This is a genomic window from Deferrisoma camini S3R1, assembly GCF_000526155.1.
In the GTDB taxonomy this organism is placed as follows: Bacteria; Desulfobacterota; Deferrisomatia; order Deferrisomatales; family Deferrisomataceae; genus Deferrisoma; species Deferrisoma camini.
On sequence record NZ_JAFN01000001.1, the window covers coordinates 3,766,412 to 3,822,310 of the forward strand.

Annotated in this window: 54 protein-coding genes, 2 tRNA genes, 1 pseudogene and 2 CRISPR repeat arrays (2 of these 59 only partly in view); of the genes and pseudogenes, 31 read left to right on the forward strand and 26 right to left on the reverse strand. The window is 69.1% G+C overall.

Translation table 11 applies throughout. The features are described 5' to 3' along the window. The 3 genes from DEFCA_RS22475 to DEFCA_RS0116605 form a co-directional block, all read left to right on the forward strand. A protein-coding gene (locus tag DEFCA_RS22475; RefSeq protein WP_025324127.1) for an aldehyde ferredoxin oxidoreductase C-terminal domain-containing protein crosses the window boundary here: on the forward strand, positions 1-725 show its final stretch. Its footprint begins 985 nt before the window's first position; only the last 725 of its 1,710 coding nucleotides appear in the window; the start codon falls outside the window, past its left edge; it ends in the stop codon at positions 723-725. Next, positions 722-1,420 (forward strand): S8 family peptidase, encoded by a 699-nt coding sequence (locus tag DEFCA_RS24415; RefSeq protein ID WP_169709631.1) that lies wholly within the window; start codon positions 722-724, stop codon positions 1,418-1,420. The genes DEFCA_RS22475 and DEFCA_RS24415 overlap by 4 nt, the downstream gene beginning before the upstream one ends. Continuing rightward, positions 1,411-1,485, forward strand: a tRNA-Val gene (locus DEFCA_RS0116605). Before DEFCA_RS24415 ends, DEFCA_RS0116605 begins: the two co-directional genes overlap by 10 nt. A gap of 413 nt (positions 1,486-1,898) precedes the next feature. On the opposite strand, the gene DEFCA_RS0116610 is transcribed toward DEFCA_RS0116605, so the two are convergent. Then, a complete protein-coding gene (locus tag DEFCA_RS0116610) occupies positions 1,899-2,543 on the reverse strand; it encodes a TrmH family RNA methyltransferase (RefSeq protein WP_025324129.1) in 645 nt (214 codons plus the stop codon). 205 nt (positions 2,544-2,748) lie between these two features. Here DEFCA_RS0116610 and DEFCA_RS0116615 point away from each other — a divergent pair, with 205 nt between their 5' ends. Both DEFCA_RS0116615 and DEFCA_RS0116620 read left to right on the forward strand, forming a co-directional pair. Further along, positions 2,749-4,332: a hybrid sensor histidine kinase/response regulator gene (locus DEFCA_RS0116615; RefSeq protein ID WP_025324130.1), complete on the forward strand. Its 1,584-nt coding sequence runs from the start codon at positions 2,749-2,751 to the stop codon at positions 4,330-4,332. A gap of 2 nt (positions 4,333-4,334) precedes the next feature. Next, the gene (locus DEFCA_RS0116620) at positions 4,335-4,850 is read left to right on the forward strand and encodes a hypothetical protein (protein WP_025324131.1); all 516 of its coding nucleotides are present in this window, start codon (positions 4,335-4,337) and stop codon (positions 4,848-4,850) included. A gap of 252 nt (positions 4,851-5,102) precedes the next feature. Here the strand turns inward: DEFCA_RS0116620 and DEFCA_RS19815 are convergent, their stop codons facing one another. Beyond that, the gene (locus DEFCA_RS19815; protein ID WP_025324132.1) at positions 5,103-6,326 is read right to left on the reverse strand and encodes an HD-GYP domain-containing protein; all 1,224 of its coding nucleotides are present in this window, start codon (positions 6,324-6,326) and stop codon (positions 5,103-5,105) included. Between the two features lie 95 nt (positions 6,327-6,421). On the opposite strand from DEFCA_RS19815, the gene DEFCA_RS0116630 reads away from it, so the two are divergent. The 3 genes from DEFCA_RS0116630 (at position 6,422) to DEFCA_RS0116640 (ending at position 7,747) form a co-directional block, all read left to right on the forward strand. Then, positions 6,422-6,970 carry an epoxyqueuosine reductase QueH gene (locus DEFCA_RS0116630; protein WP_025324133.1) on the forward strand — a complete coding sequence of 183 codons (549 nt, stop codon included), beginning with the start codon at positions 6,422-6,424 and terminating at the stop codon, positions 6,968-6,970. Further along, entirely contained in the window at positions 6,967-7,182 is a 216-nt protein-coding gene (locus DEFCA_RS0116635; protein WP_025324134.1) for a DUF2905 domain-containing protein, read from the forward strand. Before DEFCA_RS0116630 ends, DEFCA_RS0116635 begins: the two co-directional genes overlap by 4 nt. A gap of 88 nt (positions 7,183-7,270) precedes the next feature. Then, the gene (locus DEFCA_RS0116640) at positions 7,271-7,747 is read left to right on the forward strand and encodes an Hsp20/alpha crystallin family protein (RefSeq protein ID WP_025324135.1); all 477 of its coding nucleotides are present in this window, start codon (positions 7,271-7,273) and stop codon (positions 7,745-7,747) included. 139 nt (positions 7,748-7,886) lie between these two features. Here the strand turns inward: DEFCA_RS0116640 and DEFCA_RS0116645 are convergent, their stop codons facing one another. The 7 genes from DEFCA_RS0116645 to DEFCA_RS0116675 form a co-directional block, all read right to left on the reverse strand. Continuing rightward, positions 7,887-8,090: a cold-shock protein gene (locus DEFCA_RS0116645; RefSeq protein ID WP_025324136.1), complete on the reverse strand. Its 204-nt coding sequence runs from the start codon at positions 8,088-8,090 to the stop codon at positions 7,887-7,889. 435 nt (positions 8,091-8,525) lie between these two features. Continuing rightward, a complete protein-coding gene (locus DEFCA_RS0116650) occupies positions 8,526-9,434 on the reverse strand; it encodes an AEC family transporter (protein WP_025324137.1) in 909 nt (302 codons plus the stop codon). Positions 9,435-9,447: 13 nt separating this feature from the next. Beyond that, a complete protein-coding gene (locus DEFCA_RS0116655; protein ID WP_025324138.1) occupies positions 9,448-10,122 on the reverse strand; it encodes an LOG family protein in 675 nt (224 codons plus the stop codon). Between the two features lie 201 nt (positions 10,123-10,323). Next, positions 10,324-11,973, reverse strand: coding sequence for a hypothetical protein (locus DEFCA_RS0116660; RefSeq protein WP_025324139.1), 1,650 nt, complete (start codon positions 11,971-11,973; stop codon positions 10,324-10,326). 8 nt (positions 11,974-11,981) lie between these two features. After that, positions 11,982-12,725, reverse strand: coding sequence for an outer membrane lipoprotein-sorting protein (locus DEFCA_RS0116665; RefSeq protein ID WP_025324140.1), 744 nt, complete (start codon positions 12,723-12,725; stop codon positions 11,982-11,984). 13 nt (positions 12,726-12,738) lie between these two features. Continuing rightward, a complete protein-coding gene (locus DEFCA_RS0116670) occupies positions 12,739-13,428 on the reverse strand; it encodes an ABC transporter ATP-binding protein (RefSeq protein ID WP_025324141.1) in 690 nt (229 codons plus the stop codon). Between the two features lie 105 nt (positions 13,429-13,533). Continuing rightward, complete coding sequence (locus DEFCA_RS0116675; RefSeq protein WP_025324142.1) at positions 13,534-14,598, reverse strand: enoyl-CoA hydratase/isomerase family protein; 1,065 nt, start codon at positions 14,596-14,598, stop codon at positions 13,534-13,536. Between the two features lie 273 nt (positions 14,599-14,871). Between DEFCA_RS0116675 and DEFCA_RS0116680 the strand changes: the two genes are divergently transcribed. From DEFCA_RS0116680 to DEFCA_RS0116775, 20 genes are all read left to right on the forward strand, one after another. After that, entirely contained in the window at positions 14,872-15,546 is a 675-nt protein-coding gene (locus DEFCA_RS0116680) for an HAD family hydrolase (protein ID WP_025324143.1), read from the forward strand. 255 nt (positions 15,547-15,801) lie between these two features. Continuing rightward, entirely contained in the window at positions 15,802-17,271 is a 1,470-nt protein-coding gene (locus DEFCA_RS24420; RefSeq protein WP_025324144.1) for a hybrid sensor histidine kinase/response regulator, read from the forward strand. After that, complete coding sequence (locus tag DEFCA_RS0116690) at positions 17,268-18,578, forward strand: GGDEF domain-containing response regulator (RefSeq protein WP_025324145.1); 1,311 nt, start codon at positions 17,268-17,270, stop codon at positions 18,576-18,578. The genes DEFCA_RS24420 and DEFCA_RS0116690 overlap by 4 nt, the downstream gene beginning before the upstream one ends. Next, positions 18,562-19,191, forward strand: a complete 630-nt coding sequence (locus tag DEFCA_RS21025) for a lytic transglycosylase domain-containing protein (protein WP_025324146.1) — start codon at positions 18,562-18,564, stop codon at positions 19,189-19,191. Before DEFCA_RS0116690 ends, DEFCA_RS21025 begins: the two co-directional genes overlap by 17 nt. Continuing rightward, positions 19,182-19,256: transfer RNA gene (locus tag DEFCA_RS0116700), tRNA-Gly, on the forward strand. Before DEFCA_RS21025 ends, DEFCA_RS0116700 begins: the two co-directional genes overlap by 10 nt. Positions 19,257-19,746: 490 nt before the next feature. Beyond that, positions 19,747-20,982, forward strand: a complete 1,236-nt coding sequence (locus DEFCA_RS0116705; protein WP_025324147.1) for a TIGR02710 family CRISPR-associated CARF protein — start codon at positions 19,747-19,749, stop codon at positions 20,980-20,982. Positions 20,983-21,161: 179 nt separating this feature from the next. Continuing rightward, on the forward strand, positions 21,162-22,118 hold the full coding sequence (gene cas6, locus DEFCA_RS24425) for a CRISPR system precrRNA processing endoribonuclease RAMP protein Cas6 (RefSeq protein WP_025324148.1): 957 nt from the start codon (positions 21,162-21,164) through the stop codon (positions 22,116-22,118). Then, positions 22,111-23,229 carry a putative CRISPR-associated protein gene (locus DEFCA_RS21030; protein WP_025324149.1) on the forward strand — a complete coding sequence of 373 codons (1,119 nt, stop codon included), beginning with the start codon at positions 22,111-22,113 and terminating at the stop codon, positions 23,227-23,229. Before cas6 ends, DEFCA_RS21030 begins: the two co-directional genes overlap by 8 nt. Before the next feature lie 38 nt (positions 23,230-23,267). Then, on the forward strand, positions 23,268-23,552 hold the full coding sequence (locus tag DEFCA_RS0116720; protein WP_025324150.1) for a CRISPR-associated endonuclease Cas2: 285 nt from the start codon (positions 23,268-23,270) through the stop codon (positions 23,550-23,552). 2 nt (positions 23,553-23,554) lie between these two features. Beyond that, entirely contained in the window at positions 23,555-24,541 is a 987-nt protein-coding gene (gene cas1, locus DEFCA_RS0116725; protein ID WP_025324151.1) for a CRISPR-associated endonuclease Cas1, read from the forward strand. A 47-nt stretch (positions 24,542-24,588) separates the two neighbouring features. Continuing rightward, positions 24,589-26,757 (forward strand): CRISPR-associated ring nuclease, encoded by a 2,169-nt coding sequence (locus DEFCA_RS0116730; protein WP_169709632.1) that lies wholly within the window; start codon positions 24,589-24,591, stop codon positions 26,755-26,757. After that, positions 26,754-27,884 (forward strand): CRISPR-associated ring nuclease Csm6, encoded by a 1,131-nt coding sequence (csm6, locus tag DEFCA_RS0116735; RefSeq protein ID WP_025324153.1) that lies wholly within the window; start codon positions 26,754-26,756, stop codon positions 27,882-27,884. Before DEFCA_RS0116730 ends, csm6 begins: the two co-directional genes overlap by 4 nt. A gap of 73 nt (positions 27,885-27,957) precedes the next feature. Continuing rightward, positions 27,958-28,812: a CRISPR-associated endonuclease Cas1 gene (locus DEFCA_RS0116740; protein ID WP_025324154.1), complete on the forward strand. Its 855-nt coding sequence runs from the start codon at positions 27,958-27,960 to the stop codon at positions 28,810-28,812. After that, complete coding sequence (cas2, locus tag DEFCA_RS0116745) at positions 28,809-29,135, forward strand: CRISPR-associated endonuclease Cas2 (protein ID WP_025324155.1); 327 nt, start codon at positions 28,809-28,811, stop codon at positions 29,133-29,135. Before DEFCA_RS0116740 ends, cas2 begins: the two co-directional genes overlap by 4 nt. 259 nt (positions 29,136-29,394) lie before the next feature. Next, the gene (gene cas10, locus DEFCA_RS0116750) at positions 29,395-31,866 is read left to right on the forward strand and encodes a type III-A CRISPR-associated protein Cas10/Csm1 (RefSeq protein WP_025324156.1); all 2,472 of its coding nucleotides are present in this window, start codon (positions 29,395-29,397) and stop codon (positions 31,864-31,866) included. A gap of 27 nt (positions 31,867-31,893) precedes the next feature. After that, complete coding sequence (gene csm2, locus DEFCA_RS0116755; protein WP_025324157.1) at positions 31,894-32,361, forward strand: type III-A CRISPR-associated protein Csm2; 468 nt, start codon at positions 31,894-31,896, stop codon at positions 32,359-32,361. A 25-nt stretch (positions 32,362-32,386) separates the two neighbouring features. Beyond that, positions 32,387-33,112, forward strand: a complete 726-nt coding sequence (gene csm3, locus DEFCA_RS0116760; protein ID WP_025324158.1) for a type III-A CRISPR-associated RAMP protein Csm3 — start codon at positions 32,387-32,389, stop codon at positions 33,110-33,112. A gap of 18 nt (positions 33,113-33,130) precedes the next feature. Continuing rightward, entirely contained in the window at positions 33,131-34,090 is a 960-nt protein-coding gene (gene csm4, locus DEFCA_RS0116765) for a type III-A CRISPR-associated RAMP protein Csm4 (RefSeq protein WP_025324159.1), read from the forward strand. After that, positions 34,087-35,232 (forward strand): type III-A CRISPR-associated RAMP protein Csm5, encoded by a 1,146-nt coding sequence (gene csm5 / locus DEFCA_RS0116770; RefSeq protein ID WP_025324160.1) that lies wholly within the window; start codon positions 34,087-34,089, stop codon positions 35,230-35,232. The genes csm4 and csm5 overlap by 4 nt, the downstream gene beginning before the upstream one ends. Before the next feature lie 528 nt (positions 35,233-35,760). Then, positions 35,761-37,595: direct repeats of the CRISPR family, unit length 36 nt; unit sequence TAGGAACCACTGACCTGATTCAGAAGGGATTGCGAC. Between the two features lie 113 nt (positions 37,596-37,708). Then, a complete protein-coding gene (locus tag DEFCA_RS0116775; protein ID WP_025321572.1) occupies positions 37,709-38,908 on the forward strand; it encodes an IS4 family transposase in 1,200 nt (399 codons plus the stop codon). Positions 38,909-39,340: 432 nt separating this feature from the next. On the opposite strand, the gene DEFCA_RS0116780 is transcribed toward DEFCA_RS0116775, so the two are convergent. Beyond that, complete coding sequence (locus DEFCA_RS0116780; protein WP_051463281.1) at positions 39,341-40,720, reverse strand: IS1380 family transposase; 1,380 nt, start codon at positions 40,718-40,720, stop codon at positions 39,341-39,343. Between the two features lie 74 nt (positions 40,721-40,794). Further along, positions 40,795-41,249: direct repeats of the CRISPR family, unit length 36 nt; unit sequence TAGGAACCACTGACCTGATTCAGAAGGGATTGCGAC. 178 nt (positions 41,250-41,427) lie between these two features. Between DEFCA_RS0116780 and DEFCA_RS24590 the strand changes: the two are divergent. The 3 genes and pseudogenes from DEFCA_RS24590 to DEFCA_RS0116790 all read left to right on the forward strand — a co-directional run. Continuing rightward, positions 41,428-41,472, forward strand: a pseudogene (locus tag DEFCA_RS24590) (hypothetical protein); the annotation flags it as partial. 52 nt (positions 41,473-41,524) lie between these two features. Beyond that, complete coding sequence (locus tag DEFCA_RS23775; protein WP_025324162.1) at positions 41,525-41,770, forward strand: hypothetical protein; 246 nt, start codon at positions 41,525-41,527, stop codon at positions 41,768-41,770. Next, entirely contained in the window at positions 41,767-42,828 is a 1,062-nt protein-coding gene (locus DEFCA_RS0116790) for a Fic family protein (protein ID WP_025324163.1), read from the forward strand. Before DEFCA_RS23775 ends, DEFCA_RS0116790 begins: the two co-directional genes overlap by 4 nt. A 329-nt stretch (positions 42,829-43,157) precedes the next feature. On the opposite strand, the gene DEFCA_RS0116795 is transcribed toward DEFCA_RS0116790, so the two are convergent. The 16 genes from DEFCA_RS0116795 to urtB all read right to left on the reverse strand — a co-directional run. Then, positions 43,158-43,589, reverse strand: a complete 432-nt coding sequence (locus tag DEFCA_RS0116795; protein WP_025324164.1) for a PIN domain-containing protein — start codon at positions 43,587-43,589, stop codon at positions 43,158-43,160. Beyond that, positions 43,564-43,821, reverse strand: a complete 258-nt coding sequence (locus DEFCA_RS0116800) for a CopG family transcriptional regulator (RefSeq protein WP_025324165.1) — start codon at positions 43,819-43,821, stop codon at positions 43,564-43,566. Before DEFCA_RS0116800 ends, DEFCA_RS0116795 begins: the two co-directional genes overlap by 26 nt. Positions 43,822-44,167: 346 nt before the next feature. Beyond that, the gene (locus DEFCA_RS0116805) at positions 44,168-45,352 is read right to left on the reverse strand and encodes an ATP-binding protein (protein ID WP_025324166.1); all 1,185 of its coding nucleotides are present in this window, start codon (positions 45,350-45,352) and stop codon (positions 44,168-44,170) included. A 150-nt stretch (positions 45,353-45,502) separates the two neighbouring features. After that, positions 45,503-46,186, reverse strand: coding sequence for an acetate--CoA ligase family protein (locus DEFCA_RS0116810; RefSeq protein WP_025324167.1), 684 nt, complete (start codon positions 46,184-46,186; stop codon positions 45,503-45,505). Next, on the reverse strand, positions 46,183-47,553 hold the full coding sequence (locus DEFCA_RS0116815; protein WP_025324168.1) for a CoA-binding protein: 1,371 nt from the start codon (positions 47,551-47,553) through the stop codon (positions 46,183-46,185). The genes DEFCA_RS0116810 and DEFCA_RS0116815 overlap by 4 nt, the downstream gene beginning before the upstream one ends. A 179-nt stretch (positions 47,554-47,732) precedes the next feature. After that, on the reverse strand, positions 47,733-48,374 hold the full coding sequence (gene ureG / locus DEFCA_RS0116820) for an urease accessory protein UreG (RefSeq protein WP_025324169.1): 642 nt from the start codon (positions 48,372-48,374) through the stop codon (positions 47,733-47,735). A gap of 25 nt (positions 48,375-48,399) precedes the next feature. Continuing rightward, positions 48,400-49,122, reverse strand: a complete 723-nt coding sequence (locus tag DEFCA_RS0116825) for an urease accessory protein UreF (RefSeq protein WP_025324170.1) — start codon at positions 49,120-49,122, stop codon at positions 48,400-48,402. Then, the gene (gene ureE / locus DEFCA_RS0116830) at positions 49,082-49,585 is read right to left on the reverse strand and encodes an urease accessory protein UreE (protein ID WP_025324171.1); all 504 of its coding nucleotides are present in this window, start codon (positions 49,583-49,585) and stop codon (positions 49,082-49,084) included. Before ureE ends, DEFCA_RS0116825 begins: the two co-directional genes overlap by 41 nt. A 7-nt stretch (positions 49,586-49,592) precedes the next feature. Continuing rightward, on the reverse strand, positions 49,593-51,296 hold the full coding sequence (ureC, locus tag DEFCA_RS0116835) for an urease subunit alpha (RefSeq protein WP_025324172.1): 1,704 nt from the start codon (positions 51,294-51,296) through the stop codon (positions 49,593-49,595). Then, positions 51,293-51,610 (reverse strand): urease subunit beta, encoded by a 318-nt coding sequence (locus tag DEFCA_RS0116840; RefSeq protein WP_025324173.1) that lies wholly within the window; start codon positions 51,608-51,610, stop codon positions 51,293-51,295. The genes ureC and DEFCA_RS0116840 overlap by 4 nt, the downstream gene beginning before the upstream one ends. Before the next feature lie 9 nt (positions 51,611-51,619). Continuing rightward, positions 51,620-51,922, reverse strand: coding sequence for an urease subunit gamma (gene ureA, locus DEFCA_RS0116845; RefSeq protein WP_025324174.1), 303 nt, complete (start codon positions 51,920-51,922; stop codon positions 51,620-51,622). Positions 51,923-51,968: 46 nt separating this feature from the next. Further along, positions 51,969-52,706: an urease accessory protein UreD gene (locus DEFCA_RS0116850; protein WP_245693501.1), complete on the reverse strand. Its 738-nt coding sequence runs from the start codon at positions 52,704-52,706 to the stop codon at positions 51,969-51,971. Positions 52,707-52,878: 172 nt separating this feature from the next. Continuing rightward, positions 52,879-53,574: an urea ABC transporter ATP-binding subunit UrtE gene (urtE, locus tag DEFCA_RS0116855; RefSeq protein ID WP_025324176.1), complete on the reverse strand. Its 696-nt coding sequence runs from the start codon at positions 53,572-53,574 to the stop codon at positions 52,879-52,881. 2 nt (positions 53,575-53,576) lie between these two features. Then, entirely contained in the window at positions 53,577-54,386 is an 810-nt protein-coding gene (urtD, locus tag DEFCA_RS0116860) for an urea ABC transporter ATP-binding protein UrtD (protein ID WP_025324177.1), read from the reverse strand. Then, positions 54,368-55,456 carry an urea ABC transporter permease subunit UrtC gene (urtC, locus tag DEFCA_RS0116865; protein ID WP_245693502.1) on the reverse strand — a complete coding sequence of 363 codons (1,089 nt, stop codon included), beginning with the start codon at positions 55,454-55,456 and terminating at the stop codon, positions 54,368-54,370. The genes urtD and urtC overlap by 19 nt, the downstream gene beginning before the upstream one ends. A gap of 34 nt (positions 55,457-55,490) precedes the next feature. Next, a protein-coding gene (urtB, locus tag DEFCA_RS0116870; RefSeq protein ID WP_029734288.1) for an urea ABC transporter permease subunit UrtB crosses the window boundary here: on the reverse strand, positions 55,491-55,899 show its final stretch. 1,229 nt of this gene lie beyond the right edge of the window; 409 of the gene's 1,638 nt are visible here — the last part of the coding sequence; the start codon falls outside the window, past its right edge; its stop codon occupies positions 55,491-55,493.

A 55,899-nucleotide genomic window follows, 5' to 3' on the forward strand; every position in this document is an offset into this window, starting at 1 on the left:
ACGACCCGGACGCCATCGCCCGGATCGACCGGCTGTGCGACGCCCTGGGGCTCGACACCATGGAGGTCGGGGCCGCGGCCGCGGTGGCCATGGAGGCTGGCGCCCTTCCCTGGGGGGACGGGGCGGCCCTGTTGGAGGCCCTCGCCTCGGTGCCCACCGGCGGAAGGCTGGGGCTCCTGCTCGCCGACGGCTCCGTGGCCACGGGCCGGGAGCTCGGCGTGGCCCGGGTGCCCGCGGTCAAGGGCCAGGCCATGGCCGCCTACGACCCCCGGTGTCTCAAGGGAACCGGTGTGACCTACGCCACGAGCCCCATGGGAGCGGACCACACCGCGGGCAACGTGCTGCCGAGCCCGGCCAACCCAGACTACGACCCGGCCAAGCCGGAGGGGCAGTACCAGGTCTCCGAGTTCGTGCAGTGCTACTTCGCGGCCGTGGACACCCTGGGCCTGTGCCTGTTCGCCTCGCTCCCCGTGGTGGAGAGCGAGGAGCTCCAGGCCGCCCTGGCCGAGGCCGTGGCCGCCAAGCTGGGCCACGAGATCCCCGGTGGCTCCCTGATCGGGCTCGGCCGGCGGGTGTGCCTGACCGAGAAGGGGTTCAACCGGCGAGCCGGGTTCGGGCCGAGGCACGACCGGCTGCCCGGCTTCTTCGCCCGGGAGCCGCTGCCGCCCCACGGCCACGTGTGGGACGTGCCGGACGCGGACCTGGACCGGGTGTTTGCGGAGTGAGCCCGGCGGTGCCGGTTCGGCTGCGGGTGGGGGTGGTGGACACCGGCGTGAACCCCTGGCACTCCCACGTGCGGGGGGCCGTGGCCGGGTGCCGGGTGTTCCTGGACCCGCGGGGACGGATCCGGGAGGACGGGGAGTTCTTCGACCCGGTGGGCCACGGCACCGCGGTGGCCGGCGTGCTGCGCCAGGAGCTCCCCGGGGCCGAGATCTACGCCGTGCGCGTGTTCGGGGCCGGGCTCACCACCTACCCCTCCCTGGTGGCCCGGGGGATGCTCCGGGCGGCGGCCGAGGGCTGCGCGGTGATCAACCTGAGCCTGGCCGTGCCCCCGGGCCCTGGGTCCGCCCTGATCGCGGAGGCGTGCGGCCTGGTGCGCCGGGCCGGATGCCGGGTGGTGGCCGCGGGGGACGCCGGCGGTCGGGTCGTTCTGCCCGCCGCCCTGCCCGGGGTGCTGGGGGTGGTGGCGGACGATGCGCTGGCCGACGGCGAGGTGGGGGTTGGGGGCGGGCCCTACCCGTTTCGGGCCCCCGGCCGGCCCCGGGACCTGGCCGGGCTCCCCCGGGGGGCCAACCTGCTGGGGGGATCGTTCGCCTGCGCCCGGGTCGCGGCCCGGGCGGCCCGGGACCCGGCATGGGCCGAAAAGGCCCTTGACCGGACCGGCCGATCTGAGTATAAAGACCGCCTCACGGGCGATTAGCTCAGCGGGAGAGCACTGGCCTCACATGCCAGGGGTCGCAGGTTCAATCCCTGCATCGCCCACCATGCCTTGGCAAGGGACTCGGAAGCGTTTCCGGGTCCCTTTTCTTTTGAAGGCGGTCATCGGTCATCAGTCGTCGGTCGTCGGTGTGGGGCGTCACCAGGCCAGCTACTACCAAGTTGCGTTCAAAGCCATCAGACCCCTGAACCGGCGGGGCCTGGTGGAGCGCCGGGCGTGGCTCCTACGGTCGCTGCACCCGGCACTCAGCCGATGTTTGCCTCGCAACAATCCCGAAAATGCCTTGCCAAAGTTCGTTCTTCCAGCGCCAAGGAGCATAGGGCTGAGTGCCGGGTGCGGCGTAAGTCGGATGCTGCACTCACGCACGGCCGGAACCAGGCCCCTTTGCCCCGGCCCCCCGGATGGATCTTGGTTTGAACGCAACTTGGTATAACGCCGCGCGGGGCGGCGTTGTTCCTCCTCACCCCCTGCCGCGCACCAGCCGCCGGCCGAACCGCAGGCTCTTGGGCAGCCACTGCTCAAGGACCTCGCGCCGTTCCTCTGCGGTGAGAAGCCCCCCGCCGGGCCGCTGCCGGACCCTCTGGGTCACGCTGTACAGGCTCACGGCCACGGCCACCGACACGTTGAAGCTCTGCACGAACCCGTACATGGGGATCGTGTAGGCCCCGTCGCACCAGGCCCGGGCCGCCGGGCTGACCCCATCCCTCTCGTTTCCGAACACCAGGGCCACCGGCGCGTCCACCGGGATCTCCTCGAGGGCCACGGCTCCCGGGTCGAGCATGGCCGCGAAGAGCCGGAACCCCCGGGCCTTCAGGTCCCGGCCGCACTCCTCGAACCGATCGTGGCGGTGGATCGAGAGCCACTTGTGCGCTCCCAGGGTGATGCGCCGGCTGGGTACGGTGTTCTCCCGGGTGTCCACCACGTGGAGGTGCTGCACGCCCAGGCCCTCACAGGTGCGCATCACGGCGCTCAGGTTGTGGGGGTGGTGGAGGTTCTCGATCACCACCCGCACGGCGCCAAGTCGGTGGTTGAGGGCTCGCTCCATCTTGGCCCACCGCTCGGGCCGCAGGGCCTGCCGGATGATGTCCAAGGGGTCGTCTGCCACGTCTTCGTCTCCGTGGTTCGGTTCGGACGGGCGGCCGAGAATAGCAGACCGACGTGGGCCGTGCACCCAGGACATCCGTCCCTGGCCGAGCCCCCGAGCTTGTGTTAGTTATGAAATATCCCATGCTCCCTGCCTCGGCGTTTGCCCAGGGTCCACAGGTTGTTCGACCGGCGACCAACGACCGAAGTTGTTCGGAAGGTGTGCCATGGGGCCCGAAAAAGATCTGATCTGTCCCCCGGCCTGCGAGATCGTGCGGGAGGACCGCGCGGAGATCCAGGAGGAGTACGCCCGGAGGCTCAAGAAGGTGGGCCCCGACTACGGGGCCCGTCCGCTGGAGGAGCTCCGGCAGACCACGGGCCAGGCGGTGGCCTCCTATCTGGCGGTCCTGTGCGCCGGGGACTGGGGCCCGATGGAGAGCTTCGTGCGGGAGATCGCGGAGCGCCGGTTCGCGCTTCGGTTCCCCATGTCGGAGGTGCAGCGGGCCTTTGCCCTGTTCCGGGAGTTGTGTCACTCGCGGCTCACCGATCGCCTGGAGGGGGCAGAGCTCAATCGGGCTCTGGACCGGCTGGACCGGGTGGTGGACGAGGCGATTCACCGGTTCAGCGACACCTACCAGGAACTCCATCTCGACGAGATTCGGCGGAAAACGGAGGAGCTCGCAGAGGCCCACCGCCAGCTCCAGGCCCAGTACCGGGAGGTGGCCGAGGCGGCCCGGATCAAGAGCCAGTTCTTCGCCAACATGAGCCACGAGCTCCGCAGCCCCCTCAACTCGGTGATCGGGTACACTGAGCTCCTCCTGGACGGCATCGACGGCCCCCTGACCCGGGAGCAGCGGCAGGATCTGCAGAAGATCCTCGCCGGCGCCCGGTATCTCCTCAAGCTCATCAACAACATCCTCGATATGACCCGGATCGAGGCCGGCCGCATGGAGACCGACATCCAGCCGTTCGACCTGGGCCGAGTCCTCCAGGAGGCCTCCGACACGGTGGCGCCCCTGGCCTATCGGAAGAACCTGAAGATCCTCGTGGACGTGCCCCCCGATCTGGGCATGGTGCGGTCCGACCCGGGCAAGGTGAAACAGGTGGCGATCAACCTGCTGGCCAACGCCGTCAAGTTCACCGAGAAGGGCCGGGTGGTGTGCCGGGCCCGGCGGGAGGACGGCGGGGTGCGGGTCGAGGTGGAGGACACCGGCTCGGGCATCGCCCCGGAGGAGCAGGAGCGGATCTTCACCAAGTTCTACCAGGTGAACGCGGCCCACGGCCGCGAGCACCGGGGCACCGGCCTGGGGCTGCCCCTGAGCCGGATGTTGGTGGAGCTCCTGGGCGGCCGGATGGGGTTGGAGAGCGAGGTGGGGCGGGGCAGCCGGTTCTGGTTCTGGATCCCCGACGCCGGGGCGGACGGCGAGACGGCCGCCCGGCGTCGCCGCCCGCTGGTGCTGGTGGTGGAGGACGATCCCGCGGCCCAGGAGCTGCTGAAGAGGTTCCTGGAGACCGGGGAGTACGACGTGATCACCGCCTCGGACGGGGCCGAGGGAATGGACCTGGCGAGGCTCCGCCGGCCCGACGTGATCACCCTGGACCTGCTCATGCCCCGGGTGGACGGGTGGCAGCTGCTGCGCCGCCTCAAGGCCGACCCCGACACCCGGCCGATCCCCGTGGTGGTGGTGACCTGCGTGGATCGCCAGGATCAGGCGGTGCGGGACGGCGCGGCCGCCCACCTGGCCAAGCCCGTGGACCGGGCCGAGCTGCTCCGGGCCGTGGGCCGGGCGCTGGAGCCCCAAAGGGGGTAGCCATGGGAACTCGGCGGTTCGGTCCGGGGGAGATCGCGGCCGTGCGCGGGGCGGTTCCGCTGGCCCAGGAGCTGACCGGTCAGCACTACGGGCTGCCCGACGACTGGTTCCGGCGCACCAGCCACGAGATCTGCACGGGCAGGGACCTGCGGCCGTTCGAGGTGCTGGGCCCGGGGGTGCTGGCCCACATTCGCAGGGTCCATCGCGTGGAGGGCGCTCCCTGGAGGCCCTGCCGGAGGCTGTGCCCCCACTACCGGATCTGCCTCCAGGACCACAACCTCCTGGCCCGGCTTCACGAGGAGCGTTGGATCCGCCTGGCGGACCTCCTCGTGACCGTGCTCATCCACGAGTACGTTCACCTCGTGCGGTTCTGCCGGTACGAGTGCCCCTACCGGCCCCTTCGTGAGGACGCGTCGCGGCACGAGGAGGACGAGGTGAACCGGGTCACGCGCAGGATCCTCCGAGCCGGCCCGGCCTCCCTCCGGGAGGCCGGCGAGCGGCTGCTGCCGGGGGGGTAGTGTTCCGTTTCGCAAAAACGTATACGGATTACCTCGGTGGGGCTGGGGGCTCCGACGAAGCGCGACGGCCGAGCAGCCGGGCCGCCCGGCGCCAGGGGAGCGGCCGCGGCGCGTGCCCTCACGCGCCGCAGCGGACCGCGCCGAGGCGGCCCCTGCGAGGCCGTTCAGCGAAGGAGGGGCCCCCAGCCCCACCCCCTGGGAAAACCACGAGAATTCGGAAACCCTACAGTAGGGGCAAGAGGGTGAAGGGGCCTACCAGGGCTGGATCTCGGCGTGGATCCGCCGGAACTCCTCGTGGATGTCCCGGAAGATGCGCAGAAGCTCGGGGTCGAAGTGCTGCCGGGGGCGGGTGCGGTGGTCCCCCACCGTGAACACCTCCAGGGCCTGCTCGTGGGAGAGGGCGGGCTTGTAGGGCCGGGGCGAGCGAAGGGCGTCGTACACGTCCACGATCTTCACCAGCCGGGCCTCCCGGGGGATCGCCTCGCCCCGGAGCCCGCGGGGGTAGCCCGAGCCGTCCCAGTTCTCGTGGTGGGCCCCGGCGATCCGGCGGGCCATGGCGAGCCGGGGCGAGCTTCCGATGATCTTCTCGCCCTGGAGGGTGTGCTCCTGCATCAGGGCGAGCTCCGCCGGCGTGAGCGGGCCGGGTTTGCGCAGCAGCTCCCGGGGCGTGTGGATCTTGCCCACGTCGTGGAGCTGGGACGAGTAGGCCAGCACCCGGGCCTCGCCCTCGGGGTAGCCGGCGGCCCGGGCCAGGACCTCGCAGTACCGGCTCACCCGGACGATGTGGTCGCCGGTGACCTCGTCGTTGACCTCGCTGGCCCTCGCCAGGGCCCCGATCAGGTACACGAACGCTTCCTCCACCTGGGCCACCCGGGAGCCCAGGGTCCACACGGTGCCCAGGGTCACGGCCAGGGCGGCCAGCACCTGGGCCTCGTACCGGGTGGCCCGGTCGGGATAGTTGAAGGCGATGATGGCCCCCGGCCGGTCGCCGGCCACCCGGTAGCTCACGTAGTTGCGGATCGGCTCGCCCACCGCCCGACGCACCTCGGGGTGGAACCGGGCCTGATACGCCTCCAGATCCGCCCCCTCGTCCCGGTAGTTCGACACGGTCACGTCCCCCGCGTCCACCGAGAACGCGTGGGTCTCGTCGGCCGTGAGGCGGATCGGGGGCCCCACCGGACGAAAGCCCTGGGGGCTCGCCCGGTAGAGGATCCCCTCGAACCCGGCCTGCCGGGCGTGCACCAGGAACACGTGGGAGGGCGATCGGGTCCGCCCCTGGGGCTCGCCGAGGGTCATCTCGTCGAGGGCCCTCAGCACCAGCGAGTCCAGGTCCGGCAGTCGGGGGCACTCGCAGCACAGGTCCTCCAGGGCCTGGTCCGTGATCCGGAGCACGTCCAGGGTCTGCCGGAACGCCTGGTGGCACAAGTCCCTTCCCCGCCGGGGGGGCAGGTGCACGAGACGGGCGCGGTGGGGCATGGGCGAGGTCCTCCCAGGGGCTAGGGTTGCTCCGCGGGCCTTGACCCGAGGGCGGCGCCAACCCATCCTAGCCTTCTTCCCCGGGAGTGCAACCGATGCGGATCCTGCTCCACACCTGCTGCGGCCCCTGCGCCATCGTGCCCCTCCGGCGGTTGCGCGCCGAGGGGACCGAGGTCATGGGGGTGTACACGAACCCCAACATCCAGCCCTACACCGAGTGGGCCCGGCGCCGGGAGGCGTTGGAGACCCTGGCGGCGGCCGAGGAGCTTCGGCTCCTACCCCCCGGGGACTACGATGTCGTGGCGTGGCTCAGGCAGGTGGTGTTCCGGGAGGCCGAGCGCTGCCGCATCTGCTACCACCTGCGGCTCCGGCACACGGCACATCTCGCGAAGCGCGGGCGGTTCGACGGGTTTTCGACCACGCTCCTCTACAGCAAGTTCCAGAAGCACGACCTGATCGCCGAGGTGGCCGGGGCCGTCGCGAGCGAAACCGGGGTGCGGTTCGTGTACCGGGACTGGCGCGAGGGTTGGTCCGAGGGGGTGGAGGCGTCGAAGGCCATGGGGCTGTACCGCCAGTCCTACTGCGGGTGCGTGTACAGCGAGCAGGACCGCTACCGGCCCCGCCGTCGAGGAGGAGAGCCATGACCGACCTGGCGAAGCTGCTCATCGGGCTGGGGGCGCTGTTGATCCTGGCGGGCGCGCTGCTCCTGGTCGTCGGCAAGGTGCCCTGGCTGGGGCGCCTTCCCGGCGACATCGTGGTGGAGCGGCCCGGGTTCCGGTTCTACTTTCCGCTGGGTACCTCGATCCTCCTGTCGGTGGTCCTGAGCCTGGTGCTGTGGCTTCTGGGCCGCCGGTGAGGGCCTTGACACCTTCGGCGGGATGGTTATTCAAGAAATCGCCGAGGGGGGGCGAGGAAGACCATCCCAGGAACGAGGAGGTGCAGCCATGCGTGGGACGAGCCTGATTCCGAGGGAAGAGGTGTTCGAACCCATCCGCGCGCTCACCCGGGAGGTGGACCGCATGTTCCACGACGTCCTGGGAGACTGGACGGAGCGGATGCCTGCCCGGTTCCGGTTCGACTGGGGTGAGTGGCAGTTCTCGCCCCGGATCGACGTGATGGACCGGGGCAACGCCTACGAGCTTCGGGCCGAGGTGCCCGGGTTCCGGCGCGAGGACCTCCAGGTGGACGTCACCGAGAACGCGGTCACCCTGAAGGGCGAGCGCAAGGAGGAGCAGCTGCAGGAGGGCGAGAGCTTCCTGTACCGCGAGACCCGGGCCGGCACGTTCGAGCGGGTCATCCGTCTGCCGGAGGAGATCCGGGTGGACGGGGTGACCGCCAAGCTCAAGGACGGCGTGCTGACCATGACCCTGCCGAAGGTGCACGAGGAGCAGCGGCGCAAGGTGGAGGTGATCACCGAGTAAGCCGGCCGCGGTGCTCGCGGGAAAAGGGGACCTTCGCAGGTCCCCCGTCGCCCCGGATGGGTGGGGCGACCCGAGGGTGAATACGAAAAAACGGGGTTCCCGAAGCGGGAACCCCGTTTTTGGTCGATGGGGTCGGCCGTTACACGGCGCGGACGTTCGCGGCCTGGGGGCCCTTGGGGCCCTGGGCCACGTCGAACTCGACCTCCTGGCCCTCGGTCAGGGTCTTGAACCCCTGGCCCTGGATGGCGCTGAAATGCACGAACACATCCGGGCCGCCGCCGGCCTGGGAGATGAATCCGTACCCCTTCTGGTCGTTGAACCACTTCACGGTTCCCTTTGCCATGGTGCTACTCCTTCGTTTGGTATGGGCGTTCGGCCCAGGGTAATGCACATGCGACGGGTCGAAGCGCCCGGGCAGGAACCGTTCCGGTCCGGGATCGAGCTGGATCCATCGATGTGACACGGTGCGTGTGCGCGGTCGGGACGAAAAAGCGGGAGCGGCCACCTCGTTGGCCGCTCCCGCTTCCGAAAGTCCGCCACTCGGTAAAGCTCGCCGCCGTCGCGACGTGGTGCCACCCTACCCCCCGCCGAACGGGGTGTCAAGGGAAAAACTCAGTTTCGGTCTCCGGTCGTCGGTCTCCGGTCTGCGGTCTTCGGTCGTCGGTCTGCGGTCTCCGGTCGGGCCCTCGGTCCGCGCGGGCGCTCCACCAGACCCCCACCCCGTATTCCTCAAGGGAAAGGGAGGACGGGCCCGGCAACACTTTCGTTGGAATTAGTATCACACCACCGAGAGGAGGAACGTCAGGGTCGGCAGGCTCAGCAGGGTGGACAGGAACACCGTGGTGGTGGCCAGGGTCGGCTCCACCTCGTACTCCATGGCGATGATCGACACCAGCACCGCCGCGGGCATGCCCGCCTGCAGGATGCCGGCCGCCTGCTCCACCGCGCCCAGGCCGAAGGGGGCGGCCAGCGCCGCGGCCAGGGCCGGGGCGGCCAGCAGCCGGAAGGCCGACGAGATCCAGGCGTCGGCCGAGGGCTTCAGGTTCCGGGCGCCGGCCAGCTGCATGCCCAGGGCGAACAGCATCGTGGGGATCATGGCGTCGGCCAGCAGGGCGGTGGTGCGGGCGAGCCACAGGGGCGGGATCAGCCCCCCGGCCGACACGGCCAGGGCGGGGGGCACGGCCCACAGGGCCGGGGTCTTGAGCACCGAGGCGAGGGCCGTCATGCCCCCGCCCTTGGCCCAGCCGGCCGCGGCCACGCACACCACGAACGCCGCGGTCATGATGGCGATGAAGTAGATCGTGGCCGGGGCCAGGGCCTCCTCGCCCAGGCGGAACCGGATCAGGGCCAGGCCGAAGTTCCCCACGTTCCCGAACACGGCCACCATCACGTACACGGCGGTGACTTCCCGGCTGCGCCGGAGGACCCGGGCCAGGGCGAACCCGCAGGCGGCGAACGCCAGGTGGGCCACCACGATGTACCCGGTCATCCGCACCACCGCGGCCAGCTCCACCCGGGAGGTGCTGATCACGTGGAACGCGAACGCCGGCACGAACACGTAGTAGGCCGTTCTCGCCAACGTCCGGCCGTCCAGGCCGAGCCTCGGCCCCACGGCGTAGCCCAGCCCCACGATGGCGAACACCGGCAGGACCACATCGAGGAATACGCCGAGGACGTGGGCGAGCACGACCCGGTACCCGTCACCCGCGGGAGCGGCGGCGTTCTTCGGGGAGCTCCTTCGAGATGGCCACGTAGTGGGTGGTGATGAGCCGCACCACCTCGTCCGGGTCGTCCGTGAGGTCGAACAGGTTCAGGTCCTCGGGCTCGATGCAGCCGAGGGCCGCCACGCGGCCCCGCATCCAGTCCACCAGGCCCTGCCAGTAGTCCTTGCCGAACAGGATCACCGGGAAACGACGGATCTTCCGGGTCTGGATCAGGGTGAGCGCCTCGAACAGCTCGTCGAAGGTGCCGTACCCGCCCGGGCAGATCACGAACGCCACCGAGTACTTCACGAACATGAGCTTGCGCACGAAGAAGTAGCGGAACGTGAGCCCCAGGTCCTGGTAGCCGTTGGGCTTCTGCTCGTGGGGCAGGTGGATGTTGAGCCCCACGGACAGGCCGTCGCCTTCATAGGCCCCCCGGTTCGCGGCCTCCATGATCCCGGGCCCCCCGCCCGTGATCACCGCGAACCCGGCGTCGGACAGCCTGCGGCAGAACGTCTGGGTCGCCTCGTAGTAGGGGGAGTCGGGCGGGATGCGCGACCCGCCGAACACGCTCACGGCCGGCCCCAGGTCGTTGAGGGTCTCGATCCCGTCGATCAGCTCCGCCTGGATCCGGAAGATGCGCCAGGTCTCCGAGGTGCGAAGGTCTTCCATGGCAGGGTCCTCTTTGTAACTTCGGTCGTTGGTCGTCGGTCGTCGGTCGGGGGCCTTCGGTCCGCTGGGCGGCTAGTGGCATGGAACTCAGGAAAACATATCCCTGCGAAGGAGGGGCCCCAGCCCCACCCCCTGGGAAAACAACGAGATCTAATCTCTAGCCCGCAGGGGCCTGGAGGGGCTTCTCTCTACCGATGGGGGTCAGAACGCGGAGAGCTCCACCCCCACCAGCCCCAGGGCGCGCACCACGCTGCCGAACTCGTCCCGGTTTCCGCCCGAGCCGCAGGCGGCGAACGAGAACAGGCGCCACCGGTCCGACAGGTTCCACTCGAAGTATCCCGTGGCCAGGCCGCTTCGGTCGTCCAGGTTCTGGGTCCATCGCACCAGCACCGTGAACCGGTCGGCGATCTCCGACTGGAGGTACTGGCCGAACAGGTAGTGGCGCCGCAGGAGCCGCAGGCGGGTGGGCACCCCGCCGGGGTCCGGCGTCAACAGGCCCTGGGCCACCAGCTCGGCCGCGCCGTGGGCCAGGTCGAAGAACCGGCGGGCGTCCCCGGCGCGGTAGCCCTCGCCGTTGAACACGTACTCCAGGCTCAGGGTAGGGCCGGCTTCCAGGGTGTACGATGCCCCCACGAGCGTGAACGGAAGGAGCGCGGGGTCGTCGCTGCGCACGTCGTCCAGGGCCAGGCCCAGGGGAGGGGGTCCGTCCGTGGGGTAGAGGGCCTTGGTCCCCTTCTGGACGCTGGCCTCGGCGTAGAGGAGCAGGGCGTCCGAGGCCGTCCACCGGCCGAAGGCCCGGAACGAGGTCTTGTCGTCCGGTCCCCCGTGCACCACCAGCCCGCCGTTGGCCTCGTAGCCGACGTACTCCACCTTGAGGGCGTGGGACGGGTGCCAGTCCCGCCCCTGCAGGTCGCCCTCGCCCCGGCCGGTATTGGTGATCCACGACACGGTCCACTCGTAGCTCGGCAGCCACACCACCCGCAGAAAGTCCATGCCCGAGATCTCCCTCACCGGGTTCTCGCGGCCGTTCTCGGCGAAGAACGGGTTCGAGGGGTTCACGAGCTGGCCGGGGCCCCACTGCAGGTTCTCGCGGCCGAACGACACGAACAGGGTGTCGTGGAACCTCCACCGCGCGGCTCCCTCCAGCAGCACGGTCTCCTCGTCCCGCTCGGTGTCGCCGGCCCGGGGCCCGTCCTGCCAGTGGTCCCGGGTGAGCCGGAGCCGGGGCTTGGCCGTGAGGAGCAGTCGGCCCACCTGGAGGGAGGCGTCGAACCGGACCTCCCCCTCCGAGGTCTGGCGGGGCAGGGAGAGGACCCGGTTGTCCGGGTCCAGGCTTCCGAGGGTGGGCACCTGGTAGCGGTGGGAGCCCAGCAGCCGCAGGGAAAGCGTGGTGCCGTCCCAAAGGGACCGCAGCCATCCGGGCTCCTCCCCGGCCTCCGGCTCCTCGGCGGCGGGCTCGCGGGCGATCATCAGCACCCACCCCTCCCGATCCCGGGCCTTGGCCGAGACCCACGCGTCGTCGGGCAGCTCGACCCCGCGGTCCAGGGGCTGGGCGTCGCCGAGGAGCAGGCCGTAGGCGTCCCGCCGGGTTCCCCGAAACCGCACCTCGAGCCCGTCGGCCGCGGTCAGCGTGACCCGAAACCCCGTCCGGTCGACCCCGGCCTCCACCCGCACCGCCCAGGGGTTGGCCCGGGCCAGGTCCAGCCGCAGGGGCCCCTCGGCCGGGGCGGTGGGTGCGGCCAGGGCCTCGATCACCCGCGTGGGCAGCCGCAGCTCCAGCTCCCCGGCCCGCGCCGCAGGGGCCGCGGACAGGGCCAGGACCGCCGCCGCAACCAGGGCGCGACCCAGCACCGGCCGCCTCACCGCACCAGCAGGTTCAGGTTGAAGGTGGCGTCCGGCAGCCGTTTCACGGTGATCTTCGAGTACTCCAGGGTGGTGACCTCCTGGGGCCGGATGGCGTCGCGGATCACCATGCGGCTGACGAACGGGATCTCCTCGCCCCGGTACCGGACGCGGTTCCTGTACTCGAACTCCGCGGTCTTGAACAGCTTCCCGCTCACCGTGTAGAACTCGGCCCGGACGCCAACCAGGCGGGACTTGCTCACCCAGTACTTGATCCGGTCGTAGGTCACCTTCTTGTTGCGGGCCCTGAGATCGAGCACGTAGCAGTCCTCCCCGTTCACGGCCTCCTCGCCCACGATCACCCCATCGTAGTCCCCCGAGTAGTTGGTGCTGGCGATGTCGCCGTTGGCCGCCTGGCCCATGAGCTTCTGGCGGGGGCTGATGGGCACGGGTTTGGACACCCCCGGCTTGATGAACCACATGTTCCGGCCCACCATCAGGAGCTTCTGGCCCTTGACCCGGGGCGGGGCCGTGAACGTGGCCAACACGTCCTCGTTGCGGGCCTTCACCTCCAGGGTCTGCTTCCGGGTCCGACCCCGCTCCACCGAGGTCATCTTCACGGTCCACACCATGCCCGGCAGCTTGCCCCGGGCCCGGTCGGCCCTCTCCAGCACCTGGCGGGGCGACAGGGCCGCGCCGGCCGCGGCGGCCGCGAACACCAGGGCCGCCGCGGCGGCCCACACAGCGGGTCTTCGATTCATGGCGGTACCCCCTTTACTCGGTTCGGTTCTCCTCCCCCACGATCCGGCCGTCTTCGAGGCGGATCAGGCGCTTGACCTGGTCGAGCAGCCGGGGGTCGTGGGTGGAGAAGATGAAGGTGGTCCCTTGCTCGTCGTTGAGTTGGCGCATCAGTTCGATGATCCGGTGGCTGGTCTCCGAGTCCAGGTTGGCCGTGGGCTCGTCCGCGATCACGATCTGCGGATCGGTCACCAGGGCCCGGGCGATGGCGACCCTCTGGCGCTGACCCCCGCTCATCTTGTCGGGCCGGTGATGCACGAACTGTTGGAGCTCCACCTGCTCGAGCCGGTGGAGGGCCTTCTCCTTCACCCGCTTGGCGGGCTCCCCCCGGATCTGCAGGGGGAGCATCACGTTCTCCAGGGCCGAGAGCACCGGCACCAGGTTGAAGTTCTGGAAGATGAACCCGATGTGCCGGTTGCGCAGATCGGCCTTCTCGTTCTCGGACAGGCCGGCGACGTCCGCGCCGCCCACCTTCACCGTGCCGGCCGTGGGCTCGTCGATCACCCCGATCAGGTTGAGCAGACTGGTCTTGCCGCTGCCCGAGGGGCCCCACACGGCCACGAACTCGCCGGTGTCCACCGACAGGTCCACCCCCCGCAGGGCGTGGACCCGGGTCTCGCCGAGCCGGTACACCTTCTCGACCGCGGTCAGTTCCACCAGTGCCACAGGCGTCTCTCCGTTGTGAGTTCGGTCGCCGGTCCTCGGTCTACGGTCGTCGCTCGGGGACCTTCGGCCGCCCTCCCGCCCGTTTCGGCACGAACGCCCCCGGGCTCAAGGCCCGGGCGACCACTCCTCGCCGGGGGGCAAGGGCTCGAAGAAGGCGGCCGCCGCCTCGTCGGAGACCCGCTCGAGGTCCGGCGGGTCCCACCGGGGCCGGCCGTCCCGGTCCTCGAGCACGGCCCGCACGCCCTCGCAGAAGTCGCGGGCCGCCAGGAACCGGCACACCAGACGGTACTCCATGGCCAGGCACGATGCCAGGTCCAGGCTTCGGCCTCGCCGCAGGGCCTCCCACGTCACCTTCAGGCCGGTGGGGGACTTGCGCAGAAGGTCCTCCCGGGTGCGGCGGGCCCAATCCGAGCCCTCCCGGGCCATGAGCGCAAGCTCTTCCAGCACCTCGTCCAACCGCCGCTGCCCGAAGGCGCGTTCGATCTCGGCGCGGCGATCCCACAGGGGCGCCGGGCCGGCCGGGCCGGAGAGGCCCTCCAGTGCTTGGCCCACCTCGGCCCGCGTCCCCGCGTGGGCGAGCGCCTCTCGAAGTCTCGGCAGCCGGTCGCGGGGAACGAAGTGGGTGGCGAGCCCCAAGGCCAGGGCATCGCCCGGCCCCACGGCCGCCCCGGTCAGCCCCAGGAACGGGCCGAAGGCGGCGGGGAGGCGGGGGAGGAGGTACGAGGCGCCCACGTCCGGGAAGAACCCGATCCCGGTCTCGGGCATGGCGATCCGGGTGGCCTCGGTGGCGACCCGGTGGAAGCCGTGGACCGAGATCCCCACCCCCCCGCCCATGGTGACGCCGTCCATCAGGGCCAGGTAGGGCTTGGGAAAACGGTGGATGGCCAGGTTCAGCCGGTACTCCTCCAGGAAGAACGCCCGGGTCTCGGGGGCGAGCCCCGCTTCCCGGAGCCGGCACACCGCGCGCACGTCGCCCCCGGCGCAGAAGGCCCGCCCGCCCTCCCCCTCGGTCACGACCAGCCCCACGGCAGGGTCCGCCTCCCAGCCCCGGAGCGCGGCCGTCATCGCCCGGACCATGGGCAGGGTCAGGGCGTTGAGCCGGTCGGGGCGGCTCAACGTGAGCCACCCGGCCCGCCCCCGGCGTTCGGCCCGAAGATGCTCGGCGGTCATGGGAGTTTGGGGCCTTCGGCCCGCTTGCAGGCTGGACGGCCCAGAACCTCTCTTGTGTCCTGACGGTTGCTAGTGGCGCTCGTCATCGGTGGGTGGTTTGGGGCCTGCGGCCCGCTGGGCAGCTAGGCGGCCGGGCGGCTCTCGAACCGCGCCAAAGCCGAGAGGCCTGCCGAAGCCTCCCAGCCCAAAGACTGGGCAGTATAACGCAAGCCGCGGAAACGAACAGGGACGTGCCCGTTGCGTGGGCCGCGGCCCGGCGGGTATGCTCGGGTCATGAACCGATCCGACGGCGTACGGCTTCTGCTGCTCGACTGCGACGGGGTCCTGATCCGGTCCGAACGGGCGAACCTGGCCTATTACAACCACCTGTTCCGGGCGTTCGGCCTGCCCGAGGTGGCCGAGGACGACCCGGAGGCCCTGGCGCGGCTCCACACCCTGTCGACCCCCCAGGTGATCGAGGCGTTCTTCCCGCCCGAGGTGCGCGACGAGGCCCGGGCCTTTGCCGAGGGGCTCGACTACCGCCGGTTCCTTCCCCTGCTGGAGCCCGAGCCGGGGTGGCGCGAGGTGCTGGCGCGCCGCCGCGGGTTCCAGCGGGTCGCCGTGGCCACCAACCGGGGGCGCAGCGCCCACGAGGTGCTCGCGAGCGTGGGGCTGCTGGACCTGGTCGACCGGGTGGTCACGGTGCGCGACGTGGCCCGGCCCAAGCCCCACCCGGATCTGCTCCTGCGGGCCCTGGACCTGTTCGAATGCTCCGCCCCGGAGGCCCTGTACGTGGGCGACTCGGAGCTCGACCGGCGCGCGGCCCGGGCCGCCGGGGTGGCGTTCCTGGGATTTCGCACCCCGTTTCCGCCTTCCGCGGGATCGGCCGGCGAGGTGGCGGCCTTCCTTGCCAACCACGGAACCCCTGGTACCCTTCCCGGCGGTGTGTCCCCATCCCTTGTCCGGTGAAGGAGGCGGAGATGAGCCAGAAGGACATGTTCCACACGTCCGACAACGTACTCAAGCGGGGTTGCCAAGTGTCCGAAGAGGACATTGAGCTGTGTCCTTGTGGATCGAAAAAGTCCTTTAGCAAATGTCACGGTGCCCCCTGTGAGTGCGGATCGGGTAAACCCAAATTCAAGTGCTGTCACACCGACGATTTCTGAGGGCCCGGACACGGGGGGCGTGAGCCCCCCGTCCTCCCCCGGGGCCCAGGCATCCCCCATGCCCAAACGCGTGCTGGTGGTGGAGGACAGCGAGTTTCTGGGGCGCCTGGTGGCGGACCGGCTCGCTGCCCGGGGATACGAGTGCACCCTGGCCGCCGACGGGCTGGAGGGGCTTCGGCGGTTCACCGACGAGCTGCCGGACGCCGTCGTCCTCGACCTGAACCTGCCCCGGCTCCACGGCCTGGACGTCCTGCGGCAGATCAAGCGGATCCGCCCCGAGACCGTGGTGGTCGTGCTCACCGGCCACGGATCGGAGCGCACGGCCATGAAGGCCCTGCGCCTGGGGGCCAACGACTACATCACCAAGCCGTTCCGGGAGGACATCCTCCTGCGCTCCCTCCGGATCCACCTGGAGCGGGCCGAGCTCCAGGCCTACATCCACTCCGAGGCGCCCCTGCCCCCCCGGGTCGAGGCCCAGGTCCTGGCCCGGGTGTTCTTCGAGGCGCCCGCCGCCATCCTCCATGTGGACCCCGACAACCGGGTGGTGGCGGCCAACCGGGCCGCCGCACGGCTGCTGGCCCGCCGGATCGAAGAGCTGGTGGGCGCGCCGGTGGAGGGGTTCGTGTGCCCCGAGCTCCGGTGCCGGTGGATGGACCGGGTGCGCGAGGAGGCGTCGGCACCCGGGGGGTACGAGGGCGAGGTGTACATGGAGGGCCCCACGGGCCGGTTCCCCGCGGCCGTGGCCGGGGTGGAGCGGCCCGAACCGGGGCACCTGATCCTGGCCCTCCGGGATCTGACCCACCAGAAGGCCCTGGAGAAGCGGTATCTGGAGTCCAAGAAGCTGGCCAGCCTGGGCCGGGTTGTGGAGGGGGTGGCCCACGAGGTCCGGAACCCTCTCATCTCCATCGGGGGGTTTGCCCGCAAGCTGCGTCGCCGGCTGGACGGCCAACCCGAGAGCCGATACCTGGACGTGATCGTCAGCGAGGTCGAGCGGCTGGAGAGGATGGTCCAGGACATCGAGGACTACGTGGCCTTCAGCCGGGAGCACCGGTCCCGGTTCGAGCCGGTGGATCTGCGCGAGATCGTGCAGCAGTGCGTGGACCGTTGGAAAGGCCGGGCCGAGGCCCAGGGGGTGCGGGTCCGGTTCGACAAGCCGGAGGACCTGCCGCAGGTGTACGGCGACCGCAACCTGCTCGCGGAGCTGTTCGGGGGCCTGGTGGAGAACGCCATCGAGGCCATGCCCACCGGCGGGGACCTCACCGTGGACTTCCGCCCCGTGGAGAACTGGGTGCAGGTGCGCATCCGGGACACCGGCGTGGGCATCGACCCCGATGACCTGGAGGAGATCTTCGACCCGTTCTTCACCTCCAAGACCTCGGGCACCGGCCTGGGGCTGGCCAAGGCCCACCTGATCGTGGAGGAGCACGCCGGCACCATCGAGTTCGAGAGTCGGCGGGGTCAGGGCACCGTATGCACGGTGGCCCTGCCGGTGGACCGACGCCGGATCCCCCGGGGAGGGTCGGCGTGAGCGGCCCGGGCCGGTTTGTGCTGTTCGGACCGCCGGAGCAGGCGGAGACCCTGGCCCGGGGGTTGCGGGACCTGGGCCTGGGCGTCGAGGTGTGCCAGGACCTGGAGTCGTTCACCGGCAGCCTGCTTGGGGCCCGGCCCGCGGCCGTGGTGCTGTGGCACGAGCTGGAGCCCGAGGTCCGGGACCTGGCGGCCCAGTTCGTGGGCCACCACTACGTGTGCGGGGAGTGCCCGGCGTTGATGGTGGTGCGCTCGGCAGGGGAGGTGCCGCCCCCCGGCTGGATGCCGGTGGAGGCCCCGCCCGACCCGGTGCAGATCCGGGACGCGGCAGCCCAGGCCCGGGAGCAGGGGCGGATCGGTCCGCGGACCATCCCGCGGATCCTGGTGGTGGACGACGACCAGAGCGTGGTCCTGCTGGGGTCCCACATCGTGACCAGCCTCGGCATGATCCCGCTGGTGGCCTTCGACGGCCGCGAGGCGGTGGAGAAGGTGGGGCGGTTCCAGCCCGACCTGGTGCTGCTCGACATCAACATGCCGGGCATGGACGGGTTCCAGGTGATCGAGACCCTCAAGGCCGACCCGCGCACCGCCTTGACCCCGATCATCGTGTTCTCGGCCCGCACCGAGGACACCGACAAGGTGCGGGCCCTGCGCCTGGGCGCCGACGACTACGTGACCAAACCGTTCAGCATCCCCGAGCTCTCGGCCCGGATCGACCGGCTGCTCCGCCGCACCCAGGCGGGGCTCAGCGCCTCGAGCACCACCGGCCTGCCCGGCAGCGTCACGATCGAGCAGGTGATCGCCGAGCGGCTGGCCCAGGGCCGGCCGTTGGCGGTGCTCTACGCCGACGCCGACCACTTCAAGGCGTTCAACGACCGCTACGGGTTCGCCCGGGGGGACGGGGTGATCCGCCAGATCGCCGACCTCCTGCTCGAGGCCGTGCGGGACCTGGGCAGCCCCGACGACTTCGTCGGCCACGTGGGCGGCGACGACTTCGTGGTGGTCACCCATCCCGACCGGGCCGAGGCCGTGGCCCAGAGGATCGTGGAGCGGTTCGACCGGGTGATCCCCCTCTACTACGACCCGGAGGATCGGGCCCGGGGCCGGATCGAGACCAAGGACCGTCGGGGCCGGGTGACCCGGTTTCCCCTGATGACCCTTTCGGTGGCCGTGGTCACCAACGAGGCCCGGCCGTTCGCCCACGTGGGCGAGATCGCGGACGTGGCCGCCCAGCTCAAGGGGTATGCCAAGTCGAAACCGGGAAGCCTCTGGGTCAAGGACCAGCGCACCAATGGGAAGGGCGGGTAGGGCGGCCGGCCTGGGGGGGCGTACCGGGTGGGCCGTGGCAGTGGCCCTGTTGGCCCTCGCCCCGACGGCGGCCGCCGACGTGTACCGGTCGGACGGGCCGGGGGGAACCCCCCTGTTCACCGATGCCCCCACGGCTCCGGGGTGCCGCCTGGTGATCCGCACCGAGCCCCCCCGGGTCCCCTGGCGCGAGGCGGTGGAGCGGACCGCCCCCCGCCACGGGCTCGACCCGCTGCTGGTGCGGGCCGTCATCCAGGTGGAGTCGGCCGAGAACCCCCGGGCCGTCTCGCCGAAGGGGGCGGTGGGTCTCATGCAGCTCATGCCCCGCACCGCGCGGGAGCTCGGGGTGCTCGACCCCTACCACCCCCGGGACAACGTGCAGGGCGGCATGGCCTACCTGGCCCGGCTCCTCGACCGGTACGGCGGGAACCTGGCGCTGGCCCTGGCCGCCTACAACGCCGGCCCGGCCGCAGTGGATCGGTACGGCGGGGTCCCCCCGTACCCCGAGACCCGGCGGTTCGTGGACCGGGTGCTCGGCCTGTACCGACGTGCCAAAGGGGTTGACTTGCGGGGGGCGAATGTGGATACTACGCAGCCTGACGACGGGCGGGAATAACTCAGTGGTAGAGTGCGACCTTGCCAAGGTCGAAGTCGCGGGTTCGAATCCCGTTTCCCGCTCCATCGAAGCTCAAACCCCCGGGCGTTTTGCCCGGGGGTTTTTCCGTTCGTGGGGCGCCCCGATTTGTAGGGTGCCCTGACCCATCCCCTTCCCAAAGCCCGTCGCCCCCGACGGACAGGATCTGACCGCCATTCCCCCGTTTCGGTTTCCCCCGAGGTTGCCGAACCCGCGGGGGTTCCCGTACCATGGCGAGCCTCCGTTCAGCGGGAGGGGAGCCACCATGGCGGAGGAATCGGATCGGAACACCACGAGCGGCCACCCATAGCGCCCTTTGGGCGCGGGGTGGCCGCTCGTCCGTCTGGGGGGCGGCAACCGGCGGCAACATTGCCGCCCTGGCCCCGGGGGCCCGCCCTGCCGGAGCATGGCATCGGCTCGCGGGGCCTTGCTCTTTCGGGGCGGGCGGCTTCGCACGGGGTGCCGGGCGGCGTTCCCGGCACCCGACCTTTGCCGGGGCGACGGCGTGCGGCAAGAATCGAGGCAACGGAGGGATCCATGGCTCAGGGACTTCTCGTGTCGGTGGGAGGCACGGCCGAGCCGGTGGCCGCGGCCGTGGCCGAGCACCGGCCCCAGGTAGTGTGCTTCTTCTGCTCCGAACGGTCGGTGGAGAAGCTCGGCGAGATCCGGTCTCTGGTGGCCGCTCGGGGGCTCGACTACCGCTCCCGGGTGCAGATGGTGCAAGACCCCGAGGACCTGACCCGGTGCTATGCCGACGCGCTGCGGGCGGCCGACCTGCTGGAGGCCGAGGGGGTGTCGCCGGAGGCGGTGGTGGTGGACTACACCGGCGGCACCAAGACCATGAGCGCGGCCCTGGCGCTGGCCACCGTGGGGCGGGGGTATCGGTTCTCCTACGTGGGCGGCGACCGCCGCAACAAGGGAGGGCTCGGCGTGGTCCAGACCGGCACGGAGCGGGTCCGCACCGGGTGGAGCCCCTGGCGGCTGTTCGCGGTGGAGGAGAAGCGGCTCTTCTCGGGGCTGTTCAACCGCCACCTCTACGGCTCGGCCGCCGAGGTGCTGGAACGGGCCCTGGGCCACGACCCGGAGGAGCGGCGGCTCCTGGAGGGGCTCTTGCAACTCACCCGGGGGTACCAGCACTGGGACGCGTTTCGCCATGCCCAGGCCAAGGAGTGCCTGCGCGAGGGGGTGGAGCGCATCGAGGAGTGGGCCGCGTACCGGTCCGACGCCGGTTACCGGGAGGTCGGCGAGACGGCCCGTGCGAACCTGGAGTTCCTGAACCGCCTTCAGCAGGGCACCCGCGGGTTCCGCCGCCGTCACCGGCTGCAGGTGATCGACCTCCTGGCCAACGCCCGGCGCCGGGCCGAGGTGGGCCGCCACGACGACGCGGTGGCCCGCCTGTACCGGGCCCTGGAGCTCCTGGGTCAGATCGCGTTCGAGGAGGCGTTCGGGTGCGAGACCGGCGCCGCACCCACCGAAAAACTGCCCGAGACCCTTCGCGAAACCTATCGGGAGAGGTATTGGAGCGAGGAGAAAGGGGCGTGCCAGATTCCCCTCATGGCGGCTTTCGTGGCCCTGGCCGAGGCGGGGCGGCCCGAGGGGCTACACCTGCGGGAACGGGCAGAGGAGTTCAAGGCGCTCCTCTACGCCCGCAATCACTCGATCCTGGCTCACGGGTTCGAGCCGGTGAAGCCCGACCTCCCGCGGCGGTTCGAGGCCCTGCTGCGGGAGACCTTCGGTCTGACGGACGCCCTCGTGTTTCCACGCATGCCCTGAGGCATAGGGCGGCCCGCGGCCGCCGGACAAGCGACGCCGGGAACGACCGACGACGCGGGGGCTTGGGCGACGACGGCGGTCCGAACGCCGGATGTCCGGCGCGCACGGCGCGCCCCATGGGGTTCCGTCCGAACGTCCGAACGTCCAAGCGTCCGAACCGACCCAAAGGGAGCGAAGGGATGATGCCAAGCGACCTGCCCCACGAGCTCTACCGTTTCGTGCTGGAGCCGTTGGAGTCCATGCGGCTTCCCACGTACAAGGGCTCCACCTTCCGGGGCGTGTTCGGCCACAGCCTGCGGAAGGTGGCCTGCGCCCTGCGCGACGAGCGCTGCCCCACCTGCCTGGTGCGCTCCACCTGCACGTACCAGCGCGTGTTTGAAACCCAGGTGGACCGCGCCGACGGGCCGAAACCGGGGGTGAATCGGGCCCCCCACCCCTACGTTCTGGTGCCGCCCCTGGGCGAGGAACGCGAGGTGGGGCCGGGCCAGGAGCTCGCCTGCACCCTGCTCCTCATGGGCCCGGCCCGGGGTACCCTGCCGTACCTGGTGTACACCTTCCACGACGTGGGGCGCCGGGGGCTCACGCGCGAGCGAAAGCCCCTGGCGCTTCGCCGGGTCGAGGCCCTCGGGGCCCAGGGCTGGCGTACCGTGTACGCCGAGGGCTGGGAGGCCCTGGCCGAGCCTGCCGTGGAGGCGCCCGCGCCGAAGGTCCCGAACCGGGCCGACGGCCGGGTGGTCGTGCAGTTCATCACCCCGGTGAGGCTCAAGCGAAACGGCCGGCTCGTTCGCGAGCTCTCGGCTGACGACCTCCTGGTGGCGCTCGCCCGGCGGTGGGGCGACCTGGCACGCTACTACGGCGGCGGCATCGACCCGGAGCCGGGTGTAAAGGCGATCCTGGGGCTGCGGGGCCGGGTGCGGTTCGGCCGTTGCGAGCTACGGTGGCTCGACTGGACCCGGTACTCGAACCGCCAGCAAAGCCGGATGCAGCTCGGCGGCGTGGTAGGGCGGGCGGAGATCGAGGGCGACGTGGCCGAGCTCGTGCCGTGGCTCGGCTGGGCCGAGCGGTTTCACCTGGGCAAGGCCACCTCGTTCGGCCTGGGCCGGCTGGGGATCGAAAGGGAGGACTCCGATGCGTGAGCCGCTACACACCATCCTGTGCACCGTGGGGACGAGCCTCGTGGGCCACATCACCCCAGCGGCCGGGCGGCCCTCGGCGCTGCCTGACGTGGCTGAGGCGTGGTCCGAAGGGGACTTCGAGGCCGTGGCTCGCCGGGTGGCCGCGCTCGGGCCCGACGACCGCCGCACCGGTGCCGAACTCCAGTCCCTCTACGACCTGGTGGCCCGGGGACATGCCCGGCCGGATGCGCGGATCGAGCTGTTCCACTCGGCCACCCCCGACGGCCGCGCCGCGGCCCGGGTCGTGGCCGAAGTCCTTCGCCGACGGGGGCACCCCGTGGAGCTCCACGAGGTGGAGCACCTCCAGGACGCCGATCCCAAGCGGTTCCGGTCGAAGGGGCTCCGGGTCCTGGTCAAGCTCCTGTGCCGCGCGGTGCGGGCCTGGGGCACCGCGGGCACCGGCATCGACGCGACCGGGGGCTACAAGGCCCAGATCGCGGTGGCCGTGGTGATCGGCCAGGCCCTGGGCGTGCCGGTGTTCTACCGTCACGAGCGGTTTCCCGAGGTGATCTCGTTTCCGCCCCTCCCGGTGAGCCTCGACTACGGCCTGTGGATGCGCTGGAGCGGGGTGCTGGCGGCCCTGGACCGGGGCGAGTGGGTCCGGTGGCTCGACGTGGCCGACGACTGGGAACCGGTGATGGAGACTATGGTCGAGCGGGTGGCGCTGGAGGAATCGGAGTTCCTCGACCTCTCGGCGATGGGCCAGGTGTTCCACGAGGCGTTTCGCCACCGGTTCCGAAGCGAGGCCGACCGGCTCCTGCCTCCCCCGGCGACGCAGAAGTCGCAGCCGCGTCTTACCGACCACGCCTGGGGCGGGGCCCGGACCCGGATCGGGGCGCTGCTTGCTCGGGTCGTGGACGACACGCCCTACGTCACGTCATGCCGCACCCACTACTGGAACCCAGATCTCCCGTCGGCGTGTCTGTTCCGGCTGCGGGGGGAAGGGATCGAAGGTGTCTGGAGCGACGGAACCTGGACCGTGAAGTTCTGGGTGGACACCACCGCCGTCACCCCGGGCCAGCGGGAGGCCTGCGTGGCCGATCTGAACGCCCGGGTCGCGCAGTGGCGGTAGCGCCCACGGTGGACCGCGGGCGCAGGGGAGGGCGAAACATGGAACGCGATCTGTATTTCGTGGCTTACGACGTTTGCGATCAACGAAGGCTCCATCAGGCGCACAAGGTCGTCGTCTCGTACGCCACCGGCGGGCAGAAATCCGCGTACGAGTGCTTCTTGACCGAGGCGGAGCGGGAGCGGCTCGTGGACGAGCTGTCGGAGGCCCTCGACCTGGCCAAGGACCGGGCCCACTTGGTGCGGCTGCGGCGCAACTGTCGGGTGACCTGCCTCGGCAAGGCCGTTCCGCCCCAGGATCCGGACTTCTTCTTCGTGGGGGGGTGACCGTGGGCACGCTGGTCGTGGACTCCAGCGTGGACGAGGTGCGGCGCGACGGCCAGACCCTCACCCTCTACAAGGGCGGAAAACTCCAGGGCCGGGTGCCGGTGCCCCCCCTGGAGCGGGTGGTGTTCCAGGGGGGCCTGCGGGTGGACACCCGGGCCCTCCACCTGCTGGCCGATCAGGGGGTGAGCGTCCACTTCCTCTCGGGGCGCCACGGCCAGTGGCGGGCCACCCTGGTGGGGCAGGCGCACAACGACGCCGGTGTTCGGATGGGGCAGTTCGCCGCGTACCACCACGGCCCTACCCGGTTGGCGATCGCCCGGGAGATCGTGGAGCGAAAGCTTCGGGCCCAGGCCGACAACCTGCTCCTGTGGACCGAGGGGTCGCGCCCCGCCGATGCCAAGGCGTGTCGGGCGGCGGCCGCGGGCATCCTCGAGATCGCCGCGAGGGTGCCGGCGGCCTCGGCGGAGTCGCTGCTCGGTCACGAAGGGGCGGCGGCCCGGGCCTACTTCGACGCCCTGGCCCGGGTGGTTCCGGCTTCGTACGGGTTCGCCGGGCGGACCCGCCGGCCTCCCACCGATCCGGTCAACGCTCTGTTGAGCTTGGGCTACACCCTGCTCCACGCCGAGTGGGAGCGCCTGGTGCGCCTCGTTGGCCTGGACCCGGCCGTGGGCTTCTACCACGCCCTGGAGTTCGGCCGTCCGTCCCTCGTGTGCGACCTGGTGGAGCCGTGGCGGCCCGCCTACGACCGGTGGGTGGTGCAGCAACTGCGGGAGCGCGCGTTCCGGTCCACCGATTTCGCCCGCGGCGGGGCCCGGGCCGGCTGCTGGTTGAAGCCGGCTGCGAGAAAGCGCTTCTACCTCGGGTTCGAAGGCTGGGCCCAGCCGTTGCGGGGCGCGTGGAGAACCGAGGCCCGGGACCTGGCCGCCCGGCTGGCCGAGCGGGCGGCCGAGGCGCGGGCGGCGGAGGCGCCCGGGCACGACACGGCGTGAACGGGTGGGTCGGTCCGTAGGGTTCGGGACCGGGGAGGTGGAACGCAATGGCCGACCGTGCGCGAACGAGGACGAAACAGACCGCCCCGCGGGACGGGGTGCTCCTGTGCACCCTGGGCACCACGTGGCTCGTGGTGCCGGAGATTCTGGGCTACCTGGATCCCGAGCGGTACCGGGTGTACCCGGCTTCGTGGTGGCGCGAGCGGGCGCCGGCCGGGGTGGGACCCCCGGCCGAGGTGTGGGCGGTCACCACTCTGGGCGATCTGGCCTTGGCCGGGGTGAACGCGCTGCGGCGGTACTGGGACCTCCTGGGGCCCGGCGCGCCGGCGCTGCACGTGTTCGCCCCCGAGGGGGTCGAGGACGTGGCCGGCGCCCCCGAAGACGACCCCATGGCCGAGCTGATCTATCGCTTGGGTCTGGCCGCCCGGGCCACCGGGGGGACCACCCTCTACAGCCTGGCGGGCGGCCGCAAGACCATGTCGAGCCTGCTCCAGAAGGCCGCGGGCGTGTTCGGGGCCGAGCGGGTGTTCCACGTGGCCTCGACCGGGGCGGCGGACCAGGAGACCCGCGGCATCGGGCCGGAGGACCTGGCCGCACACGGGCTCCCGCGCCGTGTCGCCGAAGGCATCCAGCCGGTGGACCTCGGCGGCGAGGAGCCCTTCGAAGGTCTCGATTGGCGCCTCGAGGGCATGGAGCCGGTCGTGCCCGGGCGGTTCCCGGTGGAGGGGACGGGCTCGGCCGAGGGGGTCACGATCGTGAGGGGGCTCGACGGCTCCCTGTACCGGGAGGTGGAGTCCCGACGGCGCGAGGCGCAACGGATCGCGGGGAACTACTTCCTGCACCTCCTGGGCCAGGACGCCCGGGAGAACTTCCGGAGCCTCTACCGACTGCCGGCCTCCCGCATCCGGGCCCTGCGGGAGGACCGGCTGGGCGCCGACCCCCGCCGCCGCGACGAGGAGCTTGCGTGGCTGCGGCGACTGCCCAAGGCGGACTTGCACTGTCACCTGGGCGGGGCGGCCCGGCCCGACGATCTCCCCCGGCTCGCCCGGGCCGCGGCAGCCGACGCCGGAGACGCCTTTGCCGAAGCCGAGGCGGCCGCAGCCGATCTAATGGCGTGGTTTCGGCGCACCCCCCCGGCCGCGGAGCGCGGGGCCGAGGCTCGGCAGCGGATCCGGGAGGCCAGGGTGGGGGCGGGGCTCCCGCCCCAAGCGTTCACCGCGGCGGTGATCCTGGGGCTTTCGGCCGTGCCGGCGTGGCTCGACCTTCTGACGGACCCTTGGGCGGACAGGGGCGGATCGGCCGAGGACCGGCTCCGGACCTATTTCGCGGCCGGCGACCTCCAGGGGAGTTCTTTGCTCCAGGGGCCGCGGGCCATCGCCGAGGCCTGCCGGCTTCTCGTGGAGCGGGCGGCCGCCGACCGGGTGCGCTACCTCGAGGTCCGGTGCTCCCCGGCCAACCTGACCCGCGGGGGCCTTACGGCCGCCGAGGCCCTCGAGGCCATCCGGGCCGGGTTCCGCGCCGCGTGCGCGAGCGTGCCCGGGGCGCCCCGGGTCGAACTCTTGCTGATCGGCACGCGCCACAAGGACCCGGAGAAGTTCGCGACCCATGTCGCGCTCGCCACGGCCGACCACGACGGCCAGAGCCCCCGGGTCGTCGGGTTCGACGTGGCGGGCGACGAGTCCACGAAATCGCCCAAGGAGCTCCGGGACCGGTTCGAGCCGCTCTTCCGCCGGTGCCGCAAGATCACCATCCACGCGGGGGAGACCGAGCCGGTGGAGCGGGTGTGGGAGGCCGTGTACCACCTGAACGCCGACCGCATCGGCCACGGCCTCAAGCTCCTCGACCACCCCGAACTGCTCGCCCATTTCCGCGACCGGGGAACCGCCGTGGAGATGTGCCCCACCAGCAACGACCAGGTCGTGGGGTTCGCCGGCCCCCGCCGCCGGGACGGGCCGGTGTACCCCCTGGGCCAGTATCTGAAGCGGGGTGTGCGCGTCTGTGTCTGCACCGACAACCCGGGCCTGTCGCGCACCTCCTGGTCCGAGGAGCTGTGGGCGGCCGCGGCCATGACCCCCGGGGGCCTGAGTCGGTGGGACGTGCTCGCCCTGGTGCGCACCGGGTTTCAGGCCGCGTTCCTGCCGCTTCCCGACCGCGGTGATCTGCTGCGGCGGGTGGACGCCGAGGTGTACCGCACCCTCACGGAGGAGGTGCCATGAGCGAGCCCCGGACCGTGCTCGTGGCCCTGGCCGGGCTCACGCCCCAGGTGGTCACCGAGACCCTGTACGCCCTGTGGCGGGAGGGCGACGTGCCCTCCGAGATCCACGTGCTCACAACGCTTCCGGGCCGGCAGCGGGTGCGCGAGACCCTGCTCGACCCCCACCAGGGGGCGTTCTACCGGTTCTGCAGCGACTACGGCATCGACCACCGCCGGATCCGGTTCGACCTGGGCACGGTGCACGTGCTCGTCACGCCCGACGGCCGGCCGGTGGAGGACCTGCGCACGGCCCGTGAGAACGCGGCCGTGGCCGACCAGTTGGCCGGGTTCGTGCGCGACCTCGCGACCGACCCGGGGGTACGCATCCACGCCAGCCTCGCCGGGGGGCGAAAGACCATGACCTACTACCTGGGCTACGCCCTGTCGCTCTTCGGCCGGCCCGGCGACCGGCTGACCCACGTGCTCGTGTCGGAGGACTTTGAGGCCCACCCCGAGTTCTTCTACCCGCCGCCGCAGCCCGTGGATCTGCGGACCCGCGCGGACAAGCGCATTCGCACGGCCGACGCCCGGATCGACCTGGTGGACATCCCGTTCGTCCGGCTCCGGGAGTTCGTGCCGGCCGAGGTGCTCCGGGGCTCGTTTTCCGAGATAGTGGCCGGGGCCGAGCAGGCCCTGGCCGCCCGGTGCGGGGGGCTGCGGCTCGATCTGGACCCGGCCACCCACACCTTGTGGGCGGCGGGCCGGGAGTGCCGGCTTCGGCCCCAGGGGTTCGCGCTGTACCTGCACCTGGTGCTCGTGGCGGGTGAGACCGAAGAGCCCCTGCCGTTCCTCGAGCTGGTGGCCGAGCCGCGGGTCGAGGCCCTGTGGCCCGATCGGGCGAGGGAACTGGGTCTCCGGGGCGAGGAGGCCCGGGACCTGGCCGACCGCCTGGAGGCCCTGGCCCTGTCGAAGAAGGGCGACCGGAACTTCGTGTCGGCGGTGTCCAAGGTGAACCGGGCGCTTCGCGAGAGCTTGCCCCCGGCCGTGGCGGCCCGGCTAGAGATCCGCAGAGCCGGCCGGTCGCCGGTGCGCTACGCCGTGGGCATCGGCCCCGATGCGGTGCGGATCGTCCGAACCCGAGCCTCTTGAGCCCTCTAGCCTCCTAGCCCCCCAGCCTTCTAGCCTTTGAGCGGGCCGAAGGCCCGAGAAAGGGGGTGGCATCATGAAAAGCCTGTATCTCGTGGAAAGCGACGGGCTTGAGTTCGTGGGCGTCGAAGGCGGAGCCCTCCGGATCGAGCAGAAGGGCCGGGCGCCTTGGTACGTGCCGGCGGCCCGGGTGGAGCGGGCCGTCGTGTGGGGGAGCGTGCGCCTCGACACCGAGGCCCTGGGGCTGCTCCTGCGGCGCAACGTGCCGATCTCGTTCGTGGCCCGCGGCGGCGAGACCCTGGGCATCGTTTGGTCCCCGGCCGAGCGGCTTTCCCGGCCGGCGGTGCTCCTGGCTGCTCGCCGGGCCGATCCCGAGTGGCGCCAGGCCTACCGCCGCCGGCTCGACGCCTGGGTGCGCGAGGCTCGGCTCGACCTGGCCCGCCGCATCGACCCTGCCGCGGCCGAGCGGTGGTGCGAACGGGGGCTGCGGGGCCGCGACTGGCAGGCCTGGCGCCGGGCCCGGCTCGATCCCTTGGAGCCGGACGTGGACCCGGTGTGGCGGTACCTCCGGGGCCTGGTGTGGGAGATGGTCACGGCCCGGGTGCTCCGGGAGGGGTTCGACCCCCATGCCGGCGTCCTCGACGCCCGGCAGCGCTACGGGTTCGTGCGCGAGATGACCCGGCCGTTCGTGCCCTGGATCGACGGGTGCGTGCTGGCCGGGGCCCGGGCCGGGCTCCTCCGGGCCGGTCAGGAACCCTCGGGCGAGCTCACCCCGGCCCAACTGCGGCGCTGGACCGCCCGGTTCGAGGGCGACCGCGAGTGGCTCGATCGCGACCTCGGCCGCCGGCTTGGCGAGGTGGCCCGGCTCGCCCGGGACTGGCAGCCCAGCCTCGACGCCCGCAGGCCCCCGCGGGAACGGAGGGCGCCATGAACCGCAAGCTCTACCTCACCAGCTACGACATCCGCGACCCCCGGCGGCTCCAAAAGGTCCACCGGTTCTGTAAGGAGCGGGGCCTGGCCCTCCAGTACAGCGTGTTCGTGATGGAGGGCACCGACGCGGACCGCGGGTCCCTGGCGGCGGGGCTCGAGGAGCTCATCGACCCCGACGAGGACGACGTGCGCATCTACACCCTGCCCCAGGGCGTGGAGGTCGTGCCCATGGGCAAGGCCTCGCCGCTGCCCCCCGGTGTGGTGTTGGTGGGGGTGGGCGGCGCGGGGCGGCTGCTCGTGCCCGACGAGGCCCGGGCGGAATAGCGGCTGGGCAGACCGGCTCCGGCTTGCGAACGGGTCGACGGTTCCCCTATGATCGACAACCGCCGTTTGCAGGGAGGGGAAGATGGCGGGGACGGGGAGGAGACGACACACGCGGCCACGCGACGCACCCACCCGGGGCGCGCGCGTGGCCGTTTTCGTTTCGGGGCCTCCGGCAACCCACGGCAACATTGCCGGAGTGGCGGCGGCAGACCCGGATGCGCCACCGTAGGGGGGCCATCTTTCGGTAGGAGGAATCGGCATGACGAGCGAAACCGTACCGGTACTCGAAGTGGCCCTGGCGGGGCTGGTCCACGACGTGGGCAAATTCATGCAACGGGCCCACAAAGAGGCCGAACTCGGGACCCTGGCCCCCCACTCGGCCGAGGCGGAGGGCACGTACTGCCCCGTCACCCCCGACGGGCGCTACACCCACAGGCACGTGTTGTGGACCGACGCGTTCTGCGACTGGCTCAAAGCCGAGGTGGGCGCCCCGCCGGACCTGGACCTGGGGCTCGCCCAGCGCCTGGCCGTCTCCCACCACCGGCCCGACGGTTCCGGGGCCCACGAGGGGCTGGCCGCGTGCATCGCCGAGGGCGACCGGCTCTCCGCCGGCATGGACCGCCGGGCCGCCGAAGAGGACGCCAAGGGCCACCGGGCCCGCAACCAGCCCCTTCGAAGCCCCCTGGCCGCCGTGGCCCTGGGCCGAGGCGAGTCCCCCCAGCGGTTTCACCGGCTCGACGAGCTCCGGCCCGACACCGAAGGGCTCTACCCCGTAGGGGACGAGGAGGCGCTGGCGAAGGGGCTCCCCGAAGCCTACGCCCGCCTCTGGGAGCGGTTCCTGGCGGAGGCCAAGGGACTTCGGCGCTCGGCCACGGGTCGGCACTTCGTGGAGGGGGTGCAGGGGCTTCTCGAGCGGTTCACCTGGGCGATCCCAAGCTCCACCGTGGATCTTCCGGACATCTCCCTGTACGACCACTCCCACACCACAGCCGCGTTTGCGACCTGTCTGGCGGCCTATCACGGGAGTGGGGGCGGGATGGACCCCGCCCGCGTGCGCGACCGCGAGGCCCCGGCGTTTCGGATGGTGGTGGGAGACCTCTCGGGCATTCAGCGCACCTTGTTCACCTTGGCGAGCCAGGGGGCCAAAGGGGTGCCCAAGGTGCTCCGGGCCCGCTCGTTTCTGCTCGGTGCCGTTGTCGACGCGGTGGCCCAGGCGGTGCTCGGCCGTCTGGGGCTGCCCTGGCCGTGCCGCATCCAGTCGGCCGGCGGACGGTTCTGGATTCTCGCGCCCAACACCGAAGCCGTGGACGAGACGGTCAACGCGGTGGCCCGCGAGGTGAACGCCTGGCTCGCCCGGCGGTACCTGGGGGAACTGGGCCTGAACCTCGCCCTCACCGAGCCGCTCAGACCGGCCCAGTTCGTGGGGGAACGGTTCGCCGAGGTCCTCGATGCCGTGGGCCGAGCCGTGGACGAGGCCAAGGCCCGGCCGCTCCGGGGCGTGCCCACCGGACCGCTCGACGTGGCCTACCCCCACGGCCCCTGCAGCGTGTGTGACCAACGGCCCAGCGCAGAGGGCGAAGGGGGGCGGTGCGGGCCCTGCACCGAGGAGGAGCGGGTGGGCCGCAAGCTTCCGGCGGCCCGCTACCTCGTGTTTGGGCCCGAGAAGGAGCTCGACGGGGCGGGCCTTCAGCCGGTGTCGCTCCCGGCCGGCATGGGCTTGGCCCTCGTGGACCGCTCGCTCCCCCGGGAGACCCCGGCAGGGTGGCGGATCGAGGCGGTCAACGACGAGGATCCCGCCTACCCAAGGAGGTTCGTGGCGACCTCGGTGCCCTCGTGGGAGGGGGACGAGTGGCGCGACGATCCCCGGTACGCCGACCTCGCGGCCGCCCCCCCCGACGAGCGCCCGCGTCCCGGAGCGGTGAAGACCTTCGCCCATCTGGCGCGGGCGGCCCGCGAGGTGCGGGACGGGGCCGTGCGGGGCCGGGCCCTACTGGCCATCCTCAAGGCCGACGTGGACTATCTGGGGTTCGTGTTCGCCCGGGGCGTGCCGAAGGAGCGACAGAGCCTCAGCCGGTACGCCGCCCTTTCCCGGGGGCTTGACGTCTTCTTCACGGCCCACCTGCCGTGGCTCATCGAGAACGACGAGACGTTCGCCTCCACCTACACGGTGTACGCCGGGGGCGACGACCTGCTGCTCGTGGGGCCGTGGCGGCAGATGGCGCAGTTGGCCGGGCGGCTCGCCGAGGCGTTTCGGGCCTACGTGGGCGAGAACCCGAACCTCACCCTGTCGGCCGCCGTGTACCCCCTGAGCCCCGACGCCTCGCTCGCGCGGGCGGCCGTGGAGGCCGACGAGGCCCTCGACGAAGCCAAGGAGGGCGGCCGGGATCGCGTCTGGCTCTTCGGGCACGTGTTCCGGTGGGCCGAGTACCCGAAGGCGCGCGAAACAGCGGACATGCTGGTCCGTTGGGTCGACCAAAAGCTCCTCACCCGCGGCTTCGTGCGAAGGCTTCTCGAATACAGCCGCCGGCGGAAACGGGCGAGCACCCATCCGGCCGAGGCGGTGTGGCGGGCCCATCTGGCCTACGACCTCAAGCGGAATGTCAAGAACCCGGAGGACCGGGCCACCGTGCTCGAGCTCGTGGGGCTCGGCCCCGACCTGCGCTCCCGGGGCGATGCCCTCGAGATGCTGCCGGCCGCGGTCCAGTGGGCGCTCAACCGGCTTCGCACCTGATCCCATCCAGAAAAGGAGGGAAACGCCATGGCAAACGGAAGGTATGGACACCACCAAGGAAACCGTGGGGGCGGCCGCGGGGGCGACACCCTGCCTCGGCCCCAGCCGGTCACGTACTTCCGGAACGACAACCTGGACCCCGCGCTGGTGGACGAGGCGGCCCAGGACTGGGCCGAGCGTATCAAGTCCCTGAAGCCCACCCAGTTGCGCCGCTTTTTCGACGAGGTGCGGGCCATCGAGCGTCAGTTCGAGCTCGAGGCCCAGAAGAAGGGAGACCGCGAGGCGGCGTTCGCGGCGGTTCGCCCCCGGTTCAAGATGCTCAAGGCCCGGGCCGCCTACGCCAAGGGGAGGCTGGGCCGCAACATGCCCGACGATTTCCTTCAGTTCATGGTCAACCACACCCACGCCGTGCAGACGGCTCGGGACTTCGACGCCTTCCTGAAGCACTTCGAGGCGGTGGTGGCCTTCCACAAGTACCTTTCGCCCGAGCGCTGACCCGCGTTCCCGAGGAGGATGAACGATGGCCCTGATCGAAAAGCTCGTCGAGGTGCAAACCCTCACCGGAACCCTCTGCTGCCTGACCGGGCTCCACATCGGGGCGGGCAAAGAAGCCGTGGAGATCGGCGGCATGGACCTGCCCGTGGTGCGAAACCCCGTGACCAGCGAACCCGTGATCCCCGGCTCGTCGCTCAAAGGCAAGGTGCGCAGCCTCCTGGAGTGGCACCTGGGCAAGCTCGAGCCCGACGGGCGGCCCTGGGGCTGGGGGAACTTCGACTCCTACCCCGAAGACGACCCCATTTTGTGCGTGTTCGGCACCACCTGGAGGGGGTGGCAGGGCGGCCCGTCACGGGCCCTGTTCCGCGACGCCACCCTCGACCCCGCGTGGGTGGAGGAGGTCACCGCGAGGGGGTTGCCGCTGACCGAGGAGAAAACCGAGGTCACCATCGACCGGATCCGGGGCAAGGCCCTGGATGGGGGCCTCCACACCACCGAGCGCGTGCCGGCCGGGGCCCGGTTTCGGTTCGAGATCAACTACCGCGTGTTCTCCGTGGACGGCGACGGCGGCGCGGGCGACCGGGAGCGGTTCGACATCCTGCTCACCGGCTTCAAACTGCTCGAGCGCGACGCCCTGGGGGGGTGCGGCAGCCGCGGCTACGGCCGGGTGAAATTCGAAGGGCTCACCCTGGACGGCGAGTCGATTCAGGAGCGGTTCGAGGCGCTCAAGCCCGTGCCGGCGGCGGCCTGAAGACCCGGGAGTGGGGCGATGGGAATCCTCTGCTACCACCTGACCCTCGAGGGGCCGCTGGGCACGCCCGTGCGGTCGAACACCCTGTTCGGCCACCTGTGCTGGGCCCTGCGGCACCGTGACGGCGAAGGGGCCCTGACGGACTGGTTGGCCGACTTCGATGCGGCCCCGCTTCGCCTCTCCGACGCCTTCCCCGTGGGCGTCCTGCCTCGGCCCTTGGTGCGGCCGCTCGCCCCGGGCGAGCTCGACCGGTGGCTCGAGCGCCACGGCGGCGACGAGCTCGAGGCCCTATCCCGGCTCAAGCGGTTCCGGAAGCGCCGCTGGATCGCGGTGGACGACTTTCTGGCGCTCCGCCACGAGTACCGGGAAGACCGGCTGTACGACCGCTGGGTCGAGACCCCGGAAACGGCAGGCTCCGACGCGGGCGCCCGCACGGAACGGGTGGCCCACAACCAGATCGACCGGTGGACCGGCCGCACCCCGGAGACCGGGGGGCTCTACTTCCAGCACGACACCTGGTACGCGGGCGACGGGCCGCACCTGTGGGTGTTTGCCGACCCCGGAGCCCTCGGCGCCGACCGGTTGACCGAACTCATGACCCTCGTGGGCCGGGTGGGGTACGGCCGCGATGCCTCCACCGGCCGGGGCCGGTTCCGGGTGGAGCCGGCCGAACCGCCGGCCGGGCTGTTCGAGGGGGCCGGGAACCGGTGGATGACGCTTTCGCGGGGCGTGCTCACCCCCGGCATGGGCGAGCCCCGCTACCGGCTGGCCACCCATTACGGCCGGCTCGGGGCCGACCGGGCCACCGGCCAGCCGAGCCCGTTCAAACGGCCGATCCTTCTCGTGGAGCCCGGAAGCACCTTCTCGGGCGACGAGGGGCCGCACGGGGCCCTGCTGGACGGGGTGCACCCCTCGGTGGCCGATGTGCGGGAGAACGCCTACCACCTGTGTGTCCCCTTCACGGAGGCGATGTCATGACCACCCTGCGATACACGGGGCGGGTGCTGACCCCGGTGCACGTAGGCACGGGGGAGGCCATCGACCCCCTGGACTACGTGGTCGTGGACGACCGGTTGGTGCGGTTCAACGCCTCGGCCGTGCTGTCCGACCTGCCGGAGACCGAGAGGCAGCGCTTCGAGGGCATCCTGGACCGGGGCGATCTCAAGGAACTCCAAGCGTTCTTCCGGACCCACGTCGTGCCGGAGCGCCATGGAGTGACCTTGGTGCGGGCGGGGCGGGGCGTGGTCCGGCGGTTTGAGGATGCCATCGGTCGTCCCTTGCGCAGCCAACTGAAGGTGCGCCCGATGATCCGGAACCTCCACACCGGAAGGGCCTACCTGCCCGGGAGTTCCATCAAGGGAGCCATCCGCACCGCCCTGGTGAACCGGTTCGCGGCCGAGATGCCGGGATTGAAGGAGGCGCTCCGGAACGAACGTGCGGGCGCGCAGAAGGCCCGCAAGCTCGAACAAGAGGCTTTGAAGTACGACTTTCGGCGGCTCGAGCGTGACCCGCTTCGGACCCTCAAGGTCTCCGATGCCCACCTGCCCCCCGACTGCACCCAGGTGGACGAAGTGTTCAACGTCAAGCCAGAACGCCAGCAGGACATGCCCGTGGACATGTGGGAGCGCTGCCTCAGTCGGGCCGACAACGAGGTGGTCACCTTCAAGGTGGACATCCGGTTCGACGAGCACCTGTTCGACCACCCGCTGGCACGAAAGCACCTGGGCCGGCGGTTCACGTGGGACGACCTGGTAGAGGCCTGCAACGATTTCTACTGGGGGCGCCTCCTGGACGAGGACCGGCGGTTCTACCGGAACATGGCGAACGGCGGGAAGTTGATCCGCCCGATCGTGTTCGGCCCGTTCCTAGCGGCTGGAAACGGCGGGGCGAAACGTCCGGTCAAGCCCGCGGCGCCGAAGCTCCTCCTGAGGTTGGGGCGGTTCACCCAGTTCGAAAGCAAATCGGTCGACGGTCTTCGGGAGGGCTGGAATGTGCGCCGGCGGCAACCTATCCGCGAGGGCAGTACGAGGAACCTCGTCCCGGTCAAGGTGATGACGAGAAACGGCCTGCGCGAGGTGCGGATCCCCTTCGGGTGGGTCCTGCTGGAGCCGGAGGAGTGACCCGGGCGCTTCGGGCCGGGCGACCCACCCGTGTCTCCCGGCCCCATAGGGCGGCCCGTGGCCGCCGGACACGCGACGCTTGGGTTTGGCGCGTCGGCGTGGGACCGATACGGCGTGGGCGGTCCGAACGCTGGGTGTTCGGCGCGCGCGGCGCGCCCTATGCGCGGGGCGCCACGGGGTTCCCGTCCGCACGTCCACGCGTCCACGCGTCCGAACCGACAGCCATAGGGCGGCCCCTGGCCGCCGGACAGGGGATGCGCCGGGCGAGGAGCTTGACTCGGCCCCCCACCGTTGACGACTTGCGAGGTGTGGAACCAAACGGTGGGTGCGGGGCGGGGTTGGGAACGCTTGTCACATGCACACTTTCACAAACCCGTGCGTTTTGCAACATGTTGAAATGACTGCACTTTGTTCTCGACCCAAAAAGTCAAGTTGTTTTGCGCTGCGCGGAGATCCGTTTTATTCCGGACAGGCCCGACATGCGTCCTTGGAACTCTTTGGAATCATGGAGGAAAAAATGACGGTGCCTAGGAACCACTGACCTGATTCAGAAGGGATTGCGACGCCTTGGCCCGTGGGCCTTGGCCCGCCCCTGGCTAGGAACCACTGACCTGATTCAGAAGGGATTGCGACAGGTGATGCAGCGGCAACCGCCCGCAGGGTGAGCTAGGAACCACTGACCTGATTCAGAAGGGATTGCGACGGGCTGCCTCCTCCGCGTCTTGGCCGCCAGCGCCGTCTAGGAACCACTGACCTGATTCAGAAGGGATTGCGACGAGCCCGCCCAGGTGTTGTTAGCGCCCGCAGTCTAGGAACCACTGACCTGATTCAGAAGGGATTGCGACCAACCCGGCCTCCCGCTTGAGCCGAGGCAACCTAGGAACCACTGACCTGATTCAGAAGGGATTGCGACTCCGGAACCCGCTAGCAAGCGGGTTTGCGAACCCTAGGAACCACTGACCTGATTCAGAAGGGATTGCGACCGTGTTCGTCCGCTAGATGCCGGAGAGCACCCCTAGGAACCACTGACCTGATTCAGAAGGGATTGCGACCTAAGACGTTCGTCGAGCCCGATGCGGACGCCGTTAGGAACCACTGACCTGATTCAGAAGGGATTGCGACGCTAGAATCCGCGGATGCCGAAGGCGAGAAAGCGTAGGAACCACTGACCTGATTCAGAAGGGATTGCGACACCACTCGGACCCGCCCCTTGCTCTCGGGGGTCTAGGAACCACTGACCTGATTCAGAAGGGATTGCGACAGGACACACCCGCAGTTCGTAGCGGTCGTTTAGGAACCACTGACCTGATTCAGAAGGGATTGCGACATCTTCTTCTTCCTTCCTTTCCCGCCCTTGTTAGGAACCACTGACCTGATTCAGAAGGGATTGCGACGATGTTGCACCCGCACCGCCCCGGCCGCCGTTAGGAACCACTGACCTGATTCAGAAGGGATTGCGACGCAGGAACAGATCCTGCCCTCCCTGGGAATGGGGTAGGAACCACTGACCTGATTCAGAAGGGATTGCGACCGTGAACGCCACCAAACGCTTCACCATGGTCATAGGAACCACTGACCTGATTCAGAAGGGATTGCGACGGGTGATCGTTCTCTGACGCCTCCTGCACCGTTAGGAACCACTGACCTGATTCAGAAGGGATTGCGACGATGCTGCTTTCCGTACTTCGCCATGATACACCTCTAGGAACCACTGACCTGATTCAGAAGGGATTGCGACCCGTGTCTTGGCCGCTAGCGCCGTCTGCTATTGTTAGGAACCACTGACCTGATTCAGAAGGGATTGCGACCGGGGCAGAGGTCTTTCGTGTGGACCTGGCACTAGGAACCACTGACCTGATTCAGAAGGGATTGCGACGTCTCATCGGATCACCGCCATCAGCAGAAGGCCGTAGGAACCACTGACCTGATTCAGAAGGGATTGCGACCGGACACGCCGGCGACGGTTTTCGTCCCGCTCCATAGGAACCACTGACCTGATTCAGAAGGGATTGCGACCAAGCGGGCAAGCCGAGTCGCATCGTCCGGGCCTAGGAACCACTGACCTGATTCAGAAGGGATTGCGACGCCCTTGCTGACGGAGCTTTGCCAGCTCGCGCTTTAGGAACCACTGACCTGATTCAGAAGGGATTGCGACCCGATCCCTTGTGCGGATTCCCCTTCTTTGCCTTAGGAACCACTGACCTGATTCAGAAGGGATTGCGACCGCGGTCTGGGTACAGACAGATCGTTCCGTACATTAGGAACCACTGACCTGATTCAGAAGGGATTGCGACCGCGATCCACTGACCAGTCCTTCATCCAGATCATAGGAACCACTGACCTGATTCAGAAGGGATTGCGACACGAGAGCGCGGAGGATCTTTCGGTTCGTCAGCTAGCCCCAATACTGTTCACTTAGTGTGCCTTCGTGCTATTCTTCTCTCGTCTTCCTTACTCATGGAAAGCGAGGTGAAGGATGGCTCGAACTCCAGCAGGGCTTCCCGAAGGCACGCGGATCACGGATTACATCACGCTGGGGGTCATCGCAAAAACGTTCCCCCTGCCCAAGGTGCACGAGGTGCTGCAAGCCACAGGCAAGGCGAGCCAGCGACAGCGCGCCTTACCTGCCCATGTCGTGGTCTACTATGTGATCGCACTGGCGTTGTACATGAGCGTGTCCACACGAGAGGTGCTCCGCTGTTTGCTCGAAGGTCTCCAGTGGCTCATGGGGCCCCGTGAACGCGTTCGCGTTGCCGGAAAATCGGCCATCTCCCAAGCGCGGTCCCGTCTGGGGGCGGAACCGATCGAACGGCTGCACAACGAACTCGTCCGGCCGATCGCCGAAACGGCCACCCGAGGGGCGTGGTACCGGCGCTGGCGGCTGGTCAGCCTGGACGGCAGCACCTTGGATGTGGCCGATACTCAGGAGAACGAACAAGCCTTCGGACGCCCCAAGGCCGCCCGGGGACGGAGCGCCTATCCGCAGATCCGGTTCGTCTCCTTGGTGGAGAACGGAACCCACGTGCTGTTCGGCTCCCGCATGGGTGGATACCACACGAGCGAGGTCGCGTTGGCTCGGCACGTGGTGGAGTCCTTGCGGCCCGGGATGCTGTGTCTGGCCGATCGGTGTTTCTTCTCCTGGCCCTTGTGGACCCAGGCCTGCGCAACCGGAGCCGATCTGCTGTGGCGAGTGAAGGCAAGCGCACGCCTGCCGTGCATCCGCCGTCTGTCCGATGGTTCCTATCTGAGCAAGATCTATCCCAACGCCTATGCTCGCCAAAAGGATCGGGGCGGTGTCATGGTCCGGGTGATCGAGTACACACTGGACGGAGTCCCAGGCGCAGAGGACGTGTACCGGTTGGTGACCACGATCCTCGACCCTGAAGATGCCCCGGCAGAGGAGTTGGCCGCCCTGTACCAGGAACGCTGGGAGATCGAGACTGCACTCGACGAGTTGAAAACGCACCTCCGAGGGGCTCGGATTGTGCTCCGGAGCAAGACCCCGGAGCTCGTCCGACAGGAGTTCTTTGGGTTCCTGATGGCGCATTTTGCGATACGAGGACTCATGCATGAAGCCGCCCGCAAGGGCGATGTGGATCCTGACGAACTTTCCTTCGTTCACACGGTGCGGGTGGTGCGTCGGAGACTGCCCGCTTTCGTCGCCACTCCCCCCTGAGCACAGGGCGGCGTTCCATGCGCAGGTGCTGGAGGAGATTTTGGAAGAGCGAGTGGTGTCCAGTCGTGGTCGACGCAACCCGCGAGCGGTGAAGCGGAAGATGACCCCGTATCCGACTCGGCATCGCCAAACGGTCTCGCCCATGCGACTGCAGCCCATTTGCGAACACGTTCGTATCTTAAAGTGAACAGTATTGCAGCTAGCCCGGATGATTCATGACCGGGCCCGGAACGGGCCGTGGGGGAGTGAGCGGGGGGTAGTAGGAGGGGGAGATTGTCGCTCTTTGGGGTCAGGGTTCGGGGTGGAACGGGGCTGAATCCGGTGTTTTTCGCACACAGATGTGGGAATTGGCGGTTCTTCCCCGAACGGCGGGCAGACCCCACCCGTTCGGTCGGAGTGCGCACTGGGAGAGGCGGGGCACCCGGGGTGCCTTCAGACCCGTAACGGAACCGGTTGTGGCTGAAGACATGCAAGGTTGACCAAGATCGTGCTCAGGAGCTCCCGGTAGGGGTAGGAGGAAGCGCACTGGAGGACCACCCGGCGCACCGACTCTTTCACCCGGGCCCCTATCTTGAGGAGCTTCAGGCGAAGCGTATCCATCGAGGCGGTCGCGAGTTCGGTCCCAGCGGCCGCCTGACGCACGTGCCACAAGAGAGCATAGGCGAAGGTGTGCAGGAGAAGCCGGAACTGGTTGGCCTCGAAGCGGTGGCAGCTCGTGCGGTCGGCTTTGAGGTGGAGTTTGAGCTCTTTGATGCGGTTCTCGGTGTCCCCGCGGCCGATGTAGAGGTCATCGTAGACCCTCTGGGGGGTCAGGTGTCGGAGGTTGGTGACGACGAAGCGGGTGTTGGAGCCCAGGGAGTGGTACTCCACCTTGGCGACCACACGCCGGGGGCGTTTCCAGGAATCGGCCTTGTAGGAGAACGCCGTGAAGGTGCGCTGCTTTTTCTCGGTGGTCTCGAATTGTTCTTGTGCCTGTTCGACCAGAGGGGCGAGCCGTTCCCGGAGGCGGGCATTGGGGATCAGCCCGATGGTGTAGGAGACGCCCAGGCGCTCCAGAGTGCGGTAGAGGGTGGGGGTGGCAAAGCCGCTGTCGGCCCGCACGAGAATGTGGGCGTCGGGGTAGGCCTTCTTGAGGCGTCGAATGATCGTGCGGAGGATGGTGGCGGCGCCCTTGGAGGCATGGGCCCGGCCGGAGCGCAATACGGCGGCCAGGGGGTAACCGGTGAGGCCGTCGAAGACGAGAAGCGGGTGGAACATGTACTGGTCGTAGAACCCGTGGAAGAGGGCCAGTTGCTGGCGGCCGTGGGCGGGGTCATCGGTGGAATCGATGTCGAGGACAATGAGGGAGTGGGGGCGGGGGTGGGCGGCGATATAGGACTCGACGAGCACCCGGGCGAGGCGGACGAGTTGGCGAGGGGTGATTCGGTTTTCGAGTCGGGAGAGAGTGGGCTGAGAGGCGAGATCGGGGTGGGAATCCGGCGCGTGACCGGCGGCGATTTTGAGGGCGGGGTCGGAGCGCAGGGTGTTGTGGTCGTTGGCGTCCTCGTATCCGAGGGCGATGGCGAAGATGCGCTGGCGCAGGAGAGTGAGTTGGGCGTGACGGACCTTGCGCGGATCCCTGGGGTCTTCGATGCAGGCGTTGATGGCGCGAAGGAGGCCGGTGCGGCGATCGATCTCTCGCAGGAGGGGGGCGCCAGCGTCGGAGGTGATCTTGCCGCCGTCGAAGGTGGCGAGGACGGGTTTGCGGCCGAGATTTGCGAAGGAGAGCTGAGTGTGACAGACTGTGTTCAACGGGCACTCCTCTGTTGGCATGTTTTCCTTAGGCGGAACAACATGTTAGAGGGTGCCCGTTCTCTTGTCTACACCCTTTCGTGAATTATCCGGGCTAGGAACCACTGACCTGATTCAGAAGGGATTGCGACGTCCTTCATCCAGATCACCTTTTCCATCGTTGTAGGAACCACTGACCTGATTCAGAAGGGATTGCGACACCTTGACCACCGTCTGTTCTTCCTTCCTGGGCCTAGGAACCACTGACCTGATTCAGAAGGGATTGCGACGCCGCTTGCCAAGGGGTGACCTGCAGGTCATCCAGCTAGGAACCACTGACCTGATTCAGAAGGGATTGCGACTGGTGTCCCTGCAGTTCCTTAGGCACCAAACCCCTAGGAACCACTGACCTGATTCAGAAGGGATTGCGACTTCTTGCCTGGATCGATGCCGAGGCAGAACATCGTAGGAACCACTGACCTGATTCAGAAGGGATTGCGACTTATGAGTGGTGAAAATTTCACGTCACATTAGGTAGGAACCACTGACCTGATTCAGAAGGGATAGTTCAGAAGGCTGAAGGATGAGGGATGAAGGATGAAGGGCCCCCAAAGAGAGGAGGCATGTTCATCCTTCCGCCTTCTGCCTTCATCCTTCGGAAAGGGTGTGGGAACATGAGTGATCTTGACCAGAGGCTGAAGTCCTTCGCAATGGCAGCGGTTCGCATCGCGGACGGTTTGCCCCGTTGTATGGGGGCGAGTGTTTTGGGGCGGCAGTTTTTACGTAGTGCAACGAGTATTGGGGCGCACTACCGGGAGGCGCGAAGGGCGAGGTCGGACGCGGAGTTTGTGGCTGCTGCTGGTCGCCGCACGGGACACTCTGACGCTGGCGCTCCGCCGGAAGAAGGGCCGATCCGAGGAGCTGCTCCGGGCGCTCCGGTACGAGCGGGCCCTGGTGTACGAGGCCCTGGGCCAGCACCGCAGAGCGCGCAGCGAGTTCGAGAAGCTCTACGCCGAGGCGCCGGACTACGAGGACGTGGCGGCCCGGCTGGGCATCGCGGCCGTCACACCGCAAGGTGGTGATCGAACATGACACAAAGCTTCCAGCCCCGATTCACGATCACGAACCGCATCACCGAGGGCCTGACGCGGATCGAGCGGGTGCGCGGTTTCCTGGAAGCCGCCACCCTCTCGGAGGACTGGATCCGGGAGATGGGTGAGCGGGCGCTGGTGCTCGAGGCCCATCACACGACGCACATCGAGGGGACGCAGCTGACCCTCGACCAGGCTGAACGCCTGATGGCCGGCGAGACGGTACCGGAAGCCGACCCCGACGATGTGCGGGAGCTTCTGAACTACCGACGGGCGTTCGATTTCGTCTCGGAATACCTGTCCAGCGGCGCACCGATCACGGAAGGGTTGATCCGCGAGATCCACAAGCGGCTGGTGGAGGGGGTGCGTGGCGGTGCTGCCGCACCGGGCGAATACCGCAAGATCCAGAACTACGTGGTCAACTCCGCCCCCGGCGAGACGATCTACACGCCGCCACCGGCTCACGAGGTGCCGATCCTGATGGCGGAACTGGTGGAGTGGCTGAACCGGGAACGGGAGACCCATCCGGTGCTCGTGAGCGGCATCGCCCAGTTCCAGCTCGTTCACATCCATCCCTTCCTGGACGGCAACGGCCGGACGTCGCGTCTGCTCTCTACCCTGTGCTTGTACCGCGAGGGCTACGACTTCAAGCGGCTGTTCACCATCAGCGAGTACTACGACCGGGACCGGGCCGCCTTCTACCGGGCGATCCAAGGCGTCCGGGCGCGAGACATGGACATGACCGGGTGGCTGGAGTACTTCGTGACCGGACTGGCCACCCAGTTGATGGAGGTCAGGCAACGGGGGGAACGGGTGATCCGACGGGACGTGCTCGTCCACCAGCACGATCTCTCCCCCCGCCAGGCCCAAGCCCTGATGCACATTCTCGAACACGGGAGCATCAACATTCGGGAATTCGAGGAGCTCTGCCCGGAGGTCAACCGGCGCACACTTCAGCGAGACCTGAAAGGCATGGTGGAAAAGGGCCTGCTCGTGGAGCGGGGAACCAGCCCCACGGATCCCACGAAGCGGTACCGGTTGTCGGAAGGGGAGCTATGACGAGCTGTGACACGGAGCTGTGACAAGCTGCGGCCTGCTGCTGTGACACGCCCCACGCCGGACCGGGCAGGCCAGACCCATCCGGAGTCCGGGACGTTGGTCTAAAACGAAGCTTTCTCGGACAGAGGCGGATCGCGGAGGCGAGCGAGGAGGTTCGTCGGGACTCAGCCGGGGGTCCTGTGACCCCGGCTGCGTAGTGGAGCTTCTCCCTCGCGGAGCGGCTGGGGACCGCTGCTCTCCCTCGGTCTTTGGGGCTCCGGCCGACACCGGAGGGGATCTCCGGCCGGATTTGCGGCGATCGCCGAGACTCAAGGGGAACGTAGGGGGGCTCAGGCGATCCCCCACAGCCGAGCGAAGGCAGCAGGGGTAAGCAGGCGGGCAAAGGCCGGCGGGTGTCCCAGGAGGTTTCCGTCTCCGGTCACCAGCACGGCACCCGGCTCGGCGGCCAGCAGATCCCAGAGATGCCGGTCGCCCGGGTCGGGTGGAGGCTCCGGAGCGGGAACGGGGGTGCGCAGGCCGCCGTTGGCCGCGATGTCGAGCAGGACGGTGTCCACCTCGTCTCCGGAAAGGCCGTGGAGGACCTGGATCCGCGGCCGGAGGAGCACCCGGCGGTATTCGGCCAGCAGGTTTTCGATGAGCAGGTAGAAGAACCTCCCGGCCAACATGGCGTTCAGGATCCGGCAGGTGGGGGCCGTGGGTTCGCCGGTGAGCAGGCCGCTCACCACCACGTTGGTGTCAATCACCGCGGGGGGCCGCGCCATGGCCGCGCTCCCAGCGTGTCTCCTCGACGGCCCGGCTCAAGGCCTCCGCCTCCGTAAGGCCCGCCCGGGCCCGGGCCCGGGCCACCAGGTCGGCGGCCTCCTTACGGGTCTTGATGCCGTAGTGCTCCAGGCTCTCTTCGATGATCTGCCGGATCGTCTTGCCCCGCCGGAGGGCGGCTTCCTTGAGGGCCCGGTGCCGTTCCTCGGACAGGGTGATCGTGAGGCGAGGCATGCTTCCCTCCTGGCAAGCGGGATGCACCAAGTCACCAAGGCACTGTATCACCCAGCCTCCCTCCGGCCAACCCCCGCTGTCCGCTCCACCGGTGAGTCCGGGACATGGGTCGAAAGCGAAGCTTTTGGGGGGAGCGAAAGGGCGGCCGGTGCTCCGGAGAGGACCCCAGAACGAACGCGCCTCCTGCTCGGGAGCGAGTCCAATGAGCTCGTTTTCGGCTCTGCAAGCATCCGGGAGGTGGGGCTGGCGAGTTTCCTGCTGGGGATCGAGGAAGGGGTACCTTCGGCGAGGGCGTCCGGGGGGACCCTGGGAGGCGGGGAACTCGTCTGCCCCCGGCATGCGTCTTTCAGGGGGTGGCCTGACCGGCCAGCTCTCTGGCGAGAAAGGGGAGCGGCGCGGCCCAGACGCCGCCGGAAAGCGGATAGGGCTCGCTTCCCGGGTACACGACGAACCGCCGCTGCGGCTCGAGGTCCGAGCAGGCCGAGTGAAACCCGCGGGCGGGTTTGGGTGTGAGGCTCCGCTTGATCTCCACGGCCCAAAGGGGGCCCCCAGGAAACCGAAGTAGAAGATCGATTTCGGCCCCCCCGGCCGTCCGGTAGTAGAATCCCTCGACCCCTTCAGGGGCGACCGCCAAGAGATTCTCCACCACGAATCCCTCCCAGCTCCGGCCGGCGATCGGGTGACCCAGCAGGGCGTCCAGACTCCGGAGCCCGAGCAGGGCGTGCACCAGGCCGCTGTCCCTCACGTATACCTTTGGAGTCTTCGCCAGGCGTTTTCGGACATTCGCGTGCCACGGAGGGAGGCGACGCACGAGAAGGAGATCGGCCAGGAGGTCCACGTAGGCCGACACCGTTTTCGAGGACACTCCCAGGCTTCGGGCGAGTTCGGAGGCGTTCAGCGGGGAACCCTGGAGGTGGGCGAGCATCGTCCAGAATCGCCGCAGGGTTTCCGCCGGGATCCTCCGGCCGAACTGGGGCACGTCTCTTTCGAGGTAGGTGCGCACGAAGTCCAGGCGCCACTGAAAGCTCTTGGCGTCGTCCCGTGCGAGGAAACTCTCGGGGAACCCGCCCCGGAGCCACAAGGGATCCACGGGATCCGGCTCCCCCGCGCCCATCACCTCGAGGACGTCGAACGGTCCCAGCTCCAGGTACGACACCCTTCCCGCCAGGCTCTCCCCCGATTGGCGGAGCAGATCCAGGGATGCGGAGCCCAGAAGGAGATACAAGCCTTCCCGGTGACCTTGCCGCCTCGCCCGGTCGATGAGCCCCCGCAACGCCGGAAAGAGGCCCGGGGCGCGGTGGACCTCGTCGAGGATCGCCAGCCGGCCGAACAGGGTGGGGAGGTATCGCTCGGCCTCCATGAGCTTGGCCCGGTCCTGCTCCGACTCCAGATCCAGGTACACCGCCTCCATCGCCTCCGCCACGGTGAGCGCAAGGGTCGTCTTTCCCGCCTGGCGGGGACCGAGGAGGACGACGGCAGGGGTGTCCTGGAGCCGGCGGAGCACCGCCGGAAGGAGGCGTCGTTGGATCATGCTTGCAAATATGGAGGATCAGTTCCTGATTTGCAAGGAATTTATGTCACCCAGGTGGCCCCATGGAGCTTTTCGTGCTCCGGAGCACCGCACGCCACGGGATCGGGTTGTTCCGCCGCCCGGGGCGAGATTGAAGCTTTCTCTGGCTTCTTATCCCTGGTTCCGAGGGAGCATGATGCGGGCGTCGGCGATGACGCACCGTTCCGGGCCGCAGAAGACGGGGTTGAGGTCGATGGAGTCGACGGCGGGGCCGAGGTCGTGGGCCATCTCGGAGAACCGAACGAGGAGGTCCACGAGGCTCTCCCGCTGCACCGGGGGCGCGCCCCGAAATCCTTCCAGGAGCTTCCGGGCCCGAAGCGAGTCGAGGGCGGACTCGGCGTCGTCTGGTGACATCGGGGCCATGCGGATGGCCACGTCCTGGTAGATCTCCACGGCCGTGCCGCCGATGCCGGTGAGAACCACGGGGCCGAACTGGGGGTCGTGCTTAGCCCCCACGATGAGCTCGAGGCCGTCGGCCACCTCGTCGAGGAGCACGCCCTCGAAGCCGGGAAGCCGGGCCATGCGGCGGTACGCTTCCCGCACCCCCTGCTCGTCCTCCACCCCCACGATCACCCCGCCCACGTCGGACTTGTGGATCACCCTCGGGGAGACGACCTTCACGACCAGGGGATAGCCGACCTCGGCGGCGGCCTCGAGCGCGTTCTCGAGGTCGCGGGCCCACGCCCACTGGGTCACGGGAAGCCCGTATTCGGTGAGGATCCTCCGGGCAAGGGGTTCGACCACCCAGCCGGCCGAGGCGCAGCTCTCCAAGATGGCGGCGGTTTGCGGCTTCACGGGTGAGCCCTCCTGGCGATGGCCTTCGCCATGTGCACGGCCCCCTGCACGGTGTGGGAGACCGGGATGCCGTTGGTCTGGAACCCTTCGATGAAGATCCCGTACTTGTCGATGTGGGGCACGTAGGCCACGATGGTCTTGCCGGTCTCGCGGGCGATCTGGGCCGCCCGCGCGCCCACGTCGGGCGTGATGGCCGGCAGGTAGGGCAGCAGGAGCAGGATGATGCCGTCCACGTACTGCCGCCCCAGCAGGAAACGCAGGGAGGCGAGGATGTCGCGATCCGTGGCCGAACCGGTCAGGTCGACCGGGTTCCCCACCGAGGCGATGTCCCGGATGCTCGGCGAGAGCTCGTCCCGCAGGCGATCCCCGTCCTCGGCCGGGATCGTCGGCAGCACGAGGCCCGCCTCCTGGCACTCGTCCGACGCCACTGCCCCGTGGCCGCCGCTGGCGGTGACGATGCAGAGGTTGCGAAAACCCCGCGGCGAACGCGTCGAGGAGAGCGCCTCGCAAAACGCCACGAACTCCGCCTCGTCCCTCGCTTCCAGTGCGCCGGCGTGCCCGAGGATGTCGTGGAGCACCCGATAGTCGCCGGCCACGGAGGCGGTGTGGGACGCCACGGCCCGGGACCCGCCCGGGGACCTGCCCGCCTTCATGAACACCACCGGCTTGGCGGCCCGCCCCAGGAGGTCCGCGAACTCGCGGCCGCGGCCCGGACGGAACCCCTCGAGGTAGAGGCCGACGACCGTGGTGGCAGGGTCGTCGAGGAAGAACCGGACCAGGTCCACCTCGTCGAGGGCCGCCCGGTTCCCGATGCTGACTCCCCGTGCGATGCCGGCGCCCTCCTGGGTCAGCTTGATCATGAGGTCCACCAGAATGCCCCCGCTCTGGCTGACGAGGGAGATGCCCCCGGGGCGGATCTCGATCAGCCTCTCGGGCGGCAGGAAGAAGGTGTCGAGAACGGGCGGTGAGAACACGCCGAGGCAGTTCGGTCCGATCACCGGGACGTCGTTGGCGCGGCTGATGTGGGTGACCTCGTCCTGGAGGTCCTGGCGCCCGGTCTCGGCAAAACCTCCGGAGATCACGATGGCGCCCTTGACCCCTGCCGCCACGCACTCCCGGAGCGCGTCCGGGACCCTCTCGGCCCGGATCCCGATCACGGCCACGTCCACGGGCTCGGGGACCTCGTCGATGCTCCGGTAGACGGGCTCGCCGTACAGATCCCCGCCCTTGGGGTTGATGGCGTAGGTGGCCGTGCGGTAGCGCAGGTGGTTCTTGTGGTAGATCACGTTGGCCGGGTGGAACGGGTTGGTGAGCGACACGCCGTAGACGGCGATCGATCTCGGTTGGAACAGGCGAGAAAGGTCCATCGTCTCCTCGCAGGGGGTTGCGCGGTCTCCGGGGTCGGTTCGGTTCGCCGGGGTGGGGCGAAGGGGGTACGCTACCGCATCGTTCGGTGGTGTCAAAGGGGGGCATTGGCCCCCTTGGTCCCCACGAGATCGGGGCTGCTCCGTTCCGGTGTTGACCCGTTTTAGCGGCCCACGGCGTTTCAGGCCCTCGCCCCTGTCGGGGGGAGCTGGCCAATCATCCCCTCGTGCGCGATGAACTGAACCACGGTGTCCACCCCTTCCCCTGTCTTGAGGTTTGTGAAAACGAACGGCCTATCCGCCCTCATCCGAAGCGCGTCGCGTTCCATCACCTCCAATGAGGCCCCGACGTGGGGAGCGAGGTCGACCTTGTTGATCACCAGTAGATCGGACTTCGTGATCCCCGGCCCTCCCTTTCGCGGGATCTTGTCGCCCGCCGCGACGTCGATCACGTAGATCGTCAGGTCCACCAGCTCCGGGCTGAAGGTCGCGCTGAGGTTGTCCCCGCCGCTCTCCACCAGGATCAGGTCCAGGTCAGGAAGCCGTTGGATGAGCTGGTCCACCGCAGCAAGGTTCATGGAGGCGTCCTCCCGAATCGCCGTGTGGGGGCATCCTCCCGTCTCGACGCCGATGATGCGCTCCTCGGGCAGCACCCGGTTGCGGATGAGGAACTGGGCGTCCTCCCGCGTGTAGATGTCGTTCGTGACCACCGCGACCTGGTGGCTGCCGCGCAGCCTTTTGCATATCGCTTCGATCAGGGCGGTCTTCCCGGACCCGACCGGCCCCCCGATGCCCAGGCGTAGGGGCTGCTTGTGCGTGCTCATTGTCAGGCCTCCGTCGGATGGGTGCTCAAGAGCGAAACAACCGTGAGTACTGGACTTCGTGGAGCGCGCTGGCCATGGCCAGGCCCGGCCACAGGCATCCGATCTCGTCGTCCTTCAGGGTCAGGCCGAACCGTACGGCTTCCGGAATGACCTCTATGGCACGGGACAGGATCCTTTGGCCGGCCGTCTGGCCCAAGGGAATCAGCTTGACCGCCGCTGCCACCTGGGCCTCTGCCCAGGCCCACAGATACCCCGCAGCCGCATCGGGCAGGGGGATCTCCCAGTGGACGGTCGCCAGGGAGAACAGGGTGGCGAAGGTGGCATGGGGGTGGGCGATCCAGCCCTCGGCCTCGCCGATGCCGAGGAGGCCCAGCAAGCGGGCCAGCGCTCCCCCGACGTCCCGGTCCTCCGCCTGGAGCTCGCTGGTGTCGCGGGTCGCGTGCAGGAAGCGGCTCCAGTACGAGAGCGTCGAAGGGTCTGCCTCGGCCCAGGCCCGATAGAGGCGTGCGAAGATGGGCACATCCGTCCGTGACAGGGAGCGGGTGAGAAGCCCGAGGACCCAGTCGGAGGTCTCGCTCTCGGTCTTCACCCAGCCTGCCGCCACCGCCCACTCGAGCCCCTGCGAGTAGGCATAGGTCCCGATGGGCAGGGCAGGGCTTGTGAGCTGCATCAGCCGGAGCAGGCTCGCCGTGCCGAGCCGTTCCGAGCTACCGGTTGCCACGGGGGGCGGGGCGGCTCGGCGCACCATGGCTGTGGTCCTTCGCGGGGGAGGCGACGGGCGTCGGGTGGGGGGATGCGTAGGGGCCGGTCTCGGGCTCGAACCGCGCACGCTCCCGAACGACCTTCAGCCCGAGCCTTCCCACCAGATCGTCCAGCACGTGGTCATGCCCGTAGCGGACCCATCGGTCTCGGATCTGCAGGGGAACGTGGCGGTTGCCCAGGTGATAGCAGGCCCTTGCCAGAAGCAGCGGATCACCGGTGTGCGCGGTGGAGACCTCCTCCGCAGCAGCCTGCACCCGGATCAGCAGGCCGTTCTCCGCCTGGAGAAGATCGCCGTGGCGCAGCACCCGTCCCCGGGGTAAGAGGAGGGCCACCTCCACTCCGTTGTCCAGGCGGGCGCGCTGGCGTCTTTTTTGACGGAGCGCGAAGGGCAAGGTGAGGGTGGCGTCCGGCCTCGCAGGCCCGTCCATCCATTGGGTCACGCGGAGCATGGCGCCCTCAGAACAGGAAGTACCGCTGGGCCAGCGGAAGCTCTGCGGCCGGCTCGCAGGTCAGGAGCACCCCGTCCGCCCGCACCTCGTAGGTCTGGGGGTCTACCTCGATGCAAGGAAGGGCGCGGTTGTGGATGAGGTCGGACTTGCGCACCGCCCGCGTGTTTCTCACCGCGACCAGGCGTTTTTGGAGGCCGAGCCGCTTCCCCACCTCGGCCTCAAGGGCTGCCCGGGAGACGAACGTCACGCTGGTCTCGAACCGAGCCCGGCCCAGGGCCCCGAACATCCGGCGGTAGTGCACCGGCTGGGGAGTGGGGATGGACGCGTTGGGGTCTCCCATGGGTGCGGCCACGATCATGCCGCCCTTGATCACGAGGGCGGGCTTGGCCCCGAAGAAGGGGGGGCGCCACAGGACGATGTCGGCGAGCTTGCCCGGCTCGATGGAGCCCACCTCGTGGCTGATGCCGTGGGCGATGGCCGGGTTGATGGTGTACTTGGCGACGTAACGCTTCGCCCGAACGTTGTCGTTGCGGGAGCCGTCCTCCGGCAGGGGCCCCCGCTGCTCCTTCATCTTGTGGGCGGTCTGCCAGGTGCGCAGGATGACCTCGCCCACTCGGCCCATGGCCTGGGAGTCCGAGGCGATCATGCTGAACGCGCCGAGATCGTGGAGGATGTCCTCGGCCGCGATGGTCTCGCGCCGAATCCGGGACTCGGCGAAGGCCACGTCCTCGGGGATGCCGGGGTCCAGGTGATGGCATACCATCAGCATGTCCAGGTGCTCGTCCACGGTGTTCACTGTGTACGGGCGCGTGGGGTTGGTGGAGGAGGGCAGCACGTTGGGTTCCCCGCAAAGCTTGATGATATCCGGGGCGTGCCCCCCGCCCGCTCCCTCGGTGTGGTAGGCGTGGATCGTCCGCCCCCGGAACGCCGCCAAGGTGTGCTCCACGAACCCTGATTCGTTGAGGGTGTCGGTGTGAATGGCTACCTGTACGTCGAACCTCTCCGCCACCGCCAAGCAGTTGTCGATGGCCGCCGGCGTGGTCCCCCAGTCCTCGTGCAGCTTGAGACCCATCGCCCCGGCCTCGATCTGCTCCCTCAGAGCGGTGGGCAGGCTGGCGTTCCCTTTGCCGAGAAACCCGAAGTTCAGGGGCAGACCCTCGACCGCTTGGAGCATGCGGTGGATGTTCCAGGGGCCGGGGGTGCAGGTCGTGGCGTTGGTGCCGGCTGCGGGCCCGGTCCCCCCCCCCAGCATGGTGGTGACGCCCGCCATCAGCGCCTCCTCGACCTGCTGGGGGCAGATGAAGTGAATGTGGGCATCGATCGCCCCGGCGGTGGCGATCAGCCCCTCTCCTGCGATCACCTCGGTGCCGGGGCCGATGACCAGGTCCACGTCCGGCTGGACGTCGGGGTTGCCAGCCTTGCCGATGCCGGCGATGCGGCCCCCTTTGAGCCCCATGTCCGCCTTGACGATGCCCCAGTGATCCAGGATCAGGACGTTCGTGATTACGGTGTCCACGGCGTGGGCGGATGACGCCTGCCCCTGGCCCATCCCGTCGCGGATCACCTTGCCCCCTCCGAACTTGACCTCCTCCCCATAAACCGTGTGGTCCTCTTCGACCTCGATCCACAGAGAGGTGTCGCCCAGGCGCACCCGGTCCCCCACGGTCGGGCCATAAAGCTCCGCATAGGCCCGGCGGTCAATCCCGTTCATCGGTCGCCCTCCAGCGCCCCCATCACCTTGCCGTTGAACCCGTACACCCGTCGCGCCCCACCGTACTCGACCAGCTCCACCTCCCTCTGCTGACCCGGCTCGAAGCGCACGGCCGTGCCCGCGGGGATGTTGAGCCGGAACCCGAGCGCCGCCTGCCGGTCGAACCTCAGCGCCTCGTTGACCTCGTAGAAGTGGTAGTGGGAGCCCACCTGGATCGGCCGGTCTCCGGTGTTGACCACGACCAGGGGCCGCGTCCTGCGGCCCGCGTTCAATACCACCGTTCCCTCTGGGGTCAGGATCTCGCCGGGCTTCATGGGACCTCCTCACCGAATCGGGGCGTGGACCGTCACCAGCTTGGTTCCGTCGGGGAAGGTGGCCTCCACCTGCACCTCGGTGATCATCGAGGGCACCCCCTCCATCACATCCTCGCGGCGGAGAAGGGTGGTGCCGTAGTCCATCAGCTCGGCCACGCTGCGGCCCTCACGGGCCCCTTCGAGGATCGCCGCTGAGATGTATGCCACCGCCTCCGGGTAGTTCAGCCTGAGGCCCCGCGCCTTGCGGCGCTCGGCAACCAACGCGGCGGTGAAGAGCAGAAGTTTGTCCTTCTCGCGGGGGGAAAGCTCCATGGCTGCCTCCTTGGTCTTCGTTGCCCTGGACCCGTGCCGAGACGGGTCAGGTGTTCCAGATGCGAGGTGCGCATGCCCGCCGATCCGCAAAGATCGGACGCAGGACCTCCCAGGCCCTCACAAAGCACCGACGTGCCCTCTCCGCGTGGTGCCCGAGATACCGGCACACCAAGGCGTCCCGAAGCTGGGTGACGCTGACCAGCTCGTCTGCCCCTGACGTGGGGGCGTCCAGCACCGCCCGAACCCGCTCTACCGCTTCGGGATGGCTCGTGGCACAGAGCAAGCTCGCCACCACCGTGAACCCCCCCAACCCCCAGGGCGCCCGGAAGGGCCGGGGCTCCCTTCCCAAACGGGTCCGTTCCAGCACCAGGGGCGAGCCGTCGCGCCAAAGCTCGAAGCTCTGGCTCCAGCTTCCTTGGTCGTAAGGAGCCCCGGACCCGGGGAGCCCCACACACAGGATCTCCCACCCCAGAAACCCCCCGTCGCCGATGAGATCGACGCGGGTGTGCAGATCGGCGCGGGCCCCGCTGAACAGAATGGTCTCCTGGGGGAGCCACTCGAGGATGCCTCCTGGTTCCACCCTGAGCCGGTGCCCCTGGCTGGCCTGGGGACCGTGGCTCCGGTACATCTTGGTTGCGGCGGGGGTCGTGATCAGTGCGTGCGCCCCCTCTCCCGCCCGGATGCGGACCCGGAGCCGGTCTCCAGCCACCACCCCGCCGGGCGGGTGCAGCAGATACACGTGGCACGCGCCCCCATCCTCGGGGGGATAGAAGGGCCGTTGCACCAGGAGGGGGCCTCGGTGGCGCCTGTGAGCCAGGACCGTCCGCCCGTCTGCGCGGGCGAACTCCAGGACCAGCTCCCCCTTCCACCCCGTCTCCGCCGAGGCGTGTCGCAAGGCCGGAGGCTTCTCCCCGATGGGCCCGCCGCCTGCCGGATGCGCTGGCGCCCCTCCGGCCTCAAACGGTGAGATACCGTTGGACCAGATGCTCATCGAGGTTCTCGATCGGGCCACTCGCCACGGTTCGTCCTTTCTCCATGATGAAAAAGTCCCGGGCTACGCGCCGCGCGAACGGCAGCTTCTGTTCCACCAACAGCACGGTCACGTTCCCCTCGCGGTTCAGATGCATGATCACGTCGCCGATCTCGTGGACGATGTTGGGTTGGATCCCCTCCGTGGGCTCGTCCAGGATCAGAAGCTTCGGATCGATCACGAGCGCCCGCGCAATCGCGAGCTGTTGTTGCTGCCCGCCGGAGAGGTCCCCTCCCCGGCGGTGCCGCATCTTCCGGAGCGCTGGAAACAGCTCGAAAACGGAGTCGGGAATCTCCCGGAGGCCGTCCCGGCGCGCACCCAGCCCCAGCCGGAGGTTCTCCTCCACCGTGAGATGGGGAAACACCTCCCGCCCCTGGGGGACGTACCCGATCCCGAGACGGGCACGGATCTCTGGGGGGTGCCCCGACAGCTCGCGGCCTTCGAACACGATGCTGCCGGATGGGATCGGGAGCAGGCCCATCACCGCTTTGAGAAGAGTGGTCTTGCCCACACCGTTGCGCCCCACGATGCAGGTGCAGGAGCCCTCGGGCACGCTCAGCCGGAGGTCCCAAAGGATGTGGCTTCCGCCGTAGAACTGATTGAGACCGCTGATCTCGAGCACCCTCAGCTCCCCAGGTACACCTCGATCACGCGGGGGTCGTTTTGCACGGCATCCATGCCGCCCTCGGCGAGCACCCGACCCTCGTGCAGCACCGTGACCCTGCGCGCGATGTTGCGGACGAACTCCATGTCATGCTCCACCACCACGACGGTGCGCTCTCCTGCAAGGGAGGTCAGCAGCTCCGCCGTGCGGTCGGTCTCTCCGGCCGTCATGCCGGCCACCGGCTCGTCCAGGAGCAGCACTCGAGGATCCTGGACGAGCAACATTCCGATCTCGAGCCACTGCTTCTGGCCGTGGGAAAGTAGTCCGGCCCGGACGTGCATGCTTTCGGTCAGTCCGACGAGCTCCAGCACCTGTTCGATGCGCTCCCGTTCCCCTCCGGTCAGCCGAGCGAACAGGCTGTGCCAGACCCCCTTGTCCCCCCGGAGGGCGAGCTCGAGGTTCTCGAACACGCTGTGCTGCTCGAACACGGTGGGCGTCTGGAACTTGCGGCCGATCCCCTCCTGGGCGATCTGCGTCTCGGTGAGCCGGGTGAGGTCCACGGACTGCCCAAAGAACACGGTGCCGGCGTCCGGGCGGGTCTTCCCCGTGATCACGTCCATGAGAGTGGTCTTGCCGGCTCCGTTGGGCCCGATGATGCACCGCAGCTCACCGTCCTCGATGTAGAGGTTCAGATCGTCGAGGGCCTTGAACCCGTCGAAGCTGACCGTCAGACCCTCCACATAGAGGATGACGCCATGGCTCGTGTCCGGGCCTTCCCTGGGCTCGGGACCGCGGCATCGCGGCCCCCTGTTTACCGGTTCGACGTGCATGAGCCCCTTCTTTTGGGAAAACGGTTCAGAAGTGCGGCAGCCCCTTCGGGAAAGAAAAGGGTCACGCCGACGAACAGCGCGCCGAGAACGTACAGCCACAGCTCGGGGGAGACGACGGTGAACCAGCTCTTGATCCCGTTGACCAGCATCGCGCCGACCAAGGCCCCGACAAGGGTCCCTCTGCCGCCCACGGCAACCCATATCGCCATCTCGATGGACCCGGCGGGCTGCATTTCGCTGGGGTTGATGATGCCCACTTGGGGGACGTACAGGGCTCCGGCGAGCCCACACAGGACCGCCGACAGGGTCCAGACAAAGAGCTTGTAGTGGAGCGGGTTGTATCCGGAGAACATGACCCGGCTCTCGGCGTCGCGTATGGCAGCGAGCACCCGGCCGAGCTTGGAGGTGACGATGTACCGGCACAGGAGGTACGTGAGCAGGAGGAGCACGGCGGTAACGACGTAGAGGCCCAGCTTGGTGGAGGGGACCTGAAGGGAAAACCCCAGGATTCGTTTGAAGTCGGTGAGGCCGTTGTTCCCCCCAAAGCCCGTCTCGTTCCGGAAGAACAGGAGCATGAGGGCGTAGGTCATCGCTTGGGTGATGATCGAGAAGTAGACCCCCTTGATCCTGGAGCGGAACGCGAAGTAGCCGAAGACATAGGCCAGCAGGGCCGGCACCAGCACCGCCATGAGCAGGGCAAACCAGAACCGGTCGAACCCGTACCAGAACCAGGGCAGCTCCTTCCAGTCGAGGAACACCATGAAGTCCGGCAGGTTGCTCCGGTAGACCCCTTCCCCTGCGATGGCGCGCATGAGATGCATCCCCATGGCGTACCCGCCCAGGGCGAAGAACACCCCGTGCCCGAGGCTCAGGATGCCCGTGAACCCCCAGATGAGGTCCATCGCCAGGGCCACCATGGCGTAACAGAGGAATTTGCCGAGGAGCATGACCATGTAGTCGGGAACGTGGAGCCATGTACCCGGCGGCGGCACGAGGTTGAGAACGGGAACCCCGACGATGCCGACGGCCGCGACGAGGGCCGTAACGAGCCAGCCCCGCCGTGAGTGCATACCCGCTAGGCGATCGAACCGTGATCCCATCATGTCAGCCTTCGGCCGTTCGGCCCTTCAGGGCGAACATCCCCTGGGGCCGCTTCTGGATGAACAGGATGATGAATGCCAGCACCAGGATCTTCCCGAGCACGGCGCCCGTGTACGGCTCTAAGAACTTGTTCACCACGCCCAGGCAGAGGGCCCCCCACACGGTGCCCGCGATCTTCCCTACCCCCCCCAACACGACCACCATGAAGGAGTCCACGATGTACGACTGGCCGAGTTCCGGGCCCACGTTGCCGATCTGGGACAGGGCCACCCCGCCCAGCCCCGCGATGCCGGAGCCGAGCCCAAACGTCCACATGTCCACCCGTGACACCGGGACCCCCATGCATGCGGCCATGGATCGGTTCTGAGTGACGGCGCGCACCCTCAGGCCGAGCGGGGTGCGGCGGAGGAGC

Coding starts and splice junctions, on each gene's coding strand:
- DEFCA_RS0116630 (WP_025324133.1), top strand. CDS start 6,422: ATGCGGATCCTGCTCCACACCTGCTGCGGCCCCTGCGCCATCGTGCCC.
- DEFCA_RS0116635 (WP_025324134.1), top strand. CDS start 6,967: ATGACCGACCTGGCGAAGCTGCTCATCGGGCTGGGGGCGCTGTTGATC.
- cas2 (WP_025324155.1), top strand. CDS start 28,809: ATGAACCGCAAGCTCTACCTCACCAGCTACGACATCCGCGACCCCCGG.
- DEFCA_RS0116775 (WP_025321572.1), top strand. CDS start 37,709: ATGGCTCGAACTCCAGCAGGGCTTCCCGAAGGCACGCGGATCACGGAT.
- DEFCA_RS0116705 (WP_025324147.1), top strand. CDS start 19,747: ATGGCTCAGGGACTTCTCGTGTCGGTGGGAGGCACGGCCGAGCCGGTG.
- cas10 (WP_025324156.1), top strand. CDS start 29,395: ATGACGAGCGAAACCGTACCGGTACTCGAAGTGGCCCTGGCGGGGCTG.
- urtD (WP_025324177.1), bottom strand. CDS start 54,386: ATGCACGTCGAACCGGTAAACAGGGGGCCGCGATGCCGCGGTCCCGAG.
- csm6 (WP_025324153.1), top strand. CDS start 26,754: ATGAGCGAGCCCCGGACCGTGCTCGTGGCCCTGGCCGGGCTCACGCCC.
- DEFCA_RS0116805 (WP_025324166.1), bottom strand. CDS start 45,352: ATGATCCAACGACGCCTCCTTCCGGCGGTGCTCCGCCGGCTCCAGGAC.
- DEFCA_RS0116620 (WP_025324131.1), top strand. CDS start 4,335: ATGGGAACTCGGCGGTTCGGTCCGGGGGAGATCGCGGCCGTGCGCGGG.
- DEFCA_RS0116655 (WP_025324138.1), bottom strand. CDS start 10,122: ATGGAAGACCTTCGCACCTCGGAGACCTGGCGCATCTTCCGGATCCAG.
- DEFCA_RS0116730 (WP_169709632.1), top strand. CDS start 24,589: ATGGCCGACCGTGCGCGAACGAGGACGAAACAGACCGCCCCGCGGGAC.
- DEFCA_RS0116815 (WP_025324168.1), bottom strand. CDS start 47,553: ATGGACCTTTCTCGCCTGTTCCAACCGAGATCGATCGCCGTCTACGGC.
- DEFCA_RS0116640 (WP_025324135.1), top strand. CDS start 7,271: ATGCGTGGGACGAGCCTGATTCCGAGGGAAGAGGTGTTCGAACCCATC.
- DEFCA_RS0116720 (WP_025324150.1), top strand. CDS start 23,268: ATGGAACGCGATCTGTATTTCGTGGCTTACGACGTTTGCGATCAACGA.
- ureG (WP_025324169.1), bottom strand. CDS start 48,374: ATGAGCACGCACAAGCAGCCCCTACGCCTGGGCATCGGGGGGCCGGTC.
- DEFCA_RS0116680 (WP_025324143.1), top strand. CDS start 14,872: ATGAACCGATCCGACGGCGTACGGCTTCTGCTGCTCGACTGCGACGGG.
- csm3 (WP_025324158.1), top strand. CDS start 32,387: ATGGCCCTGATCGAAAAGCTCGTCGAGGTGCAAACCCTCACCGGAACC.
- DEFCA_RS0116790 (WP_025324163.1), top strand. CDS start 41,767: ATGACACAAAGCTTCCAGCCCCGATTCACGATCACGAACCGCATCACC.
- DEFCA_RS0116795 (WP_025324164.1), bottom strand. CDS start 43,589: ATGGCGCGGCCCCCCGCGGTGATTGACACCAACGTGGTGGTGAGCGGC.
- DEFCA_RS0116780 (WP_051463281.1), bottom strand. CDS start 40,720: ATGCCAACAGAGGAGTGCCCGTTGAACACAGTCTGTCACACTCAGCTC.
- DEFCA_RS21030 (WP_025324149.1), top strand. CDS start 22,111: ATGCGTGAGCCGCTACACACCATCCTGTGCACCGTGGGGACGAGCCTC.
- DEFCA_RS0116615 (WP_025324130.1), top strand. CDS start 2,749: ATGGGGCCCGAAAAAGATCTGATCTGTCCCCCGGCCTGCGAGATCGTG.
- csm5 (WP_025324160.1), top strand. CDS start 34,087: ATGACCACCCTGCGATACACGGGGCGGGTGCTGACCCCGGTGCACGTA.
- DEFCA_RS0116675 (WP_025324142.1), bottom strand. CDS start 14,598: ATGACCGCCGAGCATCTTCGGGCCGAACGCCGGGGGCGGGCCGGGTGG.
- ureC (WP_025324172.1), bottom strand. CDS start 51,296: ATGAACGGGATTGACCGCCGGGCCTATGCGGAGCTTTATGGCCCGACC.
- ureE (WP_025324171.1), bottom strand. CDS start 49,585: ATGCTCCGCGTGACCCAATGGATGGACGGGCCTGCGAGGCCGGACGCC.
- DEFCA_RS0116740 (WP_025324154.1), top strand. CDS start 27,958: ATGAAAAGCCTGTATCTCGTGGAAAGCGACGGGCTTGAGTTCGTGGGC.
- urtC (WP_245693502.1), bottom strand. CDS start 55,456: ATGCACTCACGGCGGGGCTGGCTCGTTACGGCCCTCGTCGCGGCCGTC.
- DEFCA_RS19815 (WP_025324132.1), bottom strand. CDS start 6,326: ATGCCCCACCGCGCCCGTCTCGTGCACCTGCCCCCCCGGCGGGGAAGG.
- cas6 (WP_025324148.1), top strand. CDS start 21,162: ATGATGCCAAGCGACCTGCCCCACGAGCTCTACCGTTTCGTGCTGGAG.
- DEFCA_RS24420 (WP_025324144.1), top strand. CDS start 15,802: ATGCCCAAACGCGTGCTGGTGGTGGAGGACAGCGAGTTTCTGGGGCGC.
- DEFCA_RS21025 (WP_025324146.1), top strand. CDS start 18,562: ATGGGAAGGGCGGGTAGGGCGGCCGGCCTGGGGGGGCGTACCGGGTGG.
- DEFCA_RS0116840 (WP_025324173.1), bottom strand. CDS start 51,610: ATGAAGCCCGGCGAGATCCTGACCCCAGAGGGAACGGTGGTATTGAAC.
- DEFCA_RS0116825 (WP_025324170.1), bottom strand. CDS start 49,122: ATGGTGCGCCGAGCCGCCCCGCCCCCCGTGGCAACCGGTAGCTCGGAA.
- csm2 (WP_025324157.1), top strand. CDS start 31,894: ATGGCAAACGGAAGGTATGGACACCACCAAGGAAACCGTGGGGGCGGC.
- ureA (WP_025324174.1), bottom strand. CDS start 51,922: ATGGAGCTTTCCCCCCGCGAGAAGGACAAACTTCTGCTCTTCACCGCC.
- DEFCA_RS0116645 (WP_025324136.1), bottom strand. CDS start 8,090: ATGGCAAAGGGAACCGTGAAGTGGTTCAACGACCAGAAGGGGTACGGA.
- csm4 (WP_025324159.1), top strand. CDS start 33,131: ATGGGAATCCTCTGCTACCACCTGACCCTCGAGGGGCCGCTGGGCACG.
- DEFCA_RS0116800 (WP_025324165.1), bottom strand. CDS start 43,821: ATGCCTCGCCTCACGATCACCCTGTCCGAGGAACGGCACCGGGCCCTC.
- DEFCA_RS0116665 (WP_025324140.1), bottom strand. CDS start 12,725: ATGAATCGAAGACCCGCTGTGTGGGCCGCCGCGGCGGCCCTGGTGTTC.